This window comes from Vibrio sp. JZG10, assembly GCF_054064075.1.
The window spans coordinates 287,590-345,260 of sequence record NZ_JBSUGE010000001.1 but is presented as its reverse complement, the minus strand read 5'-3'; the positions used below and the strand labels follow the sequence as shown (position 1 = coordinate 345,260).

Annotated in this window: 49 protein-coding genes and 1 pseudogene (2 of these 50 only partly in view); 26 read left to right on the top strand and 24 right to left on the bottom strand. The window is 44.5% G+C overall.

What is annotated here, in order from left to right:
- Positions 1 to 618 carry the 5' portion of an NAD-dependent malic enzyme gene (locus ACWYVB_RS01590; protein WP_005395857.1) on the bottom strand. 1,071 nt of this gene lie to the left of the window's left edge, so the window shows 618 of its 1,689 coding nt (coding positions 1-618); it begins with the start codon at positions 616 to 618; its stop codon lies off the left edge, out of view.
- A gap of 214 nt (positions 619 to 832) precedes the next feature.
- On the opposite strand from ACWYVB_RS01590, the gene ACWYVB_RS01585 reads away from it, so the two are divergent.
- From ACWYVB_RS01585 to ACWYVB_RS01575, 3 genes are all read left to right on the top strand, one after another.
- A complete protein-coding gene (locus tag ACWYVB_RS01585; RefSeq protein WP_457527709.1) occupies positions 833 to 3,187 on the top strand; it encodes a helicase-related protein in 2,355 nt (784 codons plus the stop codon).
- Between the two features lie 288 nt (positions 3,188 to 3,475).
- Positions 3,476 to 3,853: a hypothetical protein gene (locus ACWYVB_RS01580; RefSeq protein ID WP_005377965.1), complete on the top strand. Its 378-nt coding sequence runs from the start codon at positions 3,476 to 3,478 to the stop codon at positions 3,851 to 3,853.
- 329 nt (positions 3,854 to 4,182) lie between these two features.
- Entirely contained in the window at positions 4,183 to 5,856 is a 1,674-nt protein-coding gene (locus ACWYVB_RS01575) for an alkaline phosphatase D family protein (RefSeq protein ID WP_457527707.1), read from the top strand.
- A gap of 79 nt (positions 5,857 to 5,935) precedes the next feature.
- Here ACWYVB_RS01575 and ACWYVB_RS01570 read toward each other — a convergent pair whose 3' ends face one another.
- The 7 genes from ACWYVB_RS01570 to ACWYVB_RS01540 form a co-directional block, all read right to left on the bottom strand.
- Positions 5,936 to 7,039: a phosphoribosylaminoimidazolesuccinocarboxamide synthase gene (locus ACWYVB_RS01570; protein ID WP_457527705.1), complete on the bottom strand. Its 1,104-nt coding sequence runs from the start codon at positions 7,037 to 7,039 to the stop codon at positions 5,936 to 5,938.
- Positions 7,040 to 7,242: 203 nt separating this feature from the next.
- Complete coding sequence (locus tag ACWYVB_RS01565) at positions 7,243 to 7,635, bottom strand: SulA-like leucine-rich domain-containing protein (protein WP_048626264.1); 393 nt, start codon at positions 7,633 to 7,635, stop codon at positions 7,243 to 7,245.
- A 412-nt stretch (positions 7,636 to 8,047) separates the two neighbouring features.
- Positions 8,048 to 8,230: a hypothetical protein gene (locus tag ACWYVB_RS01560; RefSeq protein ID WP_005377960.1), complete on the bottom strand. Its 183-nt coding sequence runs from the start codon at positions 8,228 to 8,230 to the stop codon at positions 8,048 to 8,050.
- A gap of 177 nt (positions 8,231 to 8,407) precedes the next feature.
- On the bottom strand, positions 8,408 to 9,382 hold the full coding sequence (locus ACWYVB_RS01555) for a J domain-containing protein (RefSeq protein WP_085343154.1): 975 nt from the start codon (positions 9,380 to 9,382) through the stop codon (positions 8,408 to 8,410).
- 76 nt (positions 9,383 to 9,458) lie between these two features.
- Positions 9,459 to 10,118 carry an OmpA family protein gene (locus tag ACWYVB_RS01550; protein WP_005377956.1) on the bottom strand — a complete coding sequence of 220 codons (660 nt, stop codon included), beginning with the start codon at positions 10,116 to 10,118 and terminating at the stop codon, positions 9,459 to 9,461.
- A gap of 217 nt (positions 10,119 to 10,335) precedes the next feature.
- Positions 10,336 to 11,031, bottom strand: a complete 696-nt coding sequence (locus ACWYVB_RS01545) for a DUF2786 domain-containing protein (protein WP_005395879.1) — start codon at positions 11,029 to 11,031, stop codon at positions 10,336 to 10,338.
- A gap of 209 nt (positions 11,032 to 11,240) precedes the next feature.
- Positions 11,241 to 11,921, bottom strand: coding sequence for a DUF3334 family protein (locus tag ACWYVB_RS01540; protein ID WP_006742601.1), 681 nt, complete (start codon positions 11,919 to 11,921; stop codon positions 11,241 to 11,243).
- A 264-nt stretch (positions 11,922 to 12,185) separates the two neighbouring features.
- Here ACWYVB_RS01540 and ydiJ point away from each other — a divergent pair, with 264 nt between their 5' ends.
- Together ydiJ and ACWYVB_RS01530 are read left to right on the top strand one after the other, a co-directional pair.
- Positions 12,186 to 15,221: a D-2-hydroxyglutarate dehydrogenase YdiJ gene (gene ydiJ, locus ACWYVB_RS01535; protein ID WP_457527701.1), complete on the top strand. Its 3,036-nt coding sequence runs from the start codon at positions 12,186 to 12,188 to the stop codon at positions 15,219 to 15,221.
- 73 nt (positions 15,222 to 15,294) lie between these two features.
- Positions 15,295 to 15,756: a methyltransferase family protein gene (locus tag ACWYVB_RS01530; protein WP_457527699.1), complete on the top strand. Its 462-nt coding sequence runs from the start codon at positions 15,295 to 15,297 to the stop codon at positions 15,754 to 15,756.
- Positions 15,757 to 15,866: 110 nt separating this feature from the next.
- Here the strand turns inward: ACWYVB_RS01530 and ACWYVB_RS01525 are convergent, their stop codons facing one another.
- The 6 genes from ACWYVB_RS01525 to hutC all read right to left on the bottom strand — a co-directional run bounded on the left by ACWYVB_RS01525 (position 15,867) and on the right by hutC (position 23,337).
- The gene (locus tag ACWYVB_RS01525; protein ID WP_005395883.1) at positions 15,867 to 16,592 is read right to left on the bottom strand and encodes a DUF3581 domain-containing protein; all 726 of its coding nucleotides are present in this window, start codon (positions 16,590 to 16,592) and stop codon (positions 15,867 to 15,869) included.
- 327 nt (positions 16,593 to 16,919) lie between these two features.
- Positions 16,920 to 18,455 carry a histidine ammonia-lyase gene (gene hutH / locus ACWYVB_RS01520; protein ID WP_012841910.1) on the bottom strand — a complete coding sequence of 512 codons (1,536 nt, stop codon included), beginning with the start codon at positions 18,453 to 18,455 and terminating at the stop codon, positions 16,920 to 16,922.
- 11 nt (positions 18,456 to 18,466) lie between these two features.
- On the bottom strand, positions 18,467 to 20,164 hold the full coding sequence (hutU, locus tag ACWYVB_RS01515) for a urocanate hydratase (protein WP_457527697.1): 1,698 nt from the start codon (positions 20,162 to 20,164) through the stop codon (positions 18,467 to 18,469).
- Positions 20,165 to 20,237: 73 nt separating this feature from the next.
- A complete protein-coding gene (gene hutG / locus ACWYVB_RS01510) occupies positions 20,238 to 21,248 on the bottom strand; it encodes a formimidoylglutamase (protein WP_457527695.1) in 1,011 nt (336 codons plus the stop codon).
- A gap of 1 nt (position 21,249) precedes the next feature.
- Complete coding sequence (gene hutI / locus ACWYVB_RS01505) at positions 21,250 to 22,500, bottom strand: imidazolonepropionase (RefSeq protein WP_457527693.1); 1,251 nt, start codon at positions 22,498 to 22,500, stop codon at positions 21,250 to 21,252.
- A 129-nt stretch (positions 22,501 to 22,629) separates the two neighbouring features.
- Positions 22,630 to 23,337: a histidine utilization repressor gene (hutC, locus tag ACWYVB_RS01500; protein ID WP_046874833.1), complete on the bottom strand. Its 708-nt coding sequence runs from the start codon at positions 23,335 to 23,337 to the stop codon at positions 22,630 to 22,632.
- Positions 23,338 to 23,584: 247 nt separating this feature from the next.
- Here hutC and ACWYVB_RS01495 point away from each other — a divergent pair, with 247 nt between their 5' ends.
- The gene (locus ACWYVB_RS01495; RefSeq protein ID WP_457527690.1) at positions 23,585 to 24,328 is read left to right on the top strand and encodes a sporulation protein; all 744 of its coding nucleotides are present in this window, start codon (positions 23,585 to 23,587) and stop codon (positions 24,326 to 24,328) included.
- Positions 24,329 to 24,334: 6 nt separating this feature from the next.
- Here ACWYVB_RS01495 and ACWYVB_RS01490 read toward each other — a convergent pair whose 3' ends face one another.
- Entirely contained in the window at positions 24,335 to 25,312 is a 978-nt protein-coding gene (locus ACWYVB_RS01490) for a DUF3187 family protein (protein WP_457527688.1), read from the bottom strand.
- Between the two features lie 410 nt (positions 25,313 to 25,722).
- On the opposite strand from ACWYVB_RS01490, the gene thrS reads away from it, so the two are divergent.
- From thrS to pheT, 12 genes and pseudogenes are all read left to right on the top strand, one after another.
- Positions 25,723 to 27,651 (top strand): threonine--tRNA ligase, encoded by a 1,929-nt coding sequence (gene thrS / locus ACWYVB_RS01485; RefSeq protein WP_005395892.1) that lies wholly within the window; start codon positions 25,723 to 25,725, stop codon positions 27,649 to 27,651.
- A 3-nt stretch (positions 27,652 to 27,654) separates the two neighbouring features.
- Positions 27,655 to 28,206, top strand: coding sequence for a translation initiation factor IF-3 (gene infC, locus ACWYVB_RS01480; RefSeq protein ID WP_074191168.1), 552 nt, complete (start codon positions 27,655 to 27,657; stop codon positions 28,204 to 28,206).
- A 121-nt stretch (positions 28,207 to 28,327) separates the two neighbouring features.
- On the top strand, positions 28,328 to 28,522 hold the full coding sequence (gene rpmI / locus ACWYVB_RS01475; RefSeq protein ID WP_005377932.1) for a 50S ribosomal protein L35: 195 nt from the start codon (positions 28,328 to 28,330) through the stop codon (positions 28,520 to 28,522).
- Positions 28,523 to 28,562: 40 nt separating this feature from the next.
- Complete coding sequence (gene rplT, locus ACWYVB_RS01470; protein WP_004727974.1) at positions 28,563 to 28,916, top strand: 50S ribosomal protein L20; 354 nt, start codon at positions 28,563 to 28,565, stop codon at positions 28,914 to 28,916.
- Positions 28,917 to 29,106: 190 nt separating this feature from the next.
- Entirely contained in the window at positions 29,107 to 29,424 is a 318-nt protein-coding gene (locus ACWYVB_RS01465) for a heavy metal-binding domain-containing protein (protein ID WP_005377919.1), read from the top strand.
- A 366-nt stretch (positions 29,425 to 29,790) separates the two neighbouring features.
- Positions 29,791 to 30,600, top strand: coding sequence for a helix-turn-helix domain-containing protein (locus tag ACWYVB_RS01460; RefSeq protein WP_152812312.1), 810 nt, complete (start codon positions 29,791 to 29,793; stop codon positions 30,598 to 30,600).
- 488 nt (positions 30,601 to 31,088) lie between these two features.
- The gene (locus ACWYVB_RS01455) at positions 31,089 to 31,877 is read left to right on the top strand and encodes a TetR/AcrR family transcriptional regulator (protein WP_457527684.1); all 789 of its coding nucleotides are present in this window, start codon (positions 31,089 to 31,091) and stop codon (positions 31,875 to 31,877) included.
- Between the two features lie 246 nt (positions 31,878 to 32,123).
- Positions 32,124 to 34,502 carry an efflux RND transporter permease subunit gene (locus ACWYVB_RS01450; RefSeq protein ID WP_457527682.1) on the top strand — a complete coding sequence of 793 codons (2,379 nt, stop codon included), beginning with the start codon at positions 32,124 to 32,126 and terminating at the stop codon, positions 34,500 to 34,502.
- An 18-nt stretch (positions 34,503 to 34,520) separates the two neighbouring features.
- Positions 34,521 to 35,312, top strand: coding sequence for an outer membrane lipoprotein-sorting protein (locus ACWYVB_RS01445; protein WP_048626274.1), 792 nt, complete (start codon positions 34,521 to 34,523; stop codon positions 35,310 to 35,312).
- Between the two features lie 10 nt (positions 35,313 to 35,322).
- Positions 35,323 to 36,497: pseudogene (locus ACWYVB_RS01440) on the top strand (hypothetical protein).
- A 191-nt stretch (positions 36,498 to 36,688) separates the two neighbouring features.
- A complete protein-coding gene (gene pheS / locus ACWYVB_RS01435; protein WP_005385470.1) occupies positions 36,689 to 37,672 on the top strand; it encodes a phenylalanine--tRNA ligase subunit alpha in 984 nt (327 codons plus the stop codon).
- A gap of 18 nt (positions 37,673 to 37,690) precedes the next feature.
- Complete coding sequence (gene pheT, locus ACWYVB_RS01430; RefSeq protein ID WP_457527679.1) at positions 37,691 to 40,078, top strand: phenylalanine--tRNA ligase subunit beta; 2,388 nt, start codon at positions 37,691 to 37,693, stop codon at positions 40,076 to 40,078.
- Positions 40,079 to 40,295: 217 nt separating this feature from the next.
- Here pheT and ACWYVB_RS01425 read toward each other — a convergent pair whose 3' ends face one another.
- Entirely contained in the window at positions 40,296 to 41,177 is an 882-nt protein-coding gene (locus ACWYVB_RS01425) for an AEC family transporter (protein WP_457527677.1), read from the bottom strand.
- 533 nt (positions 41,178 to 41,710) lie between these two features.
- On the opposite strand from ACWYVB_RS01425, the gene ihfA reads away from it, so the two are divergent.
- Positions 41,711 to 42,007, top strand: a complete 297-nt coding sequence (ihfA, locus tag ACWYVB_RS01420; protein ID WP_005377899.1) for an integration host factor subunit alpha — start codon at positions 41,711 to 41,713, stop codon at positions 42,005 to 42,007.
- 123 nt (positions 42,008 to 42,130) lie between these two features.
- Here the strand turns inward: ihfA and ACWYVB_RS01415 are convergent, their stop codons facing one another.
- Entirely contained in the window at positions 42,131 to 42,910 is a 780-nt protein-coding gene (locus ACWYVB_RS01415; protein ID WP_006741655.1) for a RelA/SpoT domain-containing protein, read from the bottom strand.
- A 316-nt stretch (positions 42,911 to 43,226) separates the two neighbouring features.
- Between ACWYVB_RS01415 and ACWYVB_RS01410 the strand changes: the two genes are divergently transcribed.
- Positions 43,227 to 43,877 (top strand): thiopurine S-methyltransferase, encoded by a 651-nt coding sequence (locus ACWYVB_RS01410; RefSeq protein WP_152812305.1) that lies wholly within the window; start codon positions 43,227 to 43,229, stop codon positions 43,875 to 43,877.
- A gap of 73 nt (positions 43,878 to 43,950) precedes the next feature.
- Here the strand turns inward: ACWYVB_RS01410 and purT are convergent, their stop codons facing one another.
- From purT to ACWYVB_RS01375, 7 genes are all read right to left on the bottom strand, one after another.
- The gene (gene purT / locus ACWYVB_RS01405; protein WP_457527674.1) at positions 43,951 to 45,126 is read right to left on the bottom strand and encodes a formate-dependent phosphoribosylglycinamide formyltransferase; all 1,176 of its coding nucleotides are present in this window, start codon (positions 45,124 to 45,126) and stop codon (positions 43,951 to 43,953) included.
- Between the two features lie 145 nt (positions 45,127 to 45,271).
- Entirely contained in the window at positions 45,272 to 46,159 is an 888-nt protein-coding gene (gene cdd, locus ACWYVB_RS01400; RefSeq protein WP_005397788.1) for a cytidine deaminase, read from the bottom strand.
- 443 nt (positions 46,160 to 46,602) lie between these two features.
- Positions 46,603 to 47,280: an LrgB family protein gene (locus ACWYVB_RS01395; RefSeq protein ID WP_005377888.1), complete on the bottom strand. Its 678-nt coding sequence runs from the start codon at positions 47,278 to 47,280 to the stop codon at positions 46,603 to 46,605.
- Between the two features lies 1 nt (position 47,281).
- On the bottom strand, positions 47,282 to 47,656 hold the full coding sequence (locus tag ACWYVB_RS01390) for a CidA/LrgA family protein (RefSeq protein WP_005397786.1): 375 nt from the start codon (positions 47,654 to 47,656) through the stop codon (positions 47,282 to 47,284).
- A gap of 55 nt (positions 47,657 to 47,711) precedes the next feature.
- Entirely contained in the window at positions 47,712 to 49,133 is a 1,422-nt protein-coding gene (sbcB, locus tag ACWYVB_RS01385; RefSeq protein ID WP_005397785.1) for an exodeoxyribonuclease I, read from the bottom strand.
- Positions 49,134 to 49,289: 156 nt separating this feature from the next.
- Positions 49,290 to 50,663: an L-cystine transporter gene (locus ACWYVB_RS01380; protein WP_005377885.1), complete on the bottom strand. Its 1,374-nt coding sequence runs from the start codon at positions 50,661 to 50,663 to the stop codon at positions 49,290 to 49,292.
- 200 nt (positions 50,664 to 50,863) lie between these two features.
- Entirely contained in the window at positions 50,864 to 51,553 is a 690-nt protein-coding gene (locus ACWYVB_RS01375; RefSeq protein WP_182018907.1) for an NAD(P)H-binding protein, read from the bottom strand.
- Between the two features lie 247 nt (positions 51,554 to 51,800).
- Between ACWYVB_RS01375 and cobT the strand changes: the two genes are divergently transcribed.
- The 6 genes from cobT to ACWYVB_RS01345 all read left to right on the top strand — a co-directional run.
- The gene (gene cobT / locus ACWYVB_RS01370; protein ID WP_457527671.1) at positions 51,801 to 52,844 is read left to right on the top strand and encodes a nicotinate-nucleotide--dimethylbenzimidazole phosphoribosyltransferase; all 1,044 of its coding nucleotides are present in this window, start codon (positions 51,801 to 51,803) and stop codon (positions 52,842 to 52,844) included.
- A complete protein-coding gene (locus tag ACWYVB_RS01365; protein WP_046874846.1) occupies positions 52,844 to 53,650 on the top strand; it encodes an adenosylcobinamide-GDP ribazoletransferase in 807 nt (268 codons plus the stop codon). Before cobT ends, ACWYVB_RS01365 begins: the two co-directional genes overlap by 1 nt.
- Positions 53,647 to 54,180: a bifunctional adenosylcobinamide kinase/adenosylcobinamide-phosphate guanylyltransferase gene (cobU, locus tag ACWYVB_RS01360; RefSeq protein WP_005397778.1), complete on the top strand. Its 534-nt coding sequence runs from the start codon at positions 53,647 to 53,649 to the stop codon at positions 54,178 to 54,180. Before ACWYVB_RS01365 ends, cobU begins: the two co-directional genes overlap by 4 nt.
- A gap of 11 nt (positions 54,181 to 54,191) precedes the next feature.
- Positions 54,192 to 54,806, top strand: coding sequence for an alpha-ribazole phosphatase (gene cobC / locus ACWYVB_RS01355; RefSeq protein ID WP_074191208.1), 615 nt, complete (start codon positions 54,192 to 54,194; stop codon positions 54,804 to 54,806).
- 128 nt (positions 54,807 to 54,934) lie between these two features.
- Positions 54,935 to 56,731, top strand: coding sequence for a M3 family oligoendopeptidase (locus ACWYVB_RS01350; RefSeq protein ID WP_457527668.1), 1,797 nt, complete (start codon positions 54,935 to 54,937; stop codon positions 56,729 to 56,731).
- Positions 56,732 to 57,005: 274 nt separating this feature from the next.
- Positions 57,006 to 57,671, top strand: the 5' portion of a protein-coding gene (locus ACWYVB_RS01345; protein WP_457527666.1) for a succinylglutamate desuccinylase. The gene runs 363 nt beyond the window's last position; the window shows 666 of its 1,029 coding nt (coding positions 1-666); it begins with the start codon at positions 57,006 to 57,008; the stop codon falls past the right edge of the window.

The following is a 57,671-nucleotide window of genomic DNA, read 5'->3' as shown; positions in this document are numbered from 1 at the left end:
CATCGGGTCAGCTAAACGTTGTGGGTTATTGGTACCCACATCAAGCACGATTGGTAGCGTGTAAGCAGGGCTGATACCACCACACGCGGTATAAAGTGACAGTTTACCAATAGGAATACCCATGCCGCCGATACCTTGGTCACCCAAGCCAAGGATACGTTCACCATCTGTCACAACAATCACTTTAACGTTGTGATTTGCTGCATTATTCAGCAAGTCGTCAATACGGTCACGGTTCGGATATGAAATGAATAGACCACGACCACGGCGGTAAATGTTAGAGAAGTTTTCACATGCTGCGCCGACAGTTGGCGTGTAGATGATAGGCATCATCTCAGAAATGTGGTTTTGCACTAGGCGGTAATACAGTGTTTCGTTGGTGTCTTGGATATTACGCAGATAAATGTGCTTATCCATATCGCTTTCGAAACTCTTGTATTGCTGGTAGGCACGTTCCACCTGCTCTTGGATTGTTTCGGTGGACTCTGGAAGCAAGCCTTCTAAGTTGAATGAACTACGTTCTTCAGCAGAGAATGCACTGCCTTTGTTCAAAAGAGGGGTTGCTAAAAGAGCCGGACCCGCATATGGAATATATAGTGGGCGTTTATCGTTGTTCATTGGGTGCCTTATGTAGGGTTGAAGGATGCGCACCAAATTTTAACGGGTTCACCATTTAGTTGTAAACATGCGTTGATGCACATCAATGTAATGTCGCAAAAAAACTCAGATACCGCCGAAAATATCGGCAATATTGGTTGTTTAGAGATACCTAAAGCAGGATTTTTTTTACTTGGGTATAATGTTCTGCATCATCAAATCAAATCCAATTTCTATGTTTCAACTACCTATCGACAGCCTGCAAGCTGAGTTTGACCAACATGTGAACCAAAACCATCTCGTGGTGGAAGCCGAAACCGGGTCAGGTAAATCTACCCGTTTGCCTATGTGGGCGGCAAAACACGGACGCGTGCTGGTTATTGAACCACGTCGAATTGCTTGTACCTCGTTGGCTGAATATCTTGCGGAGCAATCTGGTGAGCCAATAGGTCGCAAAGTCGGTTACGCGATCAAGCTTCATGCCTACTTTGATGAAAAAACCGAAGTTGTATTTGTGACTCCGGGAGTCGCACTGCGTTGGTTTGCGGAAAACAAGCTAGCAGGCTTCGATATCGTGATAGTGGACGAATTTCACGAGCGACGCTGGGATATTGATCTATTAACCGCAATTTTGAAGCAAGAAAATCAACATCGGTTGATCGTCACTTCCGCTACGCTGGAGGGAGAAAAGCTAGCGTGTTACCTGAATGCGAAGCGTCTGCGATCTGAAGGGCGTTGCTTTCCAGTCACGGTGACACATCGTTCTTTAGACAGCCGTTATTTACCGAATAAGAAGGGATGTGAACAAGAGGTTGTCAGAGCGGTAAAAGAAGCATTGGAAGATGAAGGTGGCGATATTCTTGTTTTCCTGCCTGGACGCAAAGAGATCACCCAATGTGCTCAGATGCTACAAAGTTGCGGCGATGTCATGGTGGTCAAACTTCATGCCTCGGTTAGTGATGAAGAACGGCACCGCGCGTTAACTACGCAAAAACAACGAAAAGTCGTATTGGCAACCAATGTTGCGGAAACCTCCTTAACGATACCTAACATCCGAGTTGTCATTGATAGCGGCTTAGAGCGTCGAACCATTCAACGTAACGGTCGCACAGCGTTAACGCTGACCCACATTTCTAAGGCCAGCGCCGCGCAGCGAATGGGGCGGGCGGGCCGTGTTGCTGAAGGGGCTTGTATTCGTCTATATGGTGAACACGCGCCTTTAGAATTAGTGACGCCTCCAGAATTGCATAGAGAAGAGCTCGTCGAGCCCATGCTGGCAGCGGCTTGTTGTGGATACCGTCTTTCAACACTCGATTTTCTCGACTCAATTCCTCCAAAGTTGCTAGAGGCATCTCATTCGACGTTGTTATCCATGGAAGCGATTGATGAAGGCGGCAATGTTACGCAGCACGGTAGAAAAGTATACCCACTACCTATTGATGCACTGTTTGCCGATCTTGTTACCAGAATTCAAGCGAAGCCAGAGAAGGAAGCAATGATTGACTTGGCAGCAGCATTATCTGTGCCTGCGCAACTCTATCAGCGACAAAGTGGCGAAGTCGCTGAGCTTCTATCTCAAGAGGAGCCATACGGATGTGATGCCTCTTTGCTTATCCGTTTGGTCCGGGGGGAGCGACTTCCGGGCATTGTCATTGATGCCAGCGCACTCGAAGAGGCACAAGGTTTAGCAAAACAAATGCGAGAAGTATTTGAATTACCGGAACTTGACGTTGCCTCTCGATATAAACGTGAAGCGCTCTTTTTCTCCATCGCCTCATTACACCCTGAGCTTGTGTTTGTCCGACGAGCTCGTCGAAGAGATGCTCTAGGAAATGGCGTAGTCGAGATGCTGGTTGGGCGTAACAGCCGCTTTCCTGATAAAGAAGAAGCGGCCATTGTGCTAGATAGCCATAGCGTGCCAGGACGAGGCGTTAAGCAAACACTGAACCTCGCATCGGTCATGATGCCTATCCCGCTGACGTTGTTACGCGAACTTGAACTAGGGGAGTGGCAACAAGGCGAGACGAATTATGAAGAGGAGGCCCCAAGAGCAACGATGCATTTGGTCTACGCCGGGCGAACAGTCTGTTCTGAACATCAAGCGTTACAAGGTGATGTTGCTGTTCAGTCTATTGTCGAAATGATAGAAGACGAGACACTGTTACCAGGTTTTGCTTCTCAAAGAAAACAACAAATCCAACACTGGAAACTCTACAACGCATTGGGCCTTAATGTCGAAGGAGAAGAGGTTAACGACTTGGCCTCCTTGACATTTTCTAGCTGGTTAAAGGATCAGTTGGAAACATTAGGCGTTGAAAATGTCGATGATATGGCGTTGTTTGAAGCGGAAGACTTAACATTTAACGGTGTTCCAGAATGGGAATACGACGATTTCACGGAGCAGTACCCTTTAGAACTTTCGCTGCCAGAACTCCAACTGGATGTTGAGTATTACGCGTCTCGCAAGCTGGTACAGGTCATTTATCGAGAGGGAAACCGTAAGGGAGACCCGAAGCGCTGGGAGCTGCCACGCTGGGCTGGTTGGAAGATACAGTATAAAAAGGCCAGTCGAGTGATTGATGTGAAGTAGGTAGGCGGATGACGTTGTGACAAGAATGGATATTTTCTTGGTGAATCTATAATGATTTCATATTGATAGCGTTACTTACGTGTTGTTTTTAGTTTCTTAATTGAAATATTAATCAATTGAATGCTTATATATGGCGAAGCTGTACATCAGTTGTTACAAAGCTGGTTTTAATATTTCCTTTTGCATGTAAATTAGTGCATAAAAGACGAATGTTTTATATCCCATTGCTATATCAAAACAGTTGAACGATATTTGGTATATCTCATTTTCGAGTGTCGGGGGCATAGAATGGATCAACAAGGAAAGACGTGCATTGAATTCGACTACACTAGCTTTTTAGGGGCGACAGGTAGTAAAAAATGGACCTTCTTAGAGGCATTTGCCACCATCGCGCCTATTTTCGGTTTGATGTGGAAACAGAACATTGCGGAATTGAGCAAGCCTGAAGATCGGTTGTGGGATGCCGCATTAAAATCGATGTCTTCTCGTAAAAGTGATGAATCCAATTTGGTCCGCTTAACCCAGTTAGCTAAACATGAAGGGATCAACGAATTGCGAGTCGTTATGCCATATTCGCTCGATGTTCAGCAAATCGAGTACATAGAATCTCGCAGTCAGTTGAAGGTGGACACGTCAGAACAAGATGTCCTTAACATCAAGTTTTAGGCTGAGCATTTCCACTTCATCAATGTACCACTTAACAATAGTGCAATGAAAAGCGACCTCAAAGTAGGTCGCTTTTTTATTTTGAGGTTTTTGTCACAGGTCTTGGAAGTGTGATGAATATAGAGTATTTGCACTTAAATTAACAAAAATGTAACGTTTGGAAATGCAATTGTCATAACTAGCTTCTAACTTTGTGTTTTTAGGACAAATTACCGACTAAGTGGTTGGTACTGTAAGTTCGAATTAACGTCCCTTATTGGCACACAAGGATGATTGAGTCACCACGTCATTTGGGCATAAAAACAAACACAATAAGAAAGGAAGTCAATATGTCTTTGTCTCGTCGAGACTTTATGAAAGCTGCCTCTTCAACGGCTATTGTTACCGGGCTGGTGGGCTGTGGTAGCGATGCTAGTGAGTCTGTTGCGGTTACCTTTGAGCACGGAGTGGCGAGTGGAGATCCTACTCAAACACAAGTAATCATTTGGACTCGTGTTACGACCTCAGCAAGCTACGCAGATGTAAGCTGGCAAGTTTCATCTAACGAAAATTTTACTGATATCGTGCAAAGTGGCACTTTTGCCACAGACACGAGCCGAGATTTCACGGTAAAAGTCGATGTTCAAAATCTCAACGCAAATTCTCGCTACTACTATCGATTCATGGTTGGAGATGTCACTAGCGAAGTCGGGCAAACTCAAACATTACCAGAAGATGGTGTAGAAAAGGCATCCATGGCTGTTGTTTCTTGTGCAAACTATCCTGCAGGCTATTTCCATGTGTATCGAGAGATCTTAAATCAACATGAACAAGACCCGTTTGATGTGGTGCTTCATCTCGGTGATTACATTTATGAGTATGGGGCTGGTGGCTACGCTAGTGAAGATGCTGAGGCACTAGGGCGAGAGCCAAGCAAAGGCACTGAATGTATTACCTTAGATGATTACCGAAAACGGTATGCGCAATATCGCCAAGATGCTGATCTGCAAGCGTTACATGCGAGCCTACCAATGATTGCTGTCTGGGATGACCATGAGCTTGCAAATGATACTTGGAAAAATGGTGCGGAAAACCATCAAGAAGAGGAAGGCAGTTTTAATGATCGTCGTGCAGCTGCGGCTGCCGCGTGGACAGAATGGTTGCCCGTTCGTGAAAACACTTTCTCAAACATGCTGATTTACCGTCAGTTTTCGTTTGGAAGTTTAGTCAATTTGATGATGCTCGATACGCGACTTGTGGGGCGTGATAAACCGTTGGATTACTTCTCGCTCAGCTCTCCAACGATGGAAGCGATTGGCGGTTTAGTTGCTCAGTCGCGCAGTGAAGACCGAGAGCTGTTAGGCGCTGACCAACTCGCTTGGCTGATGGATGCGTTCAGTACGCACGACGCAACTTGGAATGTGCTAGGGCAACAAGTGTTAATGTCTCGTATGGAGTTGCCAAGTTCGGTTATGGCCGCGATGTTTCAATTGTTTACTGCCACTGAAGAACAAAAAACAGAGGCGTTATTAGCAGTAAACTCTGCGATTACGGGTTACCTCTCTGACCCAAGTTCAGATACCATTTCTCTCCCGTATAACCTAGATGCATGGGATGGTTACTACGTTGAGCGAGAGAAAGTTTATCAACTGGCCAAAGCCAGCAGTGGTAACTTTGTCTGCTTGGCAGGAGATACGCACAACGCATGGGCAAGTGAGCTTAAAGACGTATCTAAGCATCTTATCGGGGTAGAGTTTGCAACTAGCTCGGTGAGTTCCCCTGGGCTAGAGGCCTACCTAGCGTTAGATCCTGTTGCGATCGCTCAAATGGAATACACGTTGCCGCACTTAGTGTCAGAATTACAGTGGGCAGATATCAAACAGCGTGGCTTTATGCGCGTTACTTTTACGCCCGACAAGGCAGAGTCGACTTGGTATTTCGTATCAACGATTAAAGACAAAACATATCAGGTGACGACCAAGTCAGCCTCCACAACAGATGGCACTACGTTAAATATCGGCTAAACTGAGCCTAATACGAAAAAAGTCCGCAGGCTATTGCGGACTTTTTATTGGAAAGCGTTTAGCTAATCTAGCGACAGTTCTAGTCAATCAATCCGTATTCTTTGCTCAGAACTTCGATGATTTCCGCTTTCGGATTCTCACTCAAATGAATCGGCTTTCCTGTAATCTTCTCGGCAATACCAATGTAGGTGCTCGAAATCGCCATCAAAGATTCGACGGGTAAAGCATTATCACGAGCGAGTGCTTCGCGCTCTGGCATACGTTCTTTGTTTAGCAAGATATCTGGGTCAGGGAAGTGGTTAAGTAGGAACTGGCGGAAACCTTCTTTTGAGTTCTCTACGATGTGACCTGCTTGGTACTCTTTAGCATCCCATATACGAGACGAGTCTGGTGTACCCACTTCATCCATGTAAATCAGCTTTTCATTGCCAGCAGCATCATGAACATAACCAAATTCGAATTTGGTATCGACAAAGATTTGGTCGATTTCTTCTAACGCTTGGCTGATAACGTTAAAGCCTTCTTTCAGCAGTTTTTCGTAGAGTGCGATATCGTCGGCACTTGAGAAGTTAAATGCTTCGTAGTTGTCTACGATGCTTTGACGAGTAATATTCACGTCATCCGCCTCTGGCACACCGGGAATGCCTTTTAGAATGCCTTTTGTGGATGGGGTCATGAGCAACTCTGGCAGTGCTTTGTCTTTTTCTAACCCTTCAGGAAGTTGGATTCCACAAAACTCGCGCTCGCCATTTGCGTAAGCGCGCCACATCGAACCCGTGATGTATTTGCGGCAGATGGCTTCGATTTTTACCGGTTTGGCTTTTTGTACAATCCAAACAAAAGGGTGAGGAATGTCTAGAGTATGGCTATCTGCTAAGCCATTTTCTTTGAACAGTTTGAACCAGTGATTAGAAATCGCATTAAGCGCAGCCCCTTTACCTGGGACACCATTAAGACCACCTTCAGCATGCCAAATACAATCGAATGCAGAGATTCGGTCACTAATCACCATGATAGCCAAAGGCGCATCAGGAGCGACATCGTATCCTTTTTCTTTGATCAGTCGGGCGCTGTCTTCTTCAGTTAACCAGTAAACTGAACGAACTTTTCCGCTATGAACGGGTTTATGGGTGCGAATTGGCAGGTCGTCATTGACGGCAAGTACTTGATTAGCAAGGCTCATTGCGACATTCCTATCATCTTAATCAAACGTCAGAAAGAGAAGATATTCAGCAAAATGTGGGCGCTGAATAAATCGAATGTGGGCATCATACCAGAACTATTTTAACTCGCCAGAGAAAAAGCAAACGTTTGCTTGTTTTCTTTAATACAAAAAAAGCCCCCTTAAAAAGGAGGCGAGATGCAGGATGGATAACGTCGAACTTATTAGTGGTACTTATTAACTCTGCCTTCGACGAAAAAAACCTCACACTGATAGCGCTGCGCCATGTCGCGCAACATAGATTGATTCATAAGTGCAATTTTATTTGATGCAACAACAGCACTGGCATTGCCTGATCGGATGGCTTTGATCACGATCTCGACTTCTGAAAGCTGTTGAGAAGGCTTCATTTGAATCACGTTTCTACAGCAAATATTAGAAGCAGTGAGTTGTTCAAAGTCAGGGCGAGGGCAGTCTGCTGTAAACAAAATCCATTGTTTCTGCTGCGATAAAACAGCCAGCTTAGATAGAAGCTGATCCGAAACGGCCATGGGCTGAGTTGCTTGTGCCAATACGTTGTAACGAGAGTATGTATGAGATTGACTTTGTAACTGCATCTTACTGTTCCTTTATACATGCTGTATGTGTATACAGTAGTTTGTTTTGGCAACCTGATCAACCCGTTTCTCAAAAGCTATTTGCGGTTTTTTGAGAAGAAAATAAAAAGATTATATTTTAAGTGTTTGAATTTATTTGATTATTTTTCATTTCTGATATGTCTAACATCAATTTAAAAATGTGAGATGAGTAGCAAATTGGACGAGATACATACAGGGGTTCACTACTGTATATACAGGTGTTGTTTCACGGACAGTGGTTTGTATACAGTAGGAGAGGGGCTGATAACCGATGCGACATGCTATGTAGGATAGGAGGGAATACGAGATAGAGATTGGAAATAGGCTTGGGCGATCAAAAAAGCGCCTTAAAAGGCGCCTTTGAAAATCAGTTCCGTTGATTCCGTCTTGCTTAGCTCGCTCGTTGCAATCGTTCGCGCATTTGCAATTCGCCTTGGTTAAATAGGCGCACGTCGATTTTTGCCATGTCGTAACAAGCTTTACATGAGTAATGGTGCTTGCCATCTAAATAATCGTGACGAGTTACAAGACTAGGTTTTTTACACCAATCACAGGTGCCTTCTTCAGTGAACATTGATTTTCTCCCCACCTAGATTAATTTGAGTCGTTAGGTGTTATTTTGCGCTGAGCATTATGGCATAAAAGCGAGACTTAAGTTAAATGTCTGTTAATTTGTTTGAGAGGGAGATCGATTGCGGCGCTTGATTATATAGGTCTAAAAGCATGCTAGCCAAAGTATCTTGACCTGTTTTTACTGTTTTGTAACATTTTGTGAGACAAGCTTAAAGGCATGATTGAGTCGCTTCATTTCTTCTTCACTGCCTCTTGTGTCCGGATGATAAAGCTTTGATAGCTGTCTATAGCGTAGCTTTATTGCTTGTAAATCAGGGATGTGTTGTGGTGTGTAGCCAAACATGGCGCATGCGACGCTTAGCTTATGGTTCTCTGCCTGGGTTTTGGATTTCTTAAATTCTTTGAATACTTTCTCTAGCTGGCGTTTCAGTTGCTTGTTCGTAAACTCTAGCTCTTTAACTTTTGCCGCCATTCGCTGATTTTGGCTTTCCTCTTTGGCTTCACGCGCTTTTCTATTCTGCTTATGTTTCTTGATTACGAAGAAGCTTAAGCCGCTGATGATGAGTATCGCCGCTAGCCAGATCAGCCATAAAAACTGCGAGTATTCTACCTTGGGGTTTGCAACTGTGCTTTTCTCTTCTTGTGTTTGTTCAGCCTTTTTATCGAGCGACTTTATTTGCGAGACTTGTTTAGCTCGCAGTTGGTTGAAGCGCTGCTCTAACAGTTGATTATATGCTTGTTCTGCTGCTGGATTATGCTGAGAAGCCATTTGATACAAGGCTTCAGTCAATTGAGAAGTTGTGACCTTATCTTGATTGCGCTGAATAAAGTTAGCGAGAAGAAAGCCCCGATCGGTTGGGTCATTGAGTGCGATAGAGGTTAGCCAATATAACGCTTGTGTTTCATTTTTTTCGCCATTTATCCCTTTAGCAAAGTCGTTCGCGAGCTGTTTTTGCGCAGGGAGGTAACCTTGGTTGGCGGATTGCTCTAGCCAGTAGCGTGTTTCTGTTGAGGCTTCAGCTTTGTTTGATGCCAATAATTGTTGTGCGTACTCGTATTGTTCTATGGGGTCATTTGGAGCTTGAGAGGCAAGCGAGTAACCAGAAAAGCAGAGGCTAAATAAGCAGAGTAGGGCAGACGTTTTGACAGACATTGATATGTCAGGCCTAACGATTATGGTTAGGCCTGCTCCGGTAATTTTTTATTATTACCGCTATGGTGCAACCAAATTACTTCAGTGGCAAGATCTGGATTTCAACACGACGGTTGCACGCACGACCTTCAGAAGTTTGGTTTGAGCAAATTGGGTTACGTTCGCCGTAGCCACGTGCAATTGCACGACCAGGTGCAACGTTTTGAGATACTAGGAATTGACGTACGGACTCTGCACGACGCTCAGACAACGTTTGGTTGTATGACTCACTGCCCGTGCTATCAGTGTAACCGTCGATAACAAGGCTGGTATCTGGGTATTCAACCAAGATGCGAGCAACACCGCGTAGCGTATTATGAATGCTAGCATCAAGCTGGTAAGAGCTTGAAGAGAAGCCGATACCATTTTCCATACGCAGTAAAAGCTGGTTCTCACCAACACGCTGAACTTGTACACCAGAGTTTAGCAAAGCGCGACGCAATTCTGCTTCTTGTTGGTCAAAGTAGTAACCAACGCCAGCGCCAGTCGCTCCGCCTGCGGCCGCACCAATGAGCGCATGCTGACGGCGTTCTTTAGCGTCATCGCCCGTTGCTAGACCGATTGCTGCACCAGCGATAGCACCAATAAGCGCGCCTTGCGTGGTTGAGTTAGTTTCGTATTCACCCGTTGTTGCATTTTGGCGTTGAGTGGCTTGACAGCCAGTAAGAGCTAGCACTAGAGCTAGTGCAATAGGCATCTTTTTCAAGGGAAAATCTCCGTATAAAACTGAGGCGAAACCATGCCTCATAATGGGATGCGAATTATGAATAAGTAAGCATTGATATTTGTTATGAGAAAGTAAGATTGATAAGAGTTTCTGTAAGAAAATTCTTATCGTTACTATCACAACTTCAAAAAGTAGGTCCTAATAACATTAGAATATTGGAACCTACGTCAATCAATTGCTGTTCTGGTTATTTCGATGGATTGCCCAACATTTTACGCGCTTGCTCGCCGCCAACACCACGGTTAACGGAGACTCGTCTACCTTTCTTCAAGCCCACTTCGTAGTCTTCGGTTAGGTTTTTCATCGCTTCTTTCAGTTGCTTCTTGAAGGTTTCGCGGTCAATGTTTTGGAATTCTTTATCAATATAATCATTGATTTTGTTGGCCGACTCTTCGTCTGGGGAAATGACTGGAAGTTTCTCTATCGCGCCCTCTACCCAGCCAGATACAAATGAGTTCACGCGTCGAGTCACCTCTTGAGAAGAGGTGCCCGTACCTGCGAAGCTATTTCGGAATTGTCCGGTACTTTCGTTCATCTCGCGATAAATAATATCGAAAGCAAATGCAGCAAAAATCGCGCGATCTGCTTCACCGATAAACTCGACACGTTTGAGCCCTTTGTGATTCAACAACACCGCTTCAACACCGAATTTAGTGTTAATGCCGCGAATCACTCGCAATATGGTAGAACTGATATTCGCTGGTAGTAGGTGGGAAGACTGTGTTTTCCCCATTCTGATAAACTCAATATCGTCCTTATCCAGACCATATTTGAGCATGAGGCGATGTGCCATTTTAATAGCATTGGCAGCCTCATTAACATTAGCGGAATTGCCCAGTTCTAAGCACTTGGCGATTTTTTTCAGAGCTTTTTGTTTATCCATCGACAACCAGTAACGAAAGCAGAAAATTTATGAAGTCAGACATATTACCTTTTTTGACATAAAAACGAAATACAAGGTGGGAGTGAAGGTGGTTTATGGGCATAAAAAGAAGCCCCGCGGAAGGCGAGGCTAGGCGTTTTAGTTCGTCATAATCAGTATGAAGTCGTACTTGTGTCTAAGAAGCCATTCTTCATTAAGATTAGTTGGAATTACAATCCGAGCTGGTTGAGTAAATCATCGGCGTCATCGTTCGAACTCGACGATTTAGATTCTTTCTCAGCCATATTTTTACGTGTTGCTTCTAAAATATCGTCTGGATTTTCGTCTTCTGCGATTTCAAACTCTTCTAGTTGGATGAACTCAGTTTTGTCCATCGCCAACTCTAGGTAGAAAATGTTGTTATTTTCGGTGGAGAACGTCACTCGGCGAGCTTGAGGGCGATCAAGGTTGGTATCCACTTGTAGGATGACTTGCTTATTCAGCGCCATCATTTTTGGCTGGTTTTGTGTGATGTTCGTTTGCAGCTCTTTACGAATTTTATTGGTGAAATCTCCAACCAGTTGGTTCATTAGCTCACCCAGAACATCTCCCACCTCGTCAGAAGTATGAGATATTGCCAGTTCTTCTTCTGGCATACCCATATTACGCATGTAGTTGGTGTAGATCTCTAATGCGGCTTTTGCCGTAAAATTAATTACGACCAGCCCGGTAAACCCGCCATCAAACAGAACAAAACAGCCAAAATCTGGCTTGAGGCTAGTCTTGTGGATTTTTTGCACCATTGCAGAGTAATTTACTTGAGAAGATGTCGCCGAAGTTAGGACGCCAGAAACAGACTGGCAAAGTTTGAGAAGGATATCTTCAGTGGTCACAATTTTATTTTTTTTCATTCTGAAAACTCATCTAGAAACGCGATTCGTTCCCCAATGTAAGGCATCAAGCGTGAAAAAATAAAGCATAAGTTTAATTATTGTATCGAGATTCTGATTTGCTCGTCTTTTTAAATGTTGTAAAGTGACGAAATTCAAAGAATATTACTTCACTTACTCTTTTGTGGTGTTTTGTTTCGCTGAACGCCAACTTGTATGATAAGTGAGCAAATAATTACATAACCCGCAGCTGATCGGATTCAGCGTCGTAGGGGCAGGAAGCAAATGTTACCAAGATTACACTCGCAAACTGATGTCGATCCTCTTGTTCTTAGTTTTCTGAAAGAGCTTGAGCACGCCGGATTCACTGGTGATATCGAAAGCCAATATTCAAGCCGACTAGCGGTTGCCACTGACAACAGTGTTTACCAGCAACTTCCTCAGGCAGTCGTCCATCCTAAAACGACAGAAGATGTTTCTCTCCTCGGGAAACTGAGCAATAAAGAAAAGTACGAACGAATCACCTTTTCACCTCGTGGTGGCGGCACAGGGACCAATGGTCAGTCGCTAACCAAAGGTATTGTGGTGGATATGTCTCGTCACATGAACAAAGTGCTTGAGATTAATGAGAAAGAAGGCTGGGTTCGTGTACAAACTGGTGTAGTGAAAGACCAGTTAAATGATGCGGTTCGCCCTTACGGTTACTTCTTCTCTCCGGACTTATCAACTAGTAACCGTGCCACAATTGGCGGTATGGTCAACACTGATGCTTCTGGTCAAGGTTCTCTGAAATACGGAAAAACATCCGATCATGTTTTGTCGCTACAAGCGGTGTTTGCTGATGGCTCAGTTTTAGAATCAGATCTGTCCAACGGCTACCCCGAAGAAGGCGAGTTTGCTGCCAAGGCTCTACGAGTAACGGAATCCGTATGTCGTGAAAAACGCCAGCAGATCGTGGATAAATTTCCTCCGCTCAACCGCTTTTTAACGGGGTACGATTTAAAAAATGCCTTGAATGAAGACGATGACCGTTTCGACATCACACGAGTGCTGTGTGGCGCGGAAGGTTCATTGGCATTTATTACCGAAGCGAAGCTAAATCTGACGCCAATTCCGAAAGCACGTACTTTGGTTAACGTTAAATACAACAGCTTTGACTCTGCGCTCCGTAATGCACCGTTGATGGTCGAAGCGAAAGCGCTATCTGTAGAAACCGTTGACTCGAAAGTGCTTAATCTCGCGAAGCAAGATATCGTCTGGCACACCGTGAGTGATTTGCTTACCGATGTTCCAAATAAAGAGATGCTTGGCATCAATATGGTGGAATATGCAGGTCAGGACGAAGAAGAAGTTGCTGCGCAGGTTGCAGCGCTGACCGCCAAGCTCGATACCATGCTGGAAACAGAAGAAGCGGGCATCATCGGTTACCAAGTCTGTAACGATGTAGCGAGTATCGGGCGTATTTACAACATGCGTAAAAAAGCGGTGGGTTTGTTAGGCGCAGCAAAAGGCCGAGCTAAACCGGTCGCATTCGCTGAAGATACCTGTGTACCACCAGAAAACTTGGCTGATTTCATTGTTGAGTTTCGCGAACTATTAGATAGTAAATCGCTGAATTACGGCATGTTTGGTCATGTGGATGCAGGGGTGCTGCATGTACGTCCTGCGTTGGATTTGTGTGACCCGCACCAAGAAGCATTGATGCACGAAGTTTCTGATGAAGTGGTTAAGCTGGTGGCGAAATACGGCGGTTTGATGTGGGGTGAGCATGGCAAAGGTTTCCGCTCAGAATATGGCCCTGAGTTTTTCGGCGACGAGTTGTTTACTGAGCTGAGACGTGTGAAAGCGGCATTCGATCCACACAACAAAATGAACCCGGGCAAAATCTGTACGCCACTTGATAGCGATGCAGAGTTGGTAAAAGTAACCGACACCAAACGTGGTTACTATGACCGCCAAATTGACGTACAAGTGCGTGACAGCTTTAAGCAAGCGATGGAATGTAACGGTAACGGTTTGTGTTTTAACTACGATACCAGCTCACCGATGTGTCCATCGATGAAAGTGACGGCCGATCGTCGTCACTCGCCAAAAGGGCGTGCTGGCTTGGTTCGCGAGTGGTTGCGTCAGCTTACTGAGCAAGGCATTGATATTCTTGACTTAGAAAAGCAAACACTAGAAAACAAAACATCAATCAAAACCATGATTGACCGCGTACGTCATTCTATCAATCGTCGTCACGAATACGATTTCTCCCACGAAGTGTATGAAGCGATGAATGGTTGTTTAGCATGTAAAGCGTGTGCGAGCCAGTGTCCGATTAAAGTCGATGTTCCGAGCTTCCGCTCACGCTTTTTAAACATTTATCACTCTCGTTACCAACGTCCAGCAAAAGATTATCTGGTTGCGAACATAGAGACTATGCTGCCGATGATGGCGAAAGCGCCAGGTGTCGTAAACGGTTTTTTGAAGCAGTCGTGGGTCAAGAGCTTAACGGCTTCAGCAGTTGGGTATGTCGATGCGCCGTTGTTATCAGTACCTACATTGAAACAACGAGTAGAGTCGCTGACAACGCCTTATGATCTGCAAGCGCTCAGCGGTTTGTCTTCGTCTGAAAAGAGCAAGCATGTTTTAATTGTTCAAGACCCATTCACTAGCTACTACGACGCCGATGTTGTAGAAGACTTCGTTAAATTATTGAAAAAGCTGGGCATGCATCCGGTGCTTCTGCCATTTAAGCCGAACGGTAAAGCACAACACATTAAAGGCTTCCTACGTCAGTTTAAGGATACAGCAGCCGATACAGCGAAGTTTTTGGCGATGGTAGCGGATCTGGATATTCCATTAGTTGGTGTCGACCCTGCATTGGTGCTGTGTTATCGAGATGAATACGCTGAAGTACTTGGCAGTAAGCGAGGTGATTTCGATGTACTAACGGCCCACGAATGGCTTTACCCAAGACTAGAAGCGTTTGAAAGCGGAGAGCATAACGCGCAGGAACCTTGGTATCTGTTTGCGCACTGTACTGAAAAAACCAAAATGCCGAATGCGGAAAAAGAGTGGGGCGCTATTTTTGCTCACTTTGGTGCGGTTTTAAATACGGTACCGGTTGGTTGTTGTGGTATGGCGGGTACGTTTGGTCACGAGGTCGATAAGTTGTCGATGTCGAAAGACATTTACAATTTAAGCTGGAAGCCAAGCTTAGATAAGTTAGATAACGAGAGATGTTTGATTACTGGCTACTCTTGCCGCAGCCAAGTGAAACGCTTTGAAGGAACAAAGCCCAAACATCCCGTTCAGGCGCTGTTAACTTTGATATAATCACATCAAATTAAGCCCAGTTTTACTGGGCTTTTTTAGAAGTCACATACAACAATTTCAAAGGATATGAATCTTGAGAAAACTTGAACTCAAAGTCCCACCTGTTGCGGTGTTTTTGTTGGTCATACTACTCATGTATGGACTGACAGTTCTGGTGCCGAGCCTGAATATTAGTGTGCCCTTTGTCGAGGTTGTGGTTGGCGGGTTAACTTTGCTCTCTGGTTATATGGGCATTGCTGGTGTGTATGAATTCCATAAAGTAAAAACGACGGTTAACCCTGTAAAGCCTGACATGGCCTCTTCCGTGGTGAGAACTGGCGTATTTTCTTTTTCGCGCAACCCGATGTATATGGCGCTACTGCTTCTAATCATTGCAATTGGTTTGTGGTGGCAGCACTTGAGTGTGGTGCTTTGTAGCGTCGTATTTGTCAGTTATATGAATCGATTTCAAATCAAGCCAGAGGAACGTGTTCTAGAGCGATTGTTTGGTGAAGAGTATGTGGATTATAAAAACCACGTCCGCCGCTGGATCTAAGCATTGCGTTTAGTTTTATTTGGATGAGACATAAAAAGAAAGCCCAACGATCGACGTTGGGCTTTCTTTTAGTAAACACGTTTTTTGAGCGCTTCTGATAGGGCAGTCGATTAGGCTGCCTTAACGAACTTTGCTAGGAATGCATCCTTACGTTCATTGAAACGGCGTACAAGATCGTCAACCGCTTCTTGGTCATATGGCTTCAAGCCGCTTGCAACCATGCGTTTGATGCCTTTGCCAACGACTTCACCGTCTTCTTTGAACGCAAAGTTTAAGGTGACTACCCCACGTTTGCCTTCCACGTCGAACGTTGCGCCAGTGAAATCCACTTCAGGATGCGTAAGGTCTAAGCGTGAAAATTCAACTTCCATGCTTTCATAAATAACTAATGGACGTTGGCAGTTGATCATCATTTGCTTCTCTTCCATAAGAGGAACCATGATGTGAGGGAAGTTCATGCCAGAGAATTGCACGTAATTTGTTACGACATGCTCAATAAATGCGGGATCGTGGTTAGTCTCACCTTCACGGGACATGTGTAAGTATTCTTTACCGGCCTCGTCAACAACGGCGCTTTCTTTTTCACACTTATTTTCAATATGAAGTGCTACACCATCGTTTACCATGCCAGAGAAGTTAAAACGCATCTTTTGGCTGACGCCTTCTTTACTAAGAAGCACTGCGAAAAGTAAGTCCCCAGGGACACAAAAGCGTTTGTTGTCTTCATCGTGGATTGGGTTGTAGTCACCTGCGACACGTTTTGCAAAGTGGCTTGCTTGTTCGCGAGTGAACTGAAACTGGTGATTAGTGTTTGAAAAATAAGGTGTTAGAAACATAATTTTTACGTAGTAACCAAAACTGTATGGGATTATATGCGAATATCTGCGTAGCAATGGTCCATCCAGTGAAAACTTCACCGTATCCTAACAATAAGACACTATTTCGGCGGATAAATCGTTAAAAACGCATACTTTAGCAACGCTTTTATTTGTGAAAGCAATAAACAGCGACTTTATTACGTCGGCTATTTTTAAAAGTATAGCAATAACAATATGCAGTGTTCATAAAGATCGCTAGGAATACGTTTAATGAGGAGATAAAAAAGCTCCACGCGAAACGTGGAGCCTTCAAATTATCATCCGGTTTTTAGATTAAGTGCTGGATTACTGAACACTTGGTAACAGACTCTCTGGCATAAGCGTGTTGTGGATAGCCAGCTTAAGCAGAGTATTCGCCTGTTCAATGTCCGGCGCAAAGTAACGATCTTTATCGTAGAACGATACTTTTTCACGCAACATTTGTTTGGCAATCTCGATACGCTCAGAAGACTTGTTTGGTGCTCTAAAGTCTAGGCCTTGTGCTGCTGATAGGTATTCGACCGCTAGAATACCGCGAGTGTTTTCGCCCATTTCTTTCAGTCTGCGAGCCGCGAATGTTGCCATTGACACGTGATCTTCTTGGTTTGCTGATGTTGGCAAGCTGTCTACTGACGCTGGGTGAGCGAGCGTTTTGTTTTCGCTTGCTAGCGCAGCAGAGGTGACTTGGGCAATCATGAAACCAGAGTTCACACCACCATTATCAACTAAGAACGGTGGTAATTTTGATAATGCGCTATCGATAAGCAATGCCATACGACGTTCAGACAGGCTGCCGATCTCAGCAATCGCCAGTGCTAGGTTGTCAGCTGCCATTGCAACAGGCTCAGCGTGGAAGTTACCGCCAGAGATGATGTCGTCATCTTCAGCAAACACCAACGGGTTATCTGATACGGAGTTCGCTTCTACTTGCAATACTTCGGCGGCGTTGCGGATTTGCTGCAAACACGCCCCCATTACTTGAGGCTGACAGCGCAACGAATACGGGTCTTGTACTTTTTCACAGTTAGTATGCGAATCACCAATGTCACTTGATGTATCCAATAGATGACGGTAGGCCAGTGCAGCGTCCATTTGGCTGCGATGACCACGTACACGATGAATGCGCGGATCGAATGGACGTCGGCTGCCGAGAGCGGCTTCGACAGACATTGCGCCACATACTGTAGCTGAAGCGAAAAGATCTTCCGCGATAAACAGACCTTCTAATGCGAACGCTGTTGATGCCTGGGTACCATTTAGCAGCGCTAAGCCTTCTTTCGGTGCCAGAGTTATGGGTTCTAGACCTGCGATTTTTAACGCTTCTTGCCCAGAAATGATGTTACCGTTGTGACGAGCTTGTCCTTCACCTAGTAATACTGTGCTCATATGGGCCAGAGGAGCTAAGTCACCTGATGCGCCAACAGAGCCCTTTTTAGGTACGCAAGGGTAAACTTGTGCATTAACTAGATCGGTCAGCATATTAATGACTTTTAGGCGAATACCAGAAAAACCACGAGACAGACTATTGATTTTCAATACCATCATCAGACGAACCGTTTCGTCTGACATAAACTCACCGATGCCTGCTGCATGAGAAAGAACGATACTGCGTTGTAGAGTTTCTAAATCTTCTGGTGCTATTCGTGTGTTAGCCAATAGACCAAAACCAGTGTTAATCCCGTAAACCGTTCGATCTTCCGCGATGACACGATCCACGACTTGCGTGCTTTCTTCAATGGCCGGAATGGCTTCAGGATCCAAAGTAAGGTTGACTGGTGAACGGCTCACTTGGCGTAGTTCGTTTAAGCTAATATGACCTGGCTTTAGCGTTAAATTTAACATCTCTTTCATCCTTACTTGAGCTTCTTCAGTTCTTCGTTGAGCATTGGCAAATCTAGCCCTTGCTCTGCTGCACATTGTTTAGCAATATCGTATCCCGCATCAGCATGACGCATCACGCCTGTTGCTGGGTCGTTATGCAGCACGCGGGCAATACGTTTTGAGGCATCTTCACTGCCGTCACAGCAGATAACCATACCTGAGTGTTGCGAGAAGCCCATACCTACGCCACCACCGTGGTGCAGTGAAACCCAAGTTGCGCCGCCCGCCGTATTGAGTAGTGCGTTTAATAGTGGCCAGTCTGATACGGCGTCAGAACCGTCCATCATGCCTTCTGTTTCTCGGTTCGGGCTTGCAACGGAGCCAGAGTCTAAGTGGTCACGACCAATGACAACAGGCGCCTTAAGTTCGCCATTTTTCACCATTTCGTTGAATGCTTGACCAAGACGCTCACGATCTTTAAGACCAACCCAGCAAATACGCGCAGGTAAACCTTGGAACTGGATGCGCTCGCGAGCCATATCTAGCCAGTTATGTAAGTGCGGATTATCTGGAATTAGCTCTTTTACTTTTTGGTCGGTTTTATAAATGTCCTCAGGATCGCCAGAGAGAGCAGCCCAACGGAAAGGACCGATACCTTCGCAGAATAGTGGGCGAATGTAGGCTGGAACAAAGCCAGGGAAATCAAATGCGTTTTCTACGCCTTCTTCCAAGGCCATCTGGCGGATGTTGTTACCGTAGTCGAGTGTTGCGGCGCCGCGATTTTGTAGCTCTAACATGGCTTGAACTTGCACTGCCATGGATTTTTTGGCTGCTTTAACAACCATTGCTTCATCTTGCAAACGCATTTCTGCCGCGTGAGACATGCTCCAGCCTTGTGGTAAGTAGCCATTGAGCGGGTCGTGTGCAGATGTTTGGTCTGTTACTACATGAGGCGTGATATTACGTTCTACCAACTCAGAGAAAACGTCTGCTGCATTACCTAGTAGACCAACCGATACTGGTGTGTCTGATTCTTTGATGATAGCAAGCGCTTCATCTAAAGATGTCGCTTTCTTATCGACATAGCCTGTACGTAGGCGGTAATCGATACGCGATTCATCACACTCTACCGCAATCATGGAGAAGCCCGCCATCGTACCAGCTAGAGGCTGAGCACCACCCATACCACCAAGACCGCCAGTTAGAATCCATCGGCCTTTTGCTTCGCCGTCAAAGTGCTTTTTCGCAACAGATACGAATGTTTCGTATGTGCCTTGGACGATGCCTTGTGAGCCAATGTATATCCAGCTGCCAGCGGTCATTTGGCCGTACATCATCAAGCCTTGTTTATCGAGCTCGTTGAAGTGTTCCCAGTTTGCCCAATGAGGAACGAGGTTTGAGTTTGCGATAAGCACGCGTGGGGCGTTTTTATGGGTAGGGAAAACACCAACAGGCTTGCCTGATTGAACTAAAAGCGTTTGGTCATCTTCGAGTCTTTCAAGTACTTCAAAAATCTTGTCGTAACATTCCCAGTTTCGTGCCGCACGGCCAATGCCGCCATATACAACCAGCGAATGTGGATGTTCTGCAACATCAGGATCGAGGTTGTTCATCAGCATACGAAGAGGGGCTTCGGTTAGCCAAGATTTTGCGCGCAGTTTATCTCCGTGAGGTGCACGAATTGTTCTGCTTGTATCAAGTCGTGGATCTTGTCCCTGGCGCTGTGTCATTTCAGACTCCTTTAGTTTCTCGTGATGACCAAGTACTTGCTTGGTCGTAATAATAAGTGGCATCTAGGATGCGTTATGGTTTGTGTTGCTTTTCCGCCATCGCGTTGGCGATATCCCAACACAAACGGGCAGCTAAGCGTGCAGTTTGACTATCGACGTCATAATTAGGGTTGTATTCGGCGATATCAGCCAGCATGAGCTTATTTTTGTAATGAAGAATTCGATCTAAAAATGGTGTAATTGTGTCGTAACTTACTCCTCGAGCCGCAGGGGCGCTGACCCCAGGTGCGGTTGCGGCGGGAAATACATCCAGATCAATGGTCAAATAGAGGTAGCCACAGTCGTCAATAAAATGTTGAAGCTGGGTTAAGTGATAACTGTGGTTTAGGTAGCAAAGCTGATTATCTTCTACATACCAAACATTTAACGCATCTGCTTTTTCAAATAGCGCTTTAGTGTTGCTACTGCGGCTTACGCCAATACAAGCGTAATGAAAGTCCCAATCATTGCGTTGGCAAAAATGATGAATTTGGTTGAAGGGAGTGCCAGAGCTTGGTTTGATGTCGGCGATGCTGCTCTCGAATGCGCGTAAGTCGAAATGCGCATCGAAATTGATAATACCGATTTTAGGCTTCTTTTCTGGATGGTGCGCTTTAAAATACTCCGCTAAGCCGGAAAACGAGGCCCACGCAATCTCATGCCCACCACCTAACACGATGACAGGCGTATGAGGCAGTGCGCTTGAAATGGTTGCCGCACATAGAGATTGGCTCTCTTCCAGTAAGTCGTCTTCGCACACCACGGTGCCTAAGTCATATAGTGGGGCGTCTTGGTGCCATGCTAAATTAGCGAGTGCTCGTCGGATTAAATCTGGCGCTTTTTTCGCACCAATGCGTCCTTTGTTTCTGGCTACGCCAGCGTCGGTAGCAAAACCCAGCAATGAGACGCCATGCGCAACGCCCCCCAACTCATCTGCTTTCTGGCGTTGAACCACGTGATGAATTCGCTGACCAAGTTTGCCGTCCTCGGCATCATGACGGCCTTGCCAATGAAATAGGGGGGAGTGTAGGTCGAATTGAGACATATTATTGGCCTCCGTGTGAAATGTATTCACCATTTACTATACGACCTACCAGACGTTTTGCTCCGACTTGATAGCTTAAATCAGCAGGGCTTTCGATATCCCAGATAGAGAAGTCCGCATCAAACCCTACTTTGATGGTGCCACGTGAGTTTTGATAACCCAGAGCTTTGGCTGCATGTTGCGTTACACCACGCAGTGCTTCTTGCGGCGTAAGGCGAAATAGTGTGCACGCCATATTCAGCATGAGTGTGAGATCAGAAAACGGTGATGTACCTGGGTTGATGTCCGTAGCAATTGCCATCGGCACGTTATGCTCTCTCAACAACTCAATCGGTGGTAACTGAGTTTCTCTTAGAAAATAAAAAGCGCCAGGCAATAGAGTGGCGACAGTGTTTGATCGAGCAAGTGCTTTAACACCTTGCTCATCTAAAAACTCGATGTGATCCGCTGACAGACCGTTGTATTGCGCAGTGAGGGCTGTACCACCGAGATTCGAAAGTTGCTCTGTATGCCCTTTAACCTTTAAGCCGTGGCGTTTTGCAGCTACAAACACTTTTTCTGTTTGTTCAAGATTGAAACCAATCGATTCACAAAAAACATCGACACTCGTGGCTAATTCTTCCTTTGCGACAACAGGGATCATGTCCTGACAAATGTGCTCAATATAGTCATCTGCATGGCCTTGGAACTCTGGCGGAATGGCGTGAGCGGCGAGAAGTGTAGTGGTGATTTTAACTTTACGCTCTTGTTCAAGCATTTTGGCTGCACGGAGCATTTTTACTTCGTCATTCAGTGTCAATCCGTAGCCTGATTTCACCTCGACAGAAGTGACGCCGCTCGCGAGTAGCCCGTCTAAACGTGGCAACGCTAACTCAACTAATTGCGCTTCGGTTGCTGAACGCGTCGCATGCACCGTTGAAAGTATCCCACCGCCTTGTTTGGAAATTTCTTGATATGGCACGCCGTTTAAGCGCATTTCAAATTCGTTGGCACGATTGCCCGCATAAATAAGATGAGTGTGGCTGTCGATCAAACCTGGCAGAACTAACTTGCCTTGAAGGTCGATACTCTGAGCGTAATGTTGGACAGACAGCAGAGACTCGGTTTGCGGTTCGTCTTCACCAATTGCACAGGTGCTGATCGCAACGATTTTTCCAGATTTAATGCCAATACGAGCAGGAGACGTTGGCAAATAACCGCGCTCTCCCGACTGCATGGTGACCAGACGTGCGTTTTCAATCAGCAAATCCATGTTTGTGTCCCTGTGTTTATTTGTATCATTAAATGTATATACAAATAAATAGAGCAAAATAAGAACACTGACAAGATTGATGTTGCTAAAATGTGATCAAAACGTAGATCTAGAGGACCAATCTTGTCATTAAATGAGCACTTTTGAGCTCAGCTTATATTTGTTACCAGGGTGATAAAGTAGGGCGGTACTGACTAACTTATCTTGGCTCCACGTTCTGCGATTCAAGAGAAGGCAAGGCTCATTGGCTTGCATTTTTAAGTCTTGCTTAATACGGCCGTCAGGCACAATTGCCTCTACAGTATGTTCAATAGCGTTGAGTGGGCAATTATCTGACAGGTATTGATTCGGAGTGATTTGTGTGAAGTCTTGATTTAAATAACTCGGGGCATATTGGCTGTTCACCCAGCGGAGTTCTAATTGAATAGGCGTTTGATCTTCATAGTGAATGATTTCACTGTAAAACACCGTTGTGCCAAGCATGACGCCGAGTTTTGTCGCAATGCTGTCATCTGCTTTTATGGCAACTTGTTTGAGCACTTTACTGCTATATTGTCGCCCTCGGTCGCTGACTTCTTCGGCAATGTTTCGAATGTCTAACAGAGGAGATTCTGACTTTTCACCAGGATCACACACAAACGTACCTAAGCGTGGGCGACGTTGTAATCGGCCCTCATTAACTAAGTCCCGAATTGCTTTGTTCACTGTCATTCTACTGACACCAAATTGCTCGGTAAGCTCAATCTCTGTGGCGATACGATGACCGACTATCCACTCTCCAGCATCAATTTTATCCAGGATAAATTGTTTGATTTGAATGTAGAGTGGTGCAGACATAATGGTTCCCTTTTATTTGACTATACAAATACTGCTTAATTTAGGTACAAATTGCAAACATTTCTAGACGAATGCCCCACTTAGTGACAGAACAATCCTATTGTGGGGCTGAATGACTCTTGCTGCTGAGTATTATTTGGATTGATGATGGAATTCGAACATTTTCTTGTGGTCTATTGCTTGCAGAGTATAAAACAATTGTGTAAACAAACGATTATTAGAAGAAAAGTCGCTAAAAAGGAAAAACATGTTTAAAAAATTGAAAGCATCACTGGGGATCGGTTCTGCAAAAGTAGAGACGATTTTAGACGAAATGAGCGTGTTTCAAGGAGCGACGCTGAAAGGGCATGTTCATATCAAAGGCGGAGACGTCGAACAACAAATTGATGCTATTACGATTAAATTGAACACAGAGATGAAAGTCGAAGTGGATGATAGCGTAAGTTACCAAACGTTCACTATTGATCAGCTGAAGGCGGTAGACCCCTTTGTGATTCAACCTAATGAAGAGAAGCAGATTCCGTTTGAGCTAAAACTGCATGATGAAACGCCAATTACTGCGGTTAGCGCACTTAAGAATCAATGTCATGTTTGGGTTGAAACGACGTTAGATATTGATTTTGCGATTGACCCGCGTGACCGTGACTATATTGAAGTGAAACCACTACCAGTAGCATCTCGGGTTATTCAAGCGATCGAGCAAGCTGGCTTCACTATGGTTAAAGCCGATGTTGAAAAAGGCTTTTTGCGCGGTGGCTCGTTTGCTTCTCGCTCTGGAATTTATCAAGAGCTAGAGTTCCGAAATAACGGCTTTATCTCATCAAAAGAAATTGAGCTTTCTTTTATTCTGGAAGGGCAGGTCATGCATTGTTTGGCGGAGATTGACCGTTCGCTCAGCTTGGCTGGGGACCAATATCGCTCGTTTACGTTGCCGATCAATGCAACTGATGCTCAAGTCGCTGCCGCGGTTGCACCAACGCTAAATCTATAGTTCTCATCAACTTGATGAGAATATGTACCGATATCCTATTGTGAAAGCGATATCGGTACTGTTATCCATGTTTCGTGCGTTCTCTACGGCTAAAAACTCAAGCGCGGAGTTTTCCATGAGATATCGATAGCCTAATACCAGTTCATTAGAGGCATCAGCAAACTCTGCGGGTCCTTCTGTCGATCCTTGATACCAATGGTATTCAAACATCAGGTGGTGGTTATCTTCCAACGCATAACGGTACCCAGCCGCAACGGCAATCGTATTATGCCGATAGGGGAGATCCAGCAAGGCGCGATCATCTGAGCGAAAAGTCATGCCAACCATCGAATAAAATGCGTGGGCGTCACTTAAATAACTGTAATTTAGTTGGAAACCTTGCTCGAAATTACTGCCTTGAAAAGTCCCGTGAGCAACATCATTAAAATATAAGCTGCCACCAATAGATAGGCCGTGATGTTCATTCTGAAACACTTGATATTGCAAATAAGTAGATAAGTTGTTGGCAAGCGTTTGTCCTTCGAAGTCGTCTTCTAGCACATCATATTGCGGCATTGAAATGTGAAAACGATCTCTGCCTACTTTGTCTCGGCCATTCTGTCCGATACCGAAAAGGTTATGGAAGCTTTTCGTCAGTCCATCTAAATGGTTATCAGCGGCAAAAACCCACCGATAATTGAGTTCCCATTGCCAACTGCTATTGATTTGCCACTTGCTGCCAATTTCGATTTGGTTGTGGTAATAATCCAGTGCGTATTCATCAGTATGAGCCCAAACACTAGCCACGGTTCCTGAGCCATAGGTTTCGACAAAGTCAGAGGGAAGGCTATGTCCTGAGCGCAGTATATTGGTATGGCTAACCACTTGCATCGGAGATTGTGCGTAAGAACGTAGCGGCCCATACAGGTCATCTGATGCCATGGCTGGTACACAGCATATCGAAATGCTTAGAAGCCCCATAAAGCGCGATTTGAAATAGATCATGATGAACACCTACATGCAAACTACTCAATAAAACAACTATATACCTAAATTGCACTTTGAGGTGGAACTAGGTGTGCTGGGTCCTGTGTTGGTTAATATGTATCAGGAACTATTATACCAGTTGTGTATTCAAGTTCTATTGGGAGGGGGTAACTCCGTTTACAAATGATGTGAGCCCTTAAGAATAATCATCAGATTGTCGTGACGGGGCCTGAGGTTAAGTTCTTATGATAAAACAAAATCGCGCTTTGCAATCTAAATGTGAGCTAGGTACAATCCCATTTTCGATAACGGTCCGGTATTCGTGTTACCGAGAGGCCTTTATTGACTCTCAACTATTTTCAACAAATAGCTTCTAATTTGAATAACATGTGTTGCTTGGTGTGCAACACCACTGTAAAGGACATAGCATGCCTATTATTACTCTTCCTGACGGCAGTCAGCGTCAATTTGACAACCCAGTTTCTACTATGGAAGTTGCGCAATCGATCGGTCCTGGTCTTGCAAAAGCAACGATCGCTGGTCGTGTAAACGGTAACCGCGTTGATGCGTGTGACCTAATTGAAGAAGACGCAAGCCTTGAAATCATCACAGTAAAAGATGAAGTAGACGGTTTAGAAATCGTTCGTCACTCTTGTGCTCACCTTCTTGGTCACGCTCTTAAGCAGCTTTACCCACAAGCTAAAATGGCGATTGGTCCGACCATCGACAACGGCTTCTACTACGATATCGATCTAGATGAGTCTCTAACGCAAGAAGATCTTGAAAAGATTGAAAAGCGTATGAAAGAGCTAGCGAAAACCAAGTACGAAGTTGTTAAGAAAAAAGTAAGCTGGCAGGAAGCGCGTGATACGTTTGAATCACGTGGCGAACCATACAAAGTGGAAATCCTAGACGAAAACGTATCTCGTGATGATCGTCCAGGTCTTTACCACCATGAAGAATACATCGACATGTGTCGTGGTCCTCACGTTCCTAACATGAGCTTCTGTCAACACTTCACTCTATTGAATGTGGCAGGTGCTTACTGGCGTGGTAACAGCGACAATAAAATGCTTCAACGTATCTACGGTACGGCTTTCCACGATAAGAAAGCACTGAAAGCGCATCTAACTCGCCTAGAAGAAGCAGCGAAGCGTGACCACCGTAAGATTGGTAAGCAACTAGACCTATTCCACATGCAGCAAGAAGCACCGGGTATGGTGTTCTGGCATCACAATGGTTGGTCTATTTTCCGTGATCTGGAAGTATTCATCCGCGCTAAGCTAGATGAGTACGGTTACCAAGAAGTAAAAGGTCCGCTAATGATGGACCGTGTTCTTTGGGAACGCTCAGGTCACTGGGATAAATACGCTGATGCAATGTTCACAACTTCTTCTGAGAACCGTGAATACGCAATTAAGCCAATGAACTGTCCAGGTCACGTACAGATCTTCAACCAAGGTCTAAAATCGTACCGCGACCTACCGCTACGTATGGCAGAGTTCGGCTCATGTCACCGTAACGAACCATCTGGTGCACTGCACGGCATTATGCGTGTACGTGGCTTTACTCAGGATGATGCTCACATTTTCTGTACTGAGAGCCAAATCCAAGAAGAAGTAACAAACTGCATCAAGATGGTATACGATACGTACCAAACATTTGGTTTCGACAACATCGTAGTGAAACTGTCTACTCGTCCAGAGAAACGTGTAGGTTCAGATGAAATCTGGGATCAATCTGAAGAAGCATTGAAGCAGTCTCTTGAATCGATGGATATCCCATACGAAATTCAAGAAGGTGAGGGTGCGTTCTACGGTCCTAAGATTGAATTCACACTATACGATTGTCTAGACCGCGCTTGGCAGTGTGGTACTGTCCAGCTAGACTTCAACCTACCAGGTCGCCTAGGCGCTACTTATGTAGGTGAAAATAACGAACGTCTTGTACCGGTAATGATTCACCGTGCGATTCTAGGTTCACTAGAGCGCTTCATTGGTATCCTTATCGAAGAATATGCTGGTTTCTTCCCAACTTGGTTGGCGCCAGAACAAGCAGTTCTTATGAACATTACTGATAAACAGTCAGGTTATGTTCAAGAAATAGTACAAAAACTACAAAAAAGTGGAATTAGAGCTAAAGCGGACTTGAGAAATGAGAAGATTGGCTTTAAAATCCGCGAACATACTTTGAAGCGTGTACCGTATATGCTTGTTGTTGGTGACCAAGAAATGGAAGCTGGCGAAATTGCAGTACGTACTCGTAAAGGTAAAGATCTTGGTAAATTTAAAGTGGATGATTTTATTGCATACATCCAAGACGAGATCTCTAGCCGTAAGCTCAATCTGGAGGAATAAGCTATTAAAGGCGGAAGACGTGGCCAACAGCCGGTAAAACAAAACCCGCACCGTATCAACGGTGAAATTCGTGGTATTCGTGAAGTTCGACTAACAGGCGCTGACGGTGAATCAGTTGGTGTTGTATCGATTCAAGAAGCCATTGCAGCTGCTGAAGAAGCTGGTATGGATCTCGTTGAGATCAGTCCTAACGCCGAGCCACCTGTTTGTCGTGTGATGGACTATGGTAAGTTCCTCTTCGAGAAGAGCAAAACTGCTAAAGAGCAGAAGAAGAAGCAAAAGCAGGTCCAGATCAAGGAAGTAAAATTCCGTCCTGGAACTGATATTGGAGACTATCAGGTAAAACTACGCAACCTGACGCGTTTCCTTGAAGAAGGCAACAAAGTGAAGGTAACAATTCGCTTTCGTGGCCGAGAGATGGCACACCAAGACATCGGTGTTGACGTTCTAAATCGTCTTAAGGAAGATACTGCAGAACTTGCTGTAGTTGAATCTTTCCCTAAGAAGATTGAAGGTCGCCAGATGATCATGGTGCTAGCCCCTAAAAAGAAGTAATTAACGGCTCATCAAGTAATTAAAACCTAGCCGCTTTCCTTTCGATAAAGGCATAACGGCTGGGTTTTGTTCGCCCTAATTACGTTGTTTATTAAACCTACTCAATGCGGAGTTATTCATCATGCCTAAGATGAAAACCAACAAAGGTGCTGCTAAGCGTTTTAAGAAAACTGCTGGTGGTATTAAGTACAAGCACGCTACAAAACGTCACATCCTGACTAAGCGTACTACTAAGAACAAGCGTCAACTACGTCCGAATGCAATCCTTCCAAAATGTGAAGTGGCTGCAGTAATCCGTATGTTGCCATACGCTTAATTCTTTTTAGTTATCAATCGTTTAGTTTAGGAGAAGCATAATGCCTCGCGTAAAACGTGGTGTACAAGCTCGTGCACGTCATAAGAAAGTTCTAAAACAAGCTAAAGGTTACTACGGTGCGCGTTCACGTGTTTACCGCGTAGCTTTCCAAGCAGTTACTAAAGCTGGTCAATACGCTTACCGTGACCGTCGCGCTAAGAAACGTCAATTCCGTCAACTATGGATTGCACGTATCAATGCGGCATCTCGTCAAAATGGTCTATCTTACAGCCGTTTCATCAACGGTCTTAAGAAAGCATCTATCGAGATCGACCGTAAGATCCTTGCGGACATCGCAGTATTCGACAAAGCTGCATTTGCAGTTCTAGTTGAAAAAGCGAAAGCTGCTCTTTAATTAGCAGTTTAGGATTAAGAGAAGGAGAGCATTAGCTCTCCTTTTTTATTGCTAAAATATATACCCAAATATTTTTCAGTTTTGCCATTCAGAATCTTGTCTATCAGTCTTCCCGATTTGATTAGTGAGCGCTGCTCTGTTGGTAATAAAATGGCTTGGGTATATATTTTACGTTTATAAGGGACTAAAAATGATCTACACAACGACAGAAAGCATTCCGGGCAAGCAGATCTCTGAAATAAGAGGGGTTGTAACTGGTAATGTTGTTCAATCAAAACACATCGGTCGTGACCTCATGGCGGGTATCAAAAGCATTGTTGGCGGCGAAATTCGCGGTTACACGGAAATGATGACCGACGCGCGTGATATAGCTATACAGCGCATGGTAGCAGACGCTGAATCTAAAGGTGCAGATGCGATTGTAGGGATTCGATTTACCACGAGCTCAATCGTAGATGGTTCTTCGGAAATTTTGGCATTTGGTACTGCAGTGAAACTGGCGGACTAGTCTACTTGAATAGCATTGCAAAAATGCCAACAGAGAGTGGTGAATTATTATGCATTTACCGTTCTGTTCCTTTTAGGTTAATTATTCTAGATTTTCGCAGAGCGAATAGGCTTATATTCTTAACTTTACGTTACTATTAAAATTAATCCTAACAATTTAGATCAATTACTTCACTTTTGTTTTGTGTGTCATTTTATATTTATAGTGAAATTGAATTCATATTGAATTTTCCATTTATCGTGTGAATTTTGATTTCGATATATTAATTCATATTTTTCTTATAAAAATATGAACTTATACCTTGCCAAGCGGTTCTAAATTGTTACAAATACTATACAGCTGTAACATTGCCAAAAGGAATTGTAGATGAGAGATCTGACTCCCGAATACTTGCTAGCCGCATTACGCCAAGCGATTAAAACAAAAGGGCTAACATATCGAGAGCTATCTGAGAAAATGGGCATGCCGCTGTCCACTTTTAAGAGACACTTAACAAGCACAAATCTCGCTTTGGATAAACTGCTTGAATATTGTAGAGCTGTTGATTGCACGTTAGATGAACTACAAAAGCTTGCGAATCAATTACAAGGTGAAGACGAGGATTACTTTAGCCGTACGCAAGATGAAGTCTTTTTTCAATTTCCCCATCTTTACGATTTTTATCGTGAATTGAGAATGCTGCGAGGCAAAGATGGATATTCCATTTTAAAGAAAAAGTATGATTTGTCTGAGCAGAGCATGTCTGATTACCTAAAAGCTTTGGAGTTATTGGATCTTGTTTACGTTGATGAAGATAAAAATATAACGTTGCACGGGCCGTTATATTACAGCTATGCAGAAAACTCCAAGCTCAATGATAAATATACGGAAATCATAAAAGAACAGACAACAACCCACGATAAATGCGTTCGTGTGGCTTTGGCACGCATGAAAATTACCGAAGAGCAGCTTTTGCAATTGGAAGATCAAGTCGCAAAAACGGTTATCGATTTTCATTCCAAAAATGTTGTGGCAGAGAACTTCAACGTCTCTGATTTTACTAATATTGTTCTACTTGCAGGGCCACATCAACCAGTCACATTCTCTGATGGAATTATCGAGACAGAAAGGCGATTTATTGACGATATTCGTTATGCCATTGCATCTGCAGGTGATAAACCAAGCCTCTCGATTTAGAAATTCAGTCTTTTACTTAAAGAGAATCGCTTTCTCACCATGTTATTGAGTTTTTCAGCTCTAATATTGAAAGGAAGCAGTAAAAGAAAAGCCCAAGACAGAACACACTTTGTAAATAGAGCATCTATCAGTTGCTGTTTTGAATCCAAACTTTAAGTGTTTTGGGCTTTTTTGAATCACATCATTTCAATATCACTCGTTGTCCAATTTTTAAGGTGCTGATTTTTGGGGTTATGTTCTCGCACTCCACTCTAGATTTTCCTTACAATCAAATCATTCTCGCTGAACCAAGCATCTTGATGTTACTTGGTTATATATAATTAAATCTTATTTTTCGGTTAGCTATAAATTCACACTTGCAATGTTTGTTTTTTGATCTATTATGACGAAGTGTCATTTATGACGGTTCGTCAAATTTAGTGGCGTTCCTGTATTCAAGAATCGTGTTACAATTATCGGGAGTGTGTTGGTATACGGATCAAAGGATTATGTTTAACTTTCGCTGTAAAAAAGATAGCAAGCAAGACGGATGTCGTACGTCTTCAGGGCTAACTAAAAAACAACAGGCGATTGCTGATCGTGAAATAGAGCTTATTCAATTGGCTAAGTCTCTGGTTCAAGAGCAAGGCTTTGCCAACTTAACGATGGACAAGCTCACAGCGGCAAGCCCTTACTCGAAGGGAACGATCTACAATCATTTTTGCAGCAAAGAAGATGTGATTCTTGCACTTTGTATTCACTCGCTGAGAAGCGAGGCAATATTTTTCGAACGTACCGCTAAGTTCAATGGCAATACCAGAGAAAAAATCATTGCTATGCATGTAGGTTATCGTATTTACGCTCGTATGGAGCCTGTACTATCAACCTGTGCGATTGTTGCAAAGACGCCTTGGGTCCTAGAGAAAGCTTCGCCTAAGCGTGTGAATGAATTGAACAACTTAGAAGAACAAGTAATAGATGGTGCTGATGCGTTGGTGAATAATGCGGTGGAATGTGGGGACCTTAAGTTCTCTCCCGCAATTGGTTCTGATGCCATCGTATTTGCTAACTGGTCTATTGCCTTCGGTTCAAACGCTCTAGCGCAAAATGCATCGAACAGTCGATGTATTCAGCGAATTCAAGATCCATTCTCAGTACTGCATAACGCGAATATGTTACTTGATGGTTTAGGGTGGTCACCTTTATCGACAGAGTGGGATTACCGTAAAACGTGGCGTCGAGTGGAACAGGAATTGTTCAGCGAAGAGCTTGCTTATTTAGAGTCTATGAATCGCTAATCGTTATAGAGGCCATCTAATATTTTAGTTGGCTTTTTTATTACACTATTGTGACGAATCGTCAAAAAATAGAGGTTGGTACTCAAGTTACCGATCTCGAGAAGTATAGGAAGTTACTCAAAAACTAACTTATATAACCAAATAAATTCGATCTGATTTTTATATGTTGAAGTTATCTGGTTATCACAGCATTCGCTGTTTTTTTTAGTTTTTAAATTTGACGAAACGTCACAAAAGGAGAGTGTGATGCCACATCACAACGTTCAACAACAAGCCCGAATGAGCTGGGTCAAGCTACCAACGAATTACAGTGTGTTGGTTGTGCTTGCTACCGTTTTATTGATTGTTATAGCAACTATTGGAGGAAAAAATCTTTACTTTAGAGGGGATTACGACATCTTTTTTGATGGAACAAATGAGCAGTTACTTGCGTTTGATGAAATTCAGACTACCTTTGCAAAATCTGACAGTCTTGCTTTGGTCATAGCGCCAAAAAATGGCACTGTTTTTACTCCGAACACCTTATCTCTTATTCAGCAGATCACTGACGAGGCGTGGCAAGTCCCATACTCCACCCGTGTTGATTCCCTTGCTAACTACCAGCATACCGAAGCGTTTGAAGATGATCTTCTTGTCGAAGATTTACTGTATAGCGAATATGAATTGACGCCTCAGCGAATCGAGAAAGTCAAAAGTATTGCGTTGAGTGAGCCGGTTTTGAAAAGTTCACTGATTTCCGAAAAAGGGGATGTCACGGTCGTGAATATTACGGTCCAACTCCCTGAGGTCGATAAAACCGCTGAAGTACAAGAAGTGGTTGCCTACATAAACGGAATGATTGAGCGTTATCAGCAAGTGTACCCGGATACTGATTTCCACAAAGCCGGTATTATTGCAATGAACTACGCGTTTATGACCGCAGCTCAAGATGACAGCGCGACGCTAGTGCCGACCATGCTACTAGTGATATTGGTTTTCCTGACTCTCATGTTGCGCTCATTGCTTAGCGTCATCGCGACACTCATCGTTATTATCGGCTCAGTTATGGTGACAATGGGATTATCAGGATGGGCTGGTATGTTCTTAAGCACGGCGACAGTTAATGTGCCTACCTTGGTGATGACGCTTGCCGTCGCCGACTGTGTACACATTATAGCGACGATGCGTCAGTCTATGCAAAACGGCTTTAGTAAAGCCCATTCTATTGAACGAAGTATTGCGCTCAATTTCATGCCCATCCTGATTACCTCCATTACCACCGCGATCGGCTTTTTAATGATGAATATGTCGGATTCTCCAATCCTGAGAGATTTCGGCAACCTATCAGCCCTTGGCGTCATGATTGCTTGTTTCCTTTCCATCACATTACTTCCGGCGTTACTTCATATCCTTCCTGTTAGGGTGAAGTCAGACACTGCTGATGAAAGAAAGCACTTTATGGATCACTTAGGGGATTTCGTGGTGTCAAAGCGACATGCGTTATTGCCGTTGTCGGTGCTTGTTACTGTCGCGAGTGCGAGTTTGATTCCGCTGAACAAAGTCAACGATGAATCCGTCGAATATTTTGGTCATAGCAATGAATTTCGTCGAGCGGCTGATTTTATGGAAGAGCGAATCAGTGGCATGGCGAACATCAGTATCGCGATAAAAACTAACGAATCGCAGGGCATTGCGGATCCTAATTTTCTCAATACTGTGGGTAAATTTACTGACTGGCTAAGATTGCAGCCAGAAACGGACCATGTTGCGACCTTGAGCGATGTTTATAAGCGCCTAAACAAGAACATGCATGGAGATGATCAGGCTTATTACTCGCTCCCTCAAGACAGAGAATTAGCGGCTCAATATCTGCTGCTTTATGAAATGTCACTACCGTATGGCTTAGATTTGAACAACCAAATCAATGTTGATAAGTCGTCAATCAAGATGGTTCTCACCGTGGAGAACTTGGGCAGCGTCGAGCTTGTTGATTTGGAAAATCGTATTTACCAATGGTTTAACGAAAACGCGCCTCAGTATGATGTTGTTGCTTCTAGTCCATCACTGATGTTTGCGCATATTGGCGAAACGAATATGGCTAGCATGCTGTCAACCTTGCCTATCACTCTGGTCTTAATTTCGGCATTACTGATCTTTGCCTTACGCTCGTTCAAGCTCGGTTTAATCAGCCTGGTCCCGAATATCGCCCCTGCGCTTATTGGTTTTGGTATTTGGGCACTGGTTTCTGGTGAAATTAATTTGGGGTTGTCTGTTGTTGTGACGTTGACGCTTGGCGTTGTGGTTGATGATGCCGTTCATTTTCTCTCTAAATACCAACACGCTCGTAAAGATGGCCATAGCGCGGAACAAGCGGTTCGTTACGCTTTTCGCACCGTGGGGCGCGCGCTTTGGATTACGACCGTCGTGCTTGTTGCTGGTTTCTCTGTTCTGGCGATGTCGAGCTTCCGCTTAAATGCCGATATGGGACAGTTGAGTGCCATTGTTATCTTCATTGCTCTTGTTGTGGATTTCATCTTTCTACCGACTTTACTGATGTTGTTTGACAAAGGCGTCTACGACGAGGTGGACCGCCGAAACAAGCTTAAATCAACTGACTCTCAAACCACGGCTGTTACTCAGTCATAACGAATCAAAGGATTGAACATGAATTTACTAAAAAATGCCTTAAAAGTATCTGCACTTTCTGTCTCGCTTTTTATGAGTCATGCGGTGTTAGCGGATGAAGCGAAAGGATTAGAAATTGCTCAAGAGCGCAAAGCCCGTGATGAAGGGTGGGGGGATTCTGTTGCTACCATGAAAATGATTCTGCGGAACGCACAAGGAGAAAGCAGCACACGTTTAATGCGCCTCCAATCACTCGAAGTTGAGGACGATGGTGACAAAGGACTCACAATATTTGATGAACCAAGAGATGTGAAAGGCACCGCGTTTCTCAACCACTCTCATACAGTGGGTGCCGATGACCAGTGGCTTTACCTTCCAGCACTGAAGCGTGTGAAACGTATTTCCTCGCGTAACAAATCAGGCCCTTTCATGGGCAGTGAATTTGCGTATGAGGATCTCAGTTCCTTTGAGATTGAAAAATACCGTTTCAACTACCTAAAAGATGACAGCATAAACGGGCAAGATGTTTTCGTCGTAGAGCAAATTCCGACCGATAAGAACTCAGGTTATACCAAGCAAACGGTGTGGTTAGATAAAGCGCATTACCGCCCACTGAAAGTTGAGTTTTACGATCGCAAAGGGTCGTTGTTAAAAACGCTTTCTTTTTCCGATTACAAGCAGTACCTCAACCAATATTGGCGAGCGCACACCATGGCGATGACAAATCATCAAACAGGAAAAAGCACTGAGCTAACAACAAGTGAAATGCGCTTTAACACTGGGCTAGAAGACAATGATTTTCATAAGAATGTGTTAAAGCGAGTGAGGTAGTGGAGGAGAAATGAACCGATCAAATGTTGGGTTGTTGCTTAGCGCAGCAACCTCTTTTTACTCGATGCCTCTTGCCGCCGTTGAGCTTGCTGGACAAGTCAATATTGAGCATCGTCAGTTTTTTGAAACTGGCTCTCTGGGTCAGAGCAAAGCGCAAACGTCATTGGTTTTGCAGCCAGAATTTTACTGGGAGATGCAAAATGGTGATGCGAGCTTTACCCTCACACCTTTCTATCGTTTGGATAGTCTAGACGATGAGCGAAGTCATGGAGACATAAGAGAGGCGCTTTATCTGACGTACTGGGATGATTATGAGCTTCGAGTTGGGATTAGTAAGGTCTTTTGGGGAGTGACGGAATCCGCACATTTGGTTGATGTAGTAAACCAGACAGACGCCATTGAAGCCGTCGATGGTGAAGATAAACTCGGTCAGCCAATGTTGCATTTCACCTCATTCAAAGACTGGGGCACCGTCCATGCAATGTTATTACCTTACTTTAGGGAGCGAACGTTTGCGGGCACTGACGGGCGCTTGCGAACCGAACCTGTTGTCTCAGATGATGCTATCTATGAATCAAGCAGAGAAGAAAAGCAGGTAGATGTGGCTTTTCGATATTCGAAAATGCTTGGCGATTGGGACGTAGGCCTGAGCTATTTATATGGAACAAACCGGGATCCTTACTTTCGTTTTGAGTACGGGGAATTAAAGCCTTACTACGCTCTGATGAGTCATGTCGGTCTCGATGTACAAGGAATCGTTGGCGATTGGTTATGGAAGCTGGAAAGTGTTTATCGAGGTAGTGCTGATAATCATGTCGGTCTTGTGACGGGATTTGAGTACACCTTCGTTGGCGCATTTGACACGGTTTGGGATGTGGGTGTGATTGGTGAGTACCTCTACGACAGTCGTGGGAATAACGCACAAACTATCGGTCAAAATGATGTGTTTGCAGGCATTCGTTGGGCGCTCAACGACGAGGACGGAACGGAAGTGTTGACGGAATCACAAAGGATTTAGATAACGCCGATGTTTACAATGCCAAGTTAGAAGCCTCGAGCCGAATATCGAATAACTTTAAGTGGCAAATTGATGCTTGGTTGTTCCAAAATGAAACGCCAAACGATTTGCTCTATTTCGCCCGAGATGACGATTTTATCGAGCTATCTATTCAATACTATTTCTAAAACAAAAGGGCACAACTTAACGTCAGATTAATGAAAGATGACATTTTTGACGTTTTTGTGCTCTTTTTATTCAATAACCTCTTCTTTTCGTAATTCAATTTGGCATTGGTGCCCGGTTTGGCTACTATGTACAGCTATCAAAAAACCAATCACTCCCTTATGGACACTACCAACAGGTAGATGAGGAAACGATGCAACATCTAGAAGAGATCATTGCTAGCGCGAGCACTGCAATTGAAGCTGCCGAATCGCTAGTCGCACTTGATGAAGTGCGTGTTCAGTATCTGGGTAAAAAAGGTGAGCTAACTGCTCAACTTCAAAGCCTAGGTAAACTACCACCAGAAGAACGCCGTGAAGCTGGTCAAGAAATCAACAAAGCGAAAGGCGTCGTTCAGCAAGCTATCGCAGCTCGTAAAGACGCACTACAACGCGCAGAGCTTGAAGCGAAACTAGCAGCAGAAACAATCGACGTAACACTACCAGGTCGTCGTATTGAAAACGGTGGTTTACACCCAGTAACTCGTACTGTAGAGCGTATTGAGAAGTTCTTTGGCGAACTTGGTTTTAACACCGAAGCTGGCCCAGAGATCGAAGATGCATTCCACAACTTTGATGCGCTAAATATTGCCGCTGATCACCCAGCGCGTACTGACCACGATACTTTCTTCTTCAATCCAGATTTGATGCTTCGTACTCATACGTCAGGCGTACAGATCCGTACGATGGAAAATGGTAAACCACCATTCCGTTTCATCGCACCGGGCCGTGTATACCGTAACGACTACGACCAAACTCATACCCCAATGTTCCACCAAGTGGAAGGTATGCTGGTTGATGAGAACGTAAACTTTGCACAGTTGAAAGGTATCCTGCACGATTTCCTATGTAACTTCTTCGAAGAAGAAGTAGAAGTACGTTTCCGTCCATCTTACTTCCCATTCACTGAACCTTCAGCTGAAGTAGACGTGAAAGGCAAAAACGGTAAATGGTTAGAAGTACTAGGCTGCGGTATGGTTCACCCGAACGTACTACGTAGCGTAGGCATCGATCCTGAAAAATACTCTGGTTTCGCATTCGGTATGGGTGTTGAGCGTCTAACGATGCTTCGTTATGGCGTGAACGATCTACGTGCGTTCTTCGAAAACGATCTTCGTTTCCTAAAACAGTTCAAGTAATCCAGAGGGTTCATCAACATGAAATTCAGCGAATCATGGCTTCGTGAGTGGGTAAACCCAGCGGTTACTACTGACGAACTCACTCATCAAATTACAATGGCCGGCCTAGAGGTAGACGACGTTCTTCCTGTGGCGGGTTCTTTCACTGGCGTTAAAGTGGGTCACGTTGTTGAATGTGGTCAACACCCAGACGCAGACAAACTTCGCGTTACTAAGGTTGACGTGGGTGAAGAAGAGCTTCTAGACATCGTTTGTGGCGCACCTAACTGTCGCCAAGGTCTGAAAGTAGCGGTAGCAACAGTTGGTGCTGTTCTTCCAGGCGATTTCAAAATCAAAAAAGCGAAACTACGTGGCCAGCCATCTCACGGCATGCTTTGTTCGTTCACTGAACTAGGCATTGATGTTGAGTCAGACGGCATCATGGAACTAGCAGAAGACGCAGTAATCGGTACTGATTTCCGTGAATTCCTAGGTCTAGATGACGTAACGGTAGACGTAGATCTAACAGCAAACCGCGCTGACTGTTTCAGCATTCGTGGTCTAGCTCGTGAAGTTGGCGTACTAAACCGTGCTGACGTGACTGAGCCATCAGTAGAAGCAGTTGCCCCTTCAATCGACGATAAAGTGTCTATTGAAGTGAAAGCTCCTGCTGCGTGTCCTCGTTACCTAGGTCGTGTTGTTAAGAACGTAAACGCTCAAGCTGAAACGCCACTATGGATGCAAGAGAAACTGCGTCGTTGTGGTATTCGCTCTATCGACCCTGTTGTAGACATCACTAACTATGTTCTTCTAGAGCAAGGTCAACCAATGCACGCATTCGATCTAGCGAAGATCGAAGGTGGCATCGTAGTTCGTATGGCTGAGCAAGGTGAGAAGCTAACACTTCTTGACGGCAGCGAAGCAGAACTAAACGCAGATACATTAGTTGTTGCTGACCACAACAAAGCACTTGCAATCGCAGGTATCTTTGGTGGTGAAGAGTCTGGTGTAACAACTGAGACTAAAGACGTTCTACTAGAGTGTGCATTCTTTGCACCTGACCACATCCGTGGTCGCGCACGTAGCTACGGTCTTCACACTGATTCTTCAATGCGTTTCGAGCGTGGTGTGGATTACGCACTACAAGTGAGCGCAATGGAGCGTGCAACTCAGCTTCTTGTTGAAATTTGTGGCGGTGAAGTAGCACCTGTTGTTGCAGTAGAGTCTGAAGCAGACCTACCTAAGCCAAACAAAGTTGCTCTACGTCGTACGAAGCTAGACAACCTACTAGGTCACCACATCGCTGATGCTGACGTAGTAGAAATCCTAGAGCGCCTAGGTTTGACTGTTGAAGCTTCAGAAGAAGGTTGGGTGGCAGTAGCGCCAACATGGCGTTTCGATATCGCTATCGAACAAGACCTGATTGAAGAAGTTGGCCGTATCTACGGTTACGACAACATTCCTAACCAACACCCAGCTGCAGCACTTAAGATGCACAACCACGTTGAAGCGGATCTTCCACTGAAACGCGTTCGTGATCTTCTTGTTGACCGTGGTTACCACGAAGCAATTACATACAGCTTCGTTGAGCCTGAGCAACAAAAGCTAGTTGTACCTGGTGTTGAGCCTCTAGTGCTTCCAAACCCAATTTCTGCAGATATGTCAGCAATGCGTCTTGGTCTTATCCAAGGTCTGCTGAACACGGTTGTTCACAACCAGAAGCGTCAACAGCCACGTGTTCGTCTATTCGAATACGGTCTACGTTTCATCCCATGTGAATCTGCAGAAAACGGCATGCGCCAAGAGCCTATGCTTGCAGGTGTTATTGCTGGTACTCGCGGTGAAGAGCATTGGGATATCGAAACTAACACGGTTGATTTCTTTGACCTTAAGGGCGATCTAGAAGCGATTCTAGAGCTATCTGCGAACGAAAAAGCGTACTCTTTCGCAGCAGCTAAGCACCCAGCGCTTCATCCAGGTCAATCTGCGGCAATCATCGTAGATGGCAAAGAAGTGGGCGTGATCGGTACCATTCACCCTGAGCTTGAGCGTAAGTTCGGTCTAAACGGTCGTACTATCGTATTCGAAATCGAATGGTCTGCAATCAACAGCAAAGTGATCCCAGAAGCGGTAGCACTTTCTAAATTCCCTTCAAACCGTCGTGATATCGCGGTAGTAGTGGATGAAGCTGTTGCATCTGGTGACATCGTTAACGCTTGTCTAGAGCAAGGTGGCGAGTTCCTTAAAGATGCGAAACTGTTCGACGTTTACGTAGGTAAAGGCGTTGAAGAAGGTAAGAAGAGCCTAGCAATCGCTCTGACTCTACAGTCACTTGAGCGTACGCTTGAAGATGCAGATATCGCTGGTGCGGTTGACGCTATCGTTGCTCACGTTTCTGAGAAGTTTGGTGCTGCTCTACGTGACTAAGCGTTAGACGAACTATCTCTCTTAAGAAACTAAAAACCCTGTCAAATCGGCAGGGTTTTTTTATGTTGAGCATTATCTTATTGTGATTCACGTACTAGGCCGTTTACGTCACCTCCAACAACCTCAAAAATCTGGACCAAACTTGAGGTAACGCTTAATCGAGACTTGGCATATATCGTTTTTCAGCCAACAGACGCTAACGCTAGCTTATTGGCGGCTAGGCAGCGAGTGAGAGGGTATAGCTAAGCAGAAGTGGCAGCGTAAGAATACTGAAAAAGTTGCCAAATAGTACCATTGACGCCACTTTCATGGGCTCTATATTCAGCCTTTCCGCAAATAGGTAATTCATGACGGCTGGTGGCAGCATTGTGAAGAGTACCATCATTTGCAATTGCATCGTTGGAAGGGGAATTAACCAATAAATAAGTGCAAATGCAACCGCCCCAGTTGCAAGCGACTGCACGGTACACAATACACCAACCTTTAAACCGTCCACTCTTAAATGACACATTTGCGCCCCCAGGGATAAAAGCATCACGGGTACTGCCGCTTGGCCAAGTAGAGCGGTCGCTTCGTATAAAGGTGCCCATGCACCCACATTTGACACGTTGAGAAACAGAGCCAACGACGCAGCTAAAAAGATTGGCATCTTGACTATTTGCTTAAAAGGGTTGCCATGACTAAGTAGCATTACACCTAAACTAATGTGCAAGCATGCTGACACGACAAATAGCAGTACTGCTGAGGATAGCGCAATTTCTCCAAACGTATAGGTAAACAAAGGAATAGCAAGGTTTCCGCTATTGCGAAACATATGTGGTGGTGCCCAGGTTTTAAACGACAGTGACGTCAATCGACATACAGGGATCATGAGTAGTGCGGGAACCAAAACCGCGACAATTGCTGCAAAAAGGAGTGGTCCCTGATTCGAGCCTAACGGCATGCTAACGAGCGAAGAAAACACCAGCGCAGGTGTGAAAACCTCAATGTTAATGCGGTTGATTGGACGAAAGTCAGGCTTGATGTAACAACCTACCAAATAGCCGACGCCGACAAGAGCAAAAACAGGGAAAAGAATATTTATGATTTGATTAATCATGGTCGCCTAGATGAAGTGTAAGGAGCTAATGTGGAGATACACGAAGAACCACATTATCAACCTTTATATATTGCGTCATCGCTGAACAGTGAGAAGCGTGGGTTTAATCAAGCTTTCTAAGCACAGTTACAAAGCCAGGTGGTCATACCATTTAGTTCAATTGTTACGTATCGAGTTACATACAAATCACTGAATTTACGACAAGTTCTATGTCAAGTGTCTGTTAAATAACCAATCTCTGATATTTTTATTAAATAGTGATTAATGTTGATATTTAAACTACTTTTAGTTTTATCAGCTGGATGTTTTTCCTATTAAAGAGAAAACAAAAACAAAAATATCAAAATGTTGGCGTTTAACAATAATTTACATAGTGCTATTCCTTTTGTTCGCCAAGAAAAAAGTTGGCGAAAATCATAAGCTTGTCATACACTTCCTGATGTAACCCCGATATGTTGTTGAATTGGTAGGGTAAAACTGCTCTGGCGCTACACTAACGTAGCATTGTTTAACATAGCTTTGAGGAAAGTTTTATGGCGCTCACAAAAGCCGAACTGGCAGAAAACCTGTTTGATAAATTAGGATTTAGTAAGCGGGACGCCAAGGAAACGGTGGAAGTGTTCTTTGAAGAGATTCGTAAGGCACTGGAAAGTGGCGAACAGGTAAAACTGTCAGGTTTTGGTAACTTTGATCTTCGTGACAAGAATGAACGACCTGGTCGTAACCCGAAAACCGGTGAAGATATTCCAATTACTGCTCGACGTGTAGTGACTTTTCGCCCGGGTCAGAAGTTAAAAGCTCGTGTAGAAAACCTGAAGAAAGTACAGTAAGCCGAATAAATGGATCACGCTAAGGCGTGGTCTTTTTTTTGCGTAAAACTTGTGTCGCATATAAACGAAAACCACCGCAATGCGGTGGTTTTTCTGTTTTTGAGTATATCTTAATGATATGGATTACGCTGCTTCTAGGTGCGTTGTTAAGTATGGTTGCCATGCTTGTTGGTACAAGTTTTTAGACTGTGCACGCATGTTGCGAATAGAAGCGAGTTCTAGTTCGCTTAGTTCGCGTTTCTCCATCATCGCTTGGCGTTCTAGTTTCTGGATTTTTTCGTATAGGTCGTGTTCAGGACCGCTTTTCACATCTGCGATGGCTTTTAAGTGCAGTTGAACTTCCGCAACTAGATTTGTCTTTGGTAAACGAACGAGTAAGTTCAAGTCTCTATAGCCTGAAGGACCAGGTTTTTTGAAGCGATTTTTTACTTTAACAATTGTTGTTTCACGCTCTAAGGTTTCATAAATGGAGACTAAGCTCGCGACGTCTTCAGCAACAATCGTGGCACGGGCTAGGTCAGTAATGCGTTCGACTTTTCCATCTAACTCCAAAGCTATTTTTTCTTCTGCTCGTTGTTTGGACTTTACGCCTGCGAAGTATGGCTGAGCATCATTAAGAAGTGCGGTACTTTTACAGATAGTTTCAAGCTCAAATTGTGCTTGGTGAGCTTTGCTGTAAAGAATGTCGAAGTCAGTGTATGGCTGAGTTGGAGTTGCGTCGATTGACTGAATACCATACAAGCCGCTAAGGCTATGTTTAAAGAGTTTCGAACAAACTTCGTTTTGGCTTGTTGAACGATTTTGATCGCCACTCGGCGCTGGGGTAATTGGAAGTGCGGCAAATGCCGGTGCACGGCTAAGTACCAAAAGCATCAATGCTGTAGTACGAAGAAATAAGCTCATTCACTCTCCTTAACTTGCTTGTACTTAGAAAATAGGGAACATAAAGGTCGCTAAGTTCGGCAAATCAGGTACTAACTTATTAATGGGGTCATTACGAAAGATTCCAAGGTTTCAGTTTTGTCTTGAAGTGGAATCGTGCGTTAGATCACCATTTCTCTTTTCTTTATTCTGTTTATCAGATAAAGGCGTGGTTCCTATAAGAACGTTTACATCCTATCACCGCTGTATTAACCAAAGATGAACGGCATAGACAAATTGAAAAAAATCGTTAGTCTTACTTCTCAAAATGAAAATCAGCCGACAAGTAGAAAGTAAAATGAGAGACCAAGAGTTTTGGCATAATAAATGGGCCAGTAATCAAATCGGATTTCACTTGGAAGATGTAAACCCGCTATTACCTGCATATTGGCAACACACAAACCCAAAGCGTGAAGACAAAGTGTTAGTGCCTTTGTGTGGAAAGTCAGAAGACTTGATTTGGTTGGCGATGAAGCATGATTCAGTTGAAGGTGTTGAGCTGAGCCATATCGCTGTTCGTGCCTTTTTTGCTGAACATTTTTATACGCCAACCGTGACGCCTGTTAATGGTATGCACGAGCTTTATCAATTTGATGAGCTTTCTATTTATACTGGGGACTTTTTCACTGCTCCAGTATCTCAAGCCGATATCATTTATGATCGCGCCGCGTTGGTTGCTTTACCGCAAGATATGCGAGAGGAGTATGTAGAGCGCCTCAAGCAACTTTTGAATCCAGGCGGTCGTATTTTGCTTGTTACACTCAACTATCCTCAAGAAGAGATGGCGGGGCCTCCATTTAGCGTGCCAGTTGAAGAGATTGAGCAGTTATTTTCAGGTTACAAAGTTACCTGCTTGAACGTAGATGAAGCTGATGAAAACCATCCTAAAATTGCTAAAAAAGGCTTAAGGCGCTTCTCTGAAGAAGTGTACTTAATCGAGAGTGAATAGGTTTTTCTCGGTTTGGAACACGAAATAGCGCAGCAATTAGAGCTGCGCTGTTTTTTGTAGGATTGGAGCTCGTTTAATAAGTAATATTCACTTTTGATGCACTTTCAATAGCACCTTGAACGGCCTCTTCGGTGGTTTTTCGTCGCGTAAGGACAACACCTAAACGACGGCGACCATCGATTTCTGGCTTGCCGAATAGACGAACTTGCGTTTGAGGTTGAGCTAAGGCTTTGGTTAGGTTGTCAAAGCGAATGTTTGTGGAAGTCCCTTGACCAAGAATAACGGCCGACGCAGATGGGCCATATTGTACGATATTATTAATCGGCATTCCGGTAAATGCACGTACGTGGAGAGCAAACTCTGACATTTCCTGAGAAATCATAGTGACCATGCCTGTATCGTGTGGGCGAGGAGAGACCTCATTGAAAATGACCTTATCGCCTTTAACAAATAACTCTACACCAAAGATGCCGTAGCCACCGAGTGCGTTGACTACTTTCTCTGCCGTGTATTCTGCTGCTTTTACTGCGTTTTCTGACATGGCTTGCGGTTGCCATGATTCGCGGTAGTCGCCATCTTCCTGACGATGGCCAATTGGAGCACAGAAGTGAACACCGTCAACGGCTCTTACGGTCAATAAAGTGATTTCGTAATCGAAGTCGATAAAACCTTCCACGATCACGCGACCTGCACCCGTACGTCCGCCTTCCTGTGCGTAATCCCATGCTTTTGCTACGTCGTCTTCGGTCTTGATGACACTTTGCCCTTTACCTGAAGAACTCATAACTGGCTTTACTACGCACGGGATGCCTACATGCTCAACCGCGGCTTTGAAGTCTTCAAAAGTATCTGCAAAACGATAAGGTGATGTTGTCAGTTCTAGTTCTTCTGCAGCCAAACGTCGGATACCTTCACGATTCATTGTTAGCTTGGTTGCCTTAGCGGTTGGAACAACATTCAGCCCTTTTTCTTCAAGCTCTACCAGTTTGTCGGTTGCGATAGCTTCGATTTCAGGTAGGACGTAAGTAGGTTGTTCCTTTGTAATAACTTCTTCTAAGGCGCTTCCATCTAACATATCGATGACGTAACTACGGTGAGCAACTTGCATCGCTGGAGCATTAGCATAGCGATCACAAGCAATCACTTCTAAACCAAGTCTCTGACATTCAATTGCGACTTCTTTACCGAGTTCGCCAGAGCCTAAAAGTAATACACGGGTAGCATTTGCGCTGGTTGCAGTGCCAAACATAGTGTTCCCTTACAAAATAGAGTGGTGAGACAGAAATTGCAGGAGATCATACTGAAGTTTCATGGCAAAGCAAACGTTTGCCTTTGGTTTTTAGGCAATAAAAAAGCTCTACATGCCGTAGAGCTTTTTATACTGAAATTGTCGCTTATACGTTGACAAAACTAAGTGGAATATCTGGATTTAACGCTTCTAACGTTGATTGCGTATCAGCCAAATGACTGATCTTGCCTTCTGAGTTTTCTACCAGAGCAGCGGCTTTGATATTGTCAAAGGTTTCACCCGCAAGTAGTACTTGGATCAGCGCAACTTGTAATGGCGGCAAGCTAGGGTTAAATGCTGCATTTTCCGCATAAGCACCTTGGAATACACGGCCGCTAGCCATTTCTAATGCTAAGCCACTCAGGTTGTTGGTATATGGTGAGTGGCTCATGTTCATCGCTTCAACAGCGCTTTGAATTAGAGTGTCTTCATCATCGCATGAGAACTGATGCTTTACTTCTGCCATTAAGCCGGATTCGATACCGAGATCGTTTGGTCCAAAGGCTTCAGGTAGGTATTCATGCAGTGACTTTTCTTCGCGTTCTGGGAGCTGGATTTTAAGCTCGTTTGCGGTAGATAACTCGTTCATGAACTGACGGCAGTGACCACATGGGCTGAAGTTAATAGTGATATCTTTAATACCACGTTCACCTTTCATCCAAGCGTGGCTAATTGCAGACTGCTCAGCGTGAACTGTTTGACCTAACTGAACACCAAAGAATTCCATGTTGGCACCGAAGTAAAGGCGACCTGAGAGACCACGAACGATAGCACCGACATAAAATTCAGAAAGAGGAGCATAGGAATATGCTGCGGCAAAAGGAAGTAGAGCAACACGAAGCTCTTTATCTGATAGACCGGTAGCTGAAAGCAACTGCTCAAACTGTTGAACTGAAAGCGTAGCATCAAAATCATCAGCTTGGATGATAGGAGCAAGTTGTTTGGAAAGTGCTTCGGGAGCGCCTGCTAGCGCCTGTTCAATGCGACTTTTCATGTTGAATCCTTGTTATTGCATGGACAGTTATTCTATGTGAAGGATAGAAATGTTCCGTGCGTTAGATCACGATAAATAATGCAATTGGTAATTCTGTTACATAATTAGAGTGAGCTCACACATGTATTCGATTGCACTGACGTGAAGCGTTATCTCCGTCTCACAATTAACCATATCAGTATATATTCATATGACCAAGACGCTGGGATATGTTAATTACGATGCCTACATGTCCACACAACGTTATTCCTAGATATCTAAGCAACGTTGAGTCAGTAATATTGCACTGAATGTTGAAGTTATTAGTGTGTATCTCGTCAGAGTACCTTAACGATCTTACTAGAACGGGTTGTTAGATGAGGTAATACAGAATTTTGGAAGGGATAAGGAAGAAACGGGAAGGCCACGGCCTGCCGGAAGGAGGGCAGACCGAGAGCGCTTAACTATTGATATAGCCAGACAGCCAAAGCAAAAAAGCTTGGAGCCAAAATAGAAGTGATGATGCCGCATAAAACCAATGCGAGTGATGAGAACGCGGCATCAATGGGCTGTTTCTCTGCACATGTCGCGGTGCCTAAGGCATGAGACACGGTACCCATTGTTAGGCCACGTGCAATCGGGTGTTTAATTCCAATTAAGTTGTAAATTGGGTATGCCAAAATCGCGCCCAATAAACCAACAATCAGAACCAAGATCGCCGCAACGGCAGCTTCACCACCGAGGTGACTCGAAATTTCCATTGCTATTGGCGTAGTGACGGATTTACCCACTAGACTTGCGATTAAACTGATATCCGCTTTGAAAGCGACTGCGATCAAGGTGGTTGTCATCATCGACATCACACTGCCTACTGTGCAAGCAAAAGTGATGATTCGCCAGTTTGCTTTAATCTGTGGTAGTTGTTCATATAACGGGTAAGCCAGAGCAACTACGGCTGGTTGAAGTAAAAAACTGATCCCTTCGTTATCCGCATAATACGTTTCAAACGGTACATTTAAGTAAGTAAGCAAAGGAATGAGCACTGCAATACTGATTAGCAAAGGATTTGCTAGAGGATTATTCACTTTGATTGCGATTTGGCGCGCGACAAGAAAAACCGCAATGGTAACAACTAACCACATATCAGTGCTTCTCCTTTAGCAAGTAGTCCAGCAGCCAAGCGAGGCTGACCAGTACAATGAGTGAGCCTCCAACTGCGCTAGCAATGATAGGGAGGGCATTAGCGAGTAACATATCGAAATGTTGCATTAATCCCACGCTAATAGGAACGAACAACAAAATCATGTAGCGGATAAATAGCGTGGCGCCCGGTTTGACCCAATCGACCTTTACAAGCCCAAGAGTCATGGAGAAAAACAGTACGAGCATACCGATGACACTTCCTGGGACGGAAACGCCAGTGAACTTTTGAATGGTAATTCCGATGCCAAGTGCTCCCATGATGAGGAAGATTGAAATGAGCAGTTGGATCAGTTGTAAGAATCGTTCTTTAATCATTTTGACAGTATATAAACAACAAGCACACCATAAGGTGCGCTTGTATTGGGAGGAGTTAAGAAGCTAAGCTCTCTACATAACGGTACACGGATTTTAATATCGCAATCTTCTTTTCGTCACTTTCATGTTCGTGAACTAAGTTTTCTAAATTCAGCATGTACTCTTCAATTTGGCTTTCAAACACTTCTCGACAGTGTAATGCCCAGCGTCTCTGTTCTTGCTCGTCTAATGTGCCTGGGAAGTTACGCGCACGATAGCGGAACAATAGAGGTTTAATGCGCTTGTCATCAAATTCAATGTCCAATGCGGCAAGATTGTTCGGGTCGGTTTCTCGAATGATATCCATGGCTGCGCGATCGGCCGGAGAGAAGAATCCGTCGTAAAGTTGCGTATCGACGTCATCACTTTTATCGAATTTACGCTCGACTGAAAAGAGGCTAATCAACTTTTCTCTAATTTCAGGATGTTGGCGCAACAAAGCGAGATTAGCGAGACATTGCTGGCGATCAATGCCAATAGACTCCGCATTTTCAGCCGTTAACGTTTTTGCAGGGGCGAGAATAGGGCATTTGTTTAAATGAACTAACTTAACAGGCACTGGTAGCAATTCACCAAGATCTTCTCGCTTAGTGTAGAGTCTTTCGTGTAGCTCTTCTGCGGATAGCTCTAGAATAGGCTGAGGGTCTTTCGCTAAATCGATAGTGATAACGGCGTTATTATTGGTTGGGTGCCAAGCAACAGGCACAATCCAGCTAGTGTACTGGCATTCGCGCCCTAGCATGCCTGAAACGTGCATCAACGGCGTCATGTTGACGATGTCGACTAATTCATTGAGCTTGCGCTTTTGGCGCATAGAAAAGAAGTAGTCAAACAATTTTGGTTGCGCTGCTTTGACTTTTTTCGCCATTTCGATAGTCGCAATCACGTCTGCCATCGCATCGTGCGCGTTACTATGTTCTATGCCGTTAGCAACAGACAAGTGCTCTAATTTAAAACTAGTGAAGCCATCTTCGTTTTCTGGCCACTCTACGCCTTCTGGGCGAAGGGCGTGGCACGCGCGTAATACATCGAGTAAATCCCAACGCGAGTTACCGTTTTGCCAACTCCATGCGTATGGGTCGATAAAGTTACGATAACAAGTATAACGGGTCACTTCGTCATCAAAGCGAATGCTGTTGTAGCCTAAACTGGTTGTATTTGGTTTCGCGAGTTCAGCGTGAATCTTAGCGATAAACTCAGGCTCAGAAAGGCCTTCTTGAACCGTTTTTTGCGGAGTAATACCAGTAATAAGCGCAGCTTCAGGAGACGGAAGATAATCAGCAGGTGGCTGGCAGTACATGACTAAAGGTTCGCCGATGATATTGAAGTTTTCATCTGTGCGGACACCAGCGAACTGGCTTGGGCGATCTTTCGCGGGGTTTGTTCCCCATGTCTCATAATCAAAGAAGAAAAAAGTGGGCTGATTATCTTGGTGCATTCTGCTTACCGTTTACAAAACCGATGACAGTATTAGACCATTCAACGCCTTGACTAGCAACGAAAGATGCAAGTTGAATTTTTGAAAATGAAAAAGCCGATGGCGAACCATCGGCTTGATACTTTACGTTTTATCGCTTTGGAAAGAATTTGAGTTCTATGCTCGTGTTTCTTCCAATGTTGCTTCACTTTCTGGTGACTTCAGCACTCGGCTAGCAATTGTACCCGCAGTCATTGATCCTGAAACGTTCAGTGCGGTACGTGCCATATCGATCAATGGTTCAATAGAGATAAGCAGCGCCGCGATGGTGACAGGCAAGCCCATTGCAGGAAGAACAATCAATGCTGCAAACGTCGCGCCGCCACCCACACCAGCGATACCAAATGAACTGATGGTGATAATCGCAATCAATGACAGGATAAAGTGTAGATCCAGTGGGTTGATGCCCATTGTCGGAGCTACCATCACTGCCAGCATTGCAGGATAGATACCTGCACATCCGTTTTGGCCGATAGTGGCACCAAACGATGCTGATAGGTTTGCAATTGCTGGTGGAACGTTAAGCTTGGTGATTTGCGCTTCTACGTTTAGTGGGATCGTTGCTGCTGAGCTACGAGATGTAAACGCGAAGGTCAGTACAGGCCAGATTTTCTTAAAGTATTCCGCAGGGCTAACGCCGACAAACGAGACTAATACGCCGTGAACAACAAACATCAGAGCGATAGCAACATAAGACGCCACAATAAAGCCAAGTAGGTTTAGGATGTCGCCTGCGCTTGATGTCGCTACCACTTTTGCCATCAGTGCTGCGATGCCGTATGGCGTTAACGCCATGATCATCTTCACTAATCGCATAACGATTGATTGAGCTGCTTCTACGAAAGTACGAATCGGTGATTCTAACTCTGCTTTTTCCATCATCACCTTACGAGCGGCGATACCGGTTAATACACCGAAGATAACGACAGCGATAATTGAGGTCGAGCGAGCACCTGTTAGATCAGCAAATGGGTTGGTTGGAATGAAGCTAACTAGCATTTGAGGAATAGTTAGGTCACTTACTGTACCGGCACGGCTTTCTAAAACGGCGATACGAGCGGTTTCACGCGCGCCTTCAGTTAAACCCTCTGCTGAAAGGCCAAATGTCGTTGTCACCAAGATACCGATGAGTGCAGCAATTGCAGTCGTTACAAGAAGAACAGAGATGGTCAGGCCAGAAATTTTACCTAATGATCCACCTTTTTCCAATTTAACAACTGCAGAGATCATCGATACCAATACTAGTGGCATGATGACCATTTTCAGTAGACCAACGTAGCCACTGCCTACAATGCCTACCCATTCAAGTGTTTGAGCAATTGCGCTGTTGCCTTCACCGTGAATGAGTTGCAAAGCAAGACCAAAAAGAGAACCAGTAACAAGACCGATTAAAACGAGACGAGAGAGTGTGTGTTTCTTTTGTTGTTGGTTAAATAGAAAGAACAATATGCCAACAAAGACGGCTAGAGAGGCTATCACTGCAAAATTCATAATCTGACCTTATCAACCTGCCGAAATGGCGGTTGTTTTTTATACGGGGTTTTATACGGATTTGTTTATGGGGCGTAAGATAACGCTCGCGATATAACTTTAAAAATGACAAACGGGTATTAGCTAGATCTAAAATGAATATAAAAACGAGATCTAAGTCGCGTGAGAGTGTGAATTAGCACGTTAAATGTACAAAATGGTTATTCGTAGTGATGCAGTAAGTCACGCATTTCTTGCCTTTGTAAGTAAACCACCGAATCTTCTTGATAACTGAAAAGTTGATAAATCATCGCTTTGGCGACATCTTCCGCTCGAATAGGTAAAAAGTTGGACAGTTTGCCAAGCATGAGTGGGCGAATTACCTTAAACAGAATTTGCACTAACTTCTCGTCCGTTCTTGGACTTTGACGTTGACCAACAAGCGGGCCTGGGCGAACAAACACGATTTCCTCAAAACCCATAGCTTCGATTCTTTGTTCCATTTGTCCTTTACAGGCTAAGTAATGGGATGGTGATTTACTATTTGCACCAAGGCTAGAAACAACCGCAAGGCGTTTGACTCCGATCGTTTTCATCTGTTGGGCGACTTTACACACCAGATCAACATCTACTCTACGCAAATTATCCTTACTACCAGCTTGCTTAAGAGTTGTGCCTAAACAGATAAAGCCGATGGTCGGTGTTGGTTGGTTATCATCCCATTGGTGGATAGAGAGGTCGGCATCAATGAGAGGAACAAGCTTATTGTCCGCATCTAGGACGCCATCGAGTGGGCGGCGAGAAAGATAATATAAGGTACCAACACCTGATTGATTTATGAGGTTTGTAATGACTTTTGAACCGACTAAGCCAGTCGCCCCAGCGATGATGGCGCAGGTGTTGTTATCCATGTCCTTTCTCCTATATGGGAATATAGCCTAAGCTATTGTAGCGGATTTCAAGGAGTTACTTATAATCGAATGCTCGAAAGGTGAGATGCTCTGCGAACTCAGTAGACTTTCCTAACAGAAATCTGATTAGCGCTGCCCCAAGCGGATGCAAGGGTATACAATAGTGGACGCTCAAAACTGGGGCTGAGCAAGATTTCTTAATCAATGGAACACCTCTCACCCAGACAACATCAAAGGAACGTAAAAAATGGATGACTCTTTTGCAGCGGAGATACAAGCGCGCATAGATAACAAAACCAAACCCGTCGGTTCTTTAGGCTTATTGGAAAAGGTGGCACTACAGCTAGCTCTTATTCAAAGTCAGGATAAACCTCAGCCAGTCGATTCCATCGCTATCTGTAAACCGAGCATGCTGGTATTTGCTGGAGATCACGGCGTTGCAGAGGAGGGCGTAAGTATTGCGCCAAGCGAAGTCACTCAGCAAATGGTGGCTAACTTTCTCGCCGGCGGCGCAGCCATCAACTGCTTTTGCGACATCAATGGCATCCAACTCAAAGTAATAGATTGCGGCATGTTGGCACCTATTGATGTGCTGGTTCCAGAATTTAAGTTTCATCCAAACTTGGTTGAACAACGGTTGGGTAACGGTACGGCTAATTTCTCTAAACAATCAGCGATGTCCCCAGAACAAGTGGCGCTAGGTTTAGAGTATGGTGCGAAGATTGCTGAGCAAACCATTTTGTCTGGCTCAAATCTATTGATGTTCGGTGAGATGGGCATTGGTAACACCAGTTCGGCTTCCGCACTGTTATCGGCGCTGAGTTCATTAGATATTGACTATTGTGTTGGTGTCGGTACAGGAATCAATCAACAGCAGTTGAGCCGTAAATATAAACTAGTGGCACAGGGCGTGAACCGATGTCGAGGTCTTGATACTAAAGCGGTTCTCGCACAGGTTGGAGGCTTTGAAATCGTACAAATGGTAGGCGCTTTTTTAGAAGCCAAGCGGCTTAAAACCCCAGTTTTAGTGGATGGATTTATCGTATCGGTTGCTGCGTATATTGCAACGTTGCTAGACGAAGAAGCTCGCGAATACATGTTGTTTGCCCACCGCTCCGAAGAAAATGGACATAAGTTTGTATTAGAGTACCTAAAAGCAGAACCTCTACTCGATCTTGGTTTACGATTAGGGGAGGGAACCGGAGCCGCTCTTGCCTTACCCTTGTTAAAAGCTGCTGCCCAGTTTTACAACAAGATGGCGAGTTTTGAGAGTGCAGGAGTTACAGTATAGTGTCAGTCCCTGATAATTCTGAGAACGTCACGCCGTCATCGTTAAGATACCAGTGGGAGTTGTTTCTATTAGCTATCAGTTTTTTTAGTCGCTTACCCGTCCCCCAAGCCTTGCCATACAGTGAAGAACGCATGAATCAGGCCGGTCGTTACTTCGCGTTAGTTGGTCTCGTGCTTGGAGCGCTTTGTGCTCTGGTATTTTCGCTCACCTCAATTCTTTTCCCAGAATCGGTTGCCATAGTATTAACGATGGTGTTTAGCTTATTGTTAACAGGGGCATTTCACGAAGACGGCTTGACTGATATGGCGGATGGCATTGGCGGTGGCATGACTGTCGAGCGACGCCTCTCTATTATGAAGGACAGCCGCATTGGCACTTATGGTGCAGCCACTCTCATTATGGCGTTATTGGCTAAGTATGTTTTTTGGAGTGAACTGGCTAACTTACCGCAGTTTTGGTTGGTCATTGTCGTCGCTTATACCGCAAGCCGAGCACTAGCCGCGACGCTTATTTATGACATGCCTTATGTCAGTGACAGTGATACGTCGAAAAGTAAACCGCTGGCAAATAGCCAGTCTTCTTTAGAAGTCTCCATTTTGTTGTTTACTGGTGGCATAACATTGCTTGTGCTTGGTATCACGCAGGCGATCTTTATATCGCTTGTTCTCGTGGTATTTCGTTTGATGTTCAAACGTTGGTTAACCAAGCGAATTGGCGGCTTTACGGGGGATTGTCTTGGCGCAGCGCAGCAGCTATCGGAACTGCTTGTTTATCTCACTATGATTGGGTTTTATCACATCTCATGAAGCAATTGATACTCGGTGGCGCGCGCTCTGGGAAGTCGCATTTGGCGGAAAAAACAGCCAAGCAATTATCGACCACTTCTCAACACTCATTACATTATGTTGCAACCGCGCTGCCATTTGACCAAGAAATGCGAGAGCGAATAGCGCATCATCAAAAGCAACGAGGGGGCGAGTGGCAAGAGCATGAATGCCCCCTTCATTTATCTGAGTTACTGACAAATTTCGCTAACACCGATGTTGTACTGGTCGATTGTTTAACCTTGTGGCTCAATAATTGGATATTTGAGTTAGGTGATGAATGTTCCAATGAGAAGCTAGAAGCAGAAATTGAAAAGCTTATACAGGTGGTACGTGGCTCAGATGCGACGTTAATATTCGTCTCTAACGAGGTTGGAATGGGTATTGTGCCTTTGGGGGCGGTTAGTCGTTACTTTGTGGATAATGCAGGACGGATGAATCAAAAACTAGCCAGTGTTTGCCATCGTGTTACCTTTGTTGCTGCTGGTTTGCCGTTGGTTCTTAAAGAGTAGGATGGAACAAAATGAAAACACTCAATATCTATCTTGTGCGTCATGGAAAAGTAGATGCTCCACCAGGACTCCATGGCCAAACAGATGTAAAAGTTACGCCTGCTGACCAAGAAAGCATTGCTCGGGCTTGGATCGAGAGTGGACGAGGTGTGGGTGGAGTGATTTGTTCTCCTCTTTCACGTTGTCAAGAACTGGCAAATATAATTGCTGAACAGCAATTATTACCAGTAATGACGGATGAATCTTTACAAGAGATGGCATTTGGTGATTTTGATGGTATGCCTTTTGATATGCTCACTGAGCAGTGGAAAAAGCTAGATGCTTTTTGGCAATCGCCAGCACAACATACGTTGCCGAACGCTGAGAGCTTAAGCACATTTTCTGAGCGCATATGTCGCGTTTGGTCTCAAATCATCAACGATATCAATGACAATCTACTTATCGTCACGCATGGTGGCGTCATTCGTATGATTCTTGCTCATGTATTGGAGTTAGATTGGCGTAACCCCAAGTGGTATTCGACGTTGTCGATAGGAAACGCTTCTGTCACGCATATAACAATTACCATAGATGAGCAAATTTACGCCTCGGTGCGTTCGATTGGCGTACCTCTTTTAACTCGTTAATTTATAAATATTAAAATGCCCAAAGCGATACTGCTTATGGGCATAGTCACGGAAGATGTCAGTGGAAGCCCATCTGCTAGGTGCAGGAAGCGAAAATTGACTCAGTTACATAAAAAGGAAATATAGAAATGACAACGCCGAGTTGGGATTTGTCCATCGTTTATAACGACCTTTCTGACCCACGAATTCAAGACGATATTGCTCTTGTTGAACAATGTATTGATCTTTTGAATAAACAATCAGCAGATTGCGGCAACGTAGAGATCATGCAAAATGCGATTTTGACCAATGAAGCCGCGAGTCGTTTAGCGGGCACAGTTGCAAATTTTGCGAGTTGTTATGCTTCTGTTGATGCAACAAACGCCGAAGCGAAATCGTTACTTGGTAAAATGACCCGCATCTTTTCGGAGCTTTCTCAAGCGTTCAGTCCCTTTGATTTGACACTAACGCATGCCGACGAAGAGTTTATCTTGCGCGTGTTAGATCATGAGAATCCTGATATCAGTGGGCAAGCATTTTCTATCTTGAACTCCAGAAAGCTGGCGGATACTCGTCTTAGTAACGCCGAAGAACAGTTACTTGCTGCGATGAGTGTGGATGGTAAATCGGCTTGGGGTAACCTATACGATAACCTGACTGGCTCATTGAAAGTGAAGCTTGAGTATGCAGATGGTAAGAGTGAAGTGCTTGGGTTTTCTCAAGCGGCAAGCATTCTTTATGGTTCTGAATTCGAGCGTCAAGAAGCCGCTTGGCGAGGCGTACAAGATGCAATGCAAACGCACCAAGAATCATTCGCTGCAATTTTGAATGCGTTAGCAGGATGGCGTTTAACTGAAAACAAAAAGCGTTCGACGAAGCGTGAAGTTCACTTCCTAGAGCCGAGTTTGCATGGTAGCCGAATCCAAGCTGAAACTTTAAATGCGATGATGACCGTAGCCAAAGACAGTCGAGCTATTGGTCAGAAAGCGGGTTTATTGATGGCGAAAGTACATGGTCTGGATGAGATGAAACCTTGGAATCATCTGGCGGCTATGCCTGCTTTGAGCGGTGAAGCGAAGGTCTACGACTTTGATGAAGCGATTGATGTTATTTGTGAAGCATTTGAAACAGTAAACCCTGAGATGTCGGAGTTTGTCCGTTTGATGGTACAAAACGGATGGATTGATGCCGCGCCAAATGCCAGCAAGCGCCTCGGCGCATACTGCACCAAACTGCCAGCAACGCGAACACCCCTTGTGTTTATGACTTGGAGTGGCAGTCGCTCAGACCTTATGACTCTTGCACATGAACTTGGCCATGCGTTTCATAACTGGGTTATTCGTGATTTGCCACTTTGCCAAACTTACTATCCAATGACGTTAGCAGAAACCGCTTCTATTTTTGCAGAAAACATCGTTCGTGATCATTTGATTTCGAAAGCGGAGAGCGTCGATGAAAAGCTCGAGATGTTGTGGGAAGAGTTGTCATCTGCGCTAGCTTTAATGATCAACATTCCGGTTCGCTATGAGTTTGAGAAATCGTTCTATGAACGCCGCCAGGATGGAGAGTTAACCGCAGATGAATTCTGTGAGTTGATGTCTGAAACTTGGAAAGAATGGTATGGCGACGTAATGAGCGAGCCGGATCCGTACTTCTGGGCAAGCAAGCTGCACTTTTCTATCGATAGTGTGAGTTTTTATAACTACCCATACCTGTTTGGTTTCTTATTCAGCAAGGGTATTTATGCACAGCGAGAAACCAAAGGCGAAGCGTTTTACACCGATTACATCAATTTGCTGCGCGATACTGGCTGCATGATGGCGGAAGATGTTGTCGAAAAGCATCTATCGATGGATTTAACTCAACCAACGTTTTGGCAGCAGAGCGTTGAGCTAGTGCGTGACAAAGTCGATGAGTTTGAGCGTTTACTCGCACAGCGCGGCTAAGTTTTTCGCAGTGTTGATGCATAATCTGCTTTATAGCTACAAAAATTTGATCAAATCATAATGATCTTAATCAGGGCTGTGGTAAAGTTCACAGCCCTAACACTTTGTAATTGTTTAAAAATTAAACGCCTCAATGCTTGATTTGAGTGCCTGGCGCGAAAAGGTATCGGATTTTCGAGGGAAATAGTGATTTCTACTCATAAGTGAGATCGCAGCAACAAAAATCCTTTGTACAATTTATTAACATACCCGCCGTGCTATTAAGGAGTAACGCATGACGAAGTCTCTCTTTCGCCAATCGTTTTTAACTGACACGTTAGATGTTCATATCGATGTTGCACCAGCGGAGCAGGTGCTTTCTAACGGTGTAAAACTTAAACTCTATCAGCGTGGTGTATTAGAAGTAATCCCTGCGAATTATACTCAGGATACGAAGAACATCATCATCTCTTGTGGGGTTCACGGAGATGAAACCGCACCGATGGAGCTGGTGGATTCCATTATTCAAGACATAGAATCTGGGTTCCAGACGGTCGATACCCGTTGTCTATTCATTATCGCTCATCCAGAATCCACTCTGGCGCACACGCGATTCCTTGAAGAAAACCTCAACCGTCTTTTTGACGAAAAAGAACACAAGCAGACAAAAGAGCTTGTCATCGCTGATACGCTAAAGTTGCTTGTTCGCGATTTCTATCAGGATACCGACCCGACAACACGCTGGCATCTTGATTTACACTGCGCGATTAGAGGTTCGAAGCACTATACGTTTGCAGTAAGTCCTAAGACTCGTCATCCTGTGCGAAGCAAGGCATTAATCGATTTCTTGGACAGTGCACACATTGAAGCTGTGCTCTTGTCAAACGCACCATCGAGTACGTTTAGCTGGTACAGTGCCGAGAACTTTGGTGCGCAGGCTCTGACAATGGAGCTTGGTCGT

Excerpts from the sequence above, each read along its gene's own strand:
- ACWYVB_RS01585 (WP_457527709.1), top strand. The coding sequence starts at position 833 with ATGTTTCAACTACCTATCGACAGCCTGCAAGCTGAGTTTGACCAACAT.
- ACWYVB_RS01580 (WP_005377965.1), top strand. The coding sequence starts at position 3,476 with ATGGATCAACAAGGAAAGACGTGCATTGAATTCGACTACACTAGCTTT.
- ACWYVB_RS01575 (WP_457527707.1), top strand. The coding sequence starts at position 4,183 with ATGTCTTTGTCTCGTCGAGACTTTATGAAAGCTGCCTCTTCAACGGCT.
- ACWYVB_RS01570 (WP_457527705.1), bottom strand. The coding sequence starts at position 7,039 with ATGAGCCTTGCTAATCAAGTACTTGCCGTCAATGACGACCTGCCAATT.
- ACWYVB_RS01565 (WP_048626264.1), bottom strand. The coding sequence starts at position 7,635 with ATGCAGTTACAAAGTCAATCTCATACATACTCTCGTTACAACGTATTG.
- ACWYVB_RS01560 (WP_005377960.1), bottom strand. The coding sequence starts at position 8,230 with ATGTTCACTGAAGAAGGCACCTGTGATTGGTGTAAAAAACCTAGTCTT.
- ACWYVB_RS01555 (WP_085343154.1), bottom strand. The coding sequence starts at position 9,382 with ATGTCTGTCAAAACGTCTGCCCTACTCTGCTTATTTAGCCTCTGCTTT.
- ACWYVB_RS01550 (WP_005377956.1), bottom strand. The coding sequence starts at position 10,118 with ATGCCTATTGCACTAGCTCTAGTGCTAGCTCTTACTGGCTGTCAAGCC.
- ACWYVB_RS01545 (WP_005395879.1), bottom strand. The coding sequence starts at position 11,031 with ATGGATAAACAAAAAGCTCTGAAAAAAATCGCCAAGTGCTTAGAACTG.
- ACWYVB_RS01540 (WP_006742601.1), bottom strand. The coding sequence starts at position 11,921 with ATGAAAAAAAATAAAATTGTGACCACTGAAGATATCCTTCTCAAACTT.
- ydiJ (WP_457527701.1), top strand. The coding sequence starts at position 12,186 with ATGTTACCAAGATTACACTCGCAAACTGATGTCGATCCTCTTGTTCTT.
- ACWYVB_RS01525 (WP_005395883.1), bottom strand. The coding sequence starts at position 16,592 with ATGTTTCTAACACCTTATTTTTCAAACACTAATCACCAGTTTCAGTTC.
- hutH (WP_012841910.1), bottom strand. The coding sequence starts at position 18,455 with ATGTTAAATTTAACGCTAAAGCCAGGTCATATTAGCTTAAACGAACTA.
- hutU (WP_457527697.1), bottom strand. The coding sequence starts at position 20,164 with ATGACACAGCGCCAGGGACAAGATCCACGACTTGATACAAGCAGAACA.
- hutG (WP_457527695.1), bottom strand. The coding sequence starts at position 21,248 with ATGTCTCAATTCGACCTACACTCCCCCCTATTTCATTGGCAAGGCCGT.
- hutI (WP_457527693.1), bottom strand. The coding sequence starts at position 22,500 with ATGGATTTGCTGATTGAAAACGCACGTCTGGTCACCATGCAGTCGGGA.
- hutC (WP_046874833.1), bottom strand. The coding sequence starts at position 23,337 with ATGTCTGCACCACTCTACATTCAAATCAAACAATTTATCCTGGATAAA.
- ACWYVB_RS01495 (WP_457527690.1), top strand. The coding sequence starts at position 23,585 with ATGTTTAAAAAATTGAAAGCATCACTGGGGATCGGTTCTGCAAAAGTA.
- ACWYVB_RS01490 (WP_457527688.1), bottom strand. The coding sequence starts at position 25,312 with ATGATCTATTTCAAATCGCGCTTTATGGGGCTTCTAAGCATTTCGATA.
- thrS (WP_005395892.1), top strand. The coding sequence starts at position 25,723 with ATGCCTATTATTACTCTTCCTGACGGCAGTCAGCGTCAATTTGACAAC.
- rpmI (WP_005377932.1), top strand. The coding sequence starts at position 28,328 with ATGCCTAAGATGAAAACCAACAAAGGTGCTGCTAAGCGTTTTAAGAAA.
- rplT (WP_004727974.1), top strand. The coding sequence starts at position 28,563 with ATGCCTCGCGTAAAACGTGGTGTACAAGCTCGTGCACGTCATAAGAAA.
- ACWYVB_RS01465 (WP_005377919.1), top strand. The coding sequence starts at position 29,107 with ATGATCTACACAACGACAGAAAGCATTCCGGGCAAGCAGATCTCTGAA.
- ACWYVB_RS01460 (WP_152812312.1), top strand. The coding sequence starts at position 29,791 with ATGAGAGATCTGACTCCCGAATACTTGCTAGCCGCATTACGCCAAGCG.
- ACWYVB_RS01455 (WP_457527684.1), top strand. The coding sequence starts at position 31,089 with ATGTTTAACTTTCGCTGTAAAAAAGATAGCAAGCAAGACGGATGTCGT.
- ACWYVB_RS01450 (WP_457527682.1), top strand. The coding sequence starts at position 32,124 with ATGCCACATCACAACGTTCAACAACAAGCCCGAATGAGCTGGGTCAAG.
- ACWYVB_RS01445 (WP_048626274.1), top strand. The coding sequence starts at position 34,521 with ATGAATTTACTAAAAAATGCCTTAAAAGTATCTGCACTTTCTGTCTCG.
- pheS (WP_005385470.1), top strand. The coding sequence starts at position 36,689 with ATGCAACATCTAGAAGAGATCATTGCTAGCGCGAGCACTGCAATTGAA.
- pheT (WP_457527679.1), top strand. The coding sequence starts at position 37,691 with ATGAAATTCAGCGAATCATGGCTTCGTGAGTGGGTAAACCCAGCGGTT.
- ACWYVB_RS01425 (WP_457527677.1), bottom strand. The coding sequence starts at position 41,177 with ATGATTAATCAAATCATAAATATTCTTTTCCCTGTTTTTGCTCTTGTC.
- ihfA (WP_005377899.1), top strand. The coding sequence starts at position 41,711 with ATGGCGCTCACAAAAGCCGAACTGGCAGAAAACCTGTTTGATAAATTA.
- ACWYVB_RS01415 (WP_006741655.1), bottom strand. The coding sequence starts at position 42,910 with ATGAGCTTATTTCTTCGTACTACAGCATTGATGCTTTTGGTACTTAGC.
- ACWYVB_RS01410 (WP_152812305.1), top strand. The coding sequence starts at position 43,227 with ATGAGAGACCAAGAGTTTTGGCATAATAAATGGGCCAGTAATCAAATC.
- purT (WP_457527674.1), bottom strand. The coding sequence starts at position 45,126 with ATGTTTGGCACTGCAACCAGCGCAAATGCTACCCGTGTATTACTTTTA.
- cdd (WP_005397788.1), bottom strand. The coding sequence starts at position 46,159 with ATGAAAAGTCGCATTGAACAGGCGCTAGCAGGCGCTCCCGAAGCACTT.
- ACWYVB_RS01395 (WP_005377888.1), bottom strand. The coding sequence starts at position 47,280 with ATGTGGTTAGTTGTTACCATTGCGGTTTTTCTTGTCGCGCGCCAAATC.
- ACWYVB_RS01390 (WP_005397786.1), bottom strand. The coding sequence starts at position 47,656 with ATGATTAAAGAACGATTCTTACAACTGATCCAACTGCTCATTTCAATC.
- sbcB (WP_005397785.1), bottom strand. The coding sequence starts at position 49,133 with ATGCACCAAGATAATCAGCCCACTTTTTTCTTCTTTGATTATGAGACA.
- ACWYVB_RS01380 (WP_005377885.1), bottom strand. The coding sequence starts at position 50,663 with ATGAATTTTGCAGTGATAGCCTCTCTAGCCGTCTTTGTTGGCATATTG.
- ACWYVB_RS01375 (WP_182018907.1), bottom strand. The coding sequence starts at position 51,553 with ATGGATAACAACACCTGCGCCATCATCGCTGGGGCGACTGGCTTAGTC.
- cobT (WP_457527671.1), top strand. The coding sequence starts at position 51,801 with ATGGATGACTCTTTTGCAGCGGAGATACAAGCGCGCATAGATAACAAA.
- cobU (WP_005397778.1), top strand. The coding sequence starts at position 53,647 with ATGAAGCAATTGATACTCGGTGGCGCGCGCTCTGGGAAGTCGCATTTG.
- cobC (WP_074191208.1), top strand. The coding sequence starts at position 54,192 with ATGAAAACACTCAATATCTATCTTGTGCGTCATGGAAAAGTAGATGCT.
- ACWYVB_RS01350 (WP_457527668.1), top strand. The coding sequence starts at position 54,935 with ATGACAACGCCGAGTTGGGATTTGTCCATCGTTTATAACGACCTTTCT.